46 protein-coding genes, 1 tRNA gene and 1 pseudogene (1 of these 48 running past the window's edge) are annotated in these 57,671 nt (G+C 64.8%); 17 read left to right on the forward strand and 31 right to left on the reverse strand.

From position 1 onward, the window contains the following. From BMF89_RS06310 to BMF89_RS06320, 3 genes and pseudogenes are all read right to left on the reverse strand, one after another. Positions 1-455: pseudogene (locus BMF89_RS06310) on the reverse strand (ABC transporter permease); the annotation flags it as partial. A 65-nt stretch (positions 456-520) separates the two neighbouring features. Continuing rightward, positions 521-1,516: a substrate-binding domain-containing protein gene (locus tag BMF89_RS06315; protein ID WP_078106230.1), complete on the reverse strand. Its 996-nt coding sequence runs from the start codon at positions 1,514-1,516 to the stop codon at positions 521-523. A gap of 149 nt (positions 1,517-1,665) precedes the next feature. Beyond that, the gene (locus tag BMF89_RS06320; protein ID WP_078106231.1) at positions 1,666-2,676 is read right to left on the reverse strand and encodes a LacI family DNA-binding transcriptional regulator; all 1,011 of its coding nucleotides are present in this window, start codon (positions 2,674-2,676) and stop codon (positions 1,666-1,668) included. Between the two features lie 157 nt (positions 2,677-2,833). On the opposite strand from BMF89_RS06320, the gene BMF89_RS06325 reads away from it, so the two are divergent. The 5 genes from BMF89_RS06325 (at position 2,834) to BMF89_RS06345 (ending at position 7,692) form a co-directional block, all read left to right on the forward strand. After that, positions 2,834-4,012, forward strand: coding sequence for a Gfo/Idh/MocA family oxidoreductase (locus BMF89_RS06325; RefSeq protein WP_078106232.1), 1,179 nt, complete (start codon positions 2,834-2,836; stop codon positions 4,010-4,012). Next, the gene (locus BMF89_RS06330) at positions 4,009-5,028 is read left to right on the forward strand and encodes a sugar phosphate isomerase/epimerase (protein WP_078106233.1); all 1,020 of its coding nucleotides are present in this window, start codon (positions 4,009-4,011) and stop codon (positions 5,026-5,028) included. The genes BMF89_RS06325 and BMF89_RS06330 overlap by 4 nt, the downstream gene beginning before the upstream one ends. A gap of 158 nt (positions 5,029-5,186) precedes the next feature. Further along, positions 5,187-5,567, forward strand: coding sequence for a metalloregulator ArsR/SmtB family transcription factor (locus BMF89_RS06335; protein WP_078106293.1), 381 nt, complete (start codon positions 5,187-5,189; stop codon positions 5,565-5,567). Beyond that, complete coding sequence (locus tag BMF89_RS06340) at positions 5,564-7,282, forward strand: SulP family inorganic anion transporter (protein ID WP_078106234.1); 1,719 nt, start codon at positions 5,564-5,566, stop codon at positions 7,280-7,282. The genes BMF89_RS06335 and BMF89_RS06340 overlap by 4 nt, the downstream gene beginning before the upstream one ends. Next, positions 7,282-7,692 (forward strand): hypothetical protein, encoded by a 411-nt coding sequence (locus BMF89_RS06345; protein ID WP_078106235.1) that lies wholly within the window; start codon positions 7,282-7,284, stop codon positions 7,690-7,692. Before BMF89_RS06340 ends, BMF89_RS06345 begins: the two co-directional genes overlap by 1 nt. Before the next feature lie 53 nt (positions 7,693-7,745). On the opposite strand, the gene BMF89_RS06350 is transcribed toward BMF89_RS06345, so the two are convergent. From BMF89_RS06350 to BMF89_RS06405, 12 genes are all read right to left on the reverse strand, one after another. Then, positions 7,746-8,618 (reverse strand): sugar phosphate isomerase/epimerase family protein, encoded by an 873-nt coding sequence (locus tag BMF89_RS06350; protein ID WP_078106236.1) that lies wholly within the window; start codon positions 8,616-8,618, stop codon positions 7,746-7,748. A gap of 8 nt (positions 8,619-8,626) precedes the next feature. Further along, the gene (locus BMF89_RS06355; protein WP_078106237.1) at positions 8,627-9,640 is read right to left on the reverse strand and encodes a Gfo/Idh/MocA family oxidoreductase; all 1,014 of its coding nucleotides are present in this window, start codon (positions 9,638-9,640) and stop codon (positions 8,627-8,629) included. Positions 9,641-9,678: 38 nt separating this feature from the next. Further along, positions 9,679-10,590 (reverse strand): sugar phosphate isomerase/epimerase, encoded by a 912-nt coding sequence (locus BMF89_RS06360; RefSeq protein ID WP_078106238.1) that lies wholly within the window; start codon positions 10,588-10,590, stop codon positions 9,679-9,681. 119 nt (positions 10,591-10,709) lie between these two features. Beyond that, complete coding sequence (locus BMF89_RS06365) at positions 10,710-12,221, reverse strand: CoA-acylating methylmalonate-semialdehyde dehydrogenase (protein WP_078106239.1); 1,512 nt, start codon at positions 12,219-12,221, stop codon at positions 10,710-10,712. Positions 12,222-12,265: 44 nt separating this feature from the next. Continuing rightward, the gene (iolD, locus tag BMF89_RS06370) at positions 12,266-14,194 is read right to left on the reverse strand and encodes a 3D-(3,5/4)-trihydroxycyclohexane-1,2-dione acylhydrolase (decyclizing) (protein WP_078106240.1); all 1,929 of its coding nucleotides are present in this window, start codon (positions 14,192-14,194) and stop codon (positions 12,266-12,268) included. Between the two features lie 20 nt (positions 14,195-14,214). Next, entirely contained in the window at positions 14,215-15,144 is a 930-nt protein-coding gene (locus BMF89_RS06375) for a deoxyribose-phosphate aldolase (RefSeq protein ID WP_078106241.1), read from the reverse strand. Further along, complete coding sequence (iolC, locus tag BMF89_RS06380; protein ID WP_078106294.1) at positions 15,141-16,151, reverse strand: 5-dehydro-2-deoxygluconokinase; 1,011 nt, start codon at positions 16,149-16,151, stop codon at positions 15,141-15,143. Before iolC ends, BMF89_RS06375 begins: the two co-directional genes overlap by 4 nt. A 209-nt stretch (positions 16,152-16,360) precedes the next feature. Then, a complete protein-coding gene (locus tag BMF89_RS06385) occupies positions 16,361-16,765 on the reverse strand; it encodes a tautomerase family protein (RefSeq protein WP_078106242.1) in 405 nt (134 codons plus the stop codon). A gap of 429 nt (positions 16,766-17,194) precedes the next feature. After that, complete coding sequence (gene sucD, locus BMF89_RS06390; protein ID WP_078106243.1) at positions 17,195-18,097, reverse strand: succinate--CoA ligase subunit alpha; 903 nt, start codon at positions 18,095-18,097, stop codon at positions 17,195-17,197. A gap of 13 nt (positions 18,098-18,110) precedes the next feature. Continuing rightward, the gene (sucC, locus tag BMF89_RS06395; protein WP_078106244.1) at positions 18,111-19,280 is read right to left on the reverse strand and encodes an ADP-forming succinate--CoA ligase subunit beta; all 1,170 of its coding nucleotides are present in this window, start codon (positions 19,278-19,280) and stop codon (positions 18,111-18,113) included. 282 nt (positions 19,281-19,562) lie between these two features. Then, the gene (gene pcrA / locus BMF89_RS06400; protein WP_078106245.1) at positions 19,563-22,133 is read right to left on the reverse strand and encodes a DNA helicase PcrA; all 2,571 of its coding nucleotides are present in this window, start codon (positions 22,131-22,133) and stop codon (positions 19,563-19,565) included. Positions 22,134-22,280: 147 nt separating this feature from the next. Next, complete coding sequence (locus tag BMF89_RS06405) at positions 22,281-23,123, reverse strand: inositol monophosphatase (protein ID WP_078106246.1); 843 nt, start codon at positions 23,121-23,123, stop codon at positions 22,281-22,283. Positions 23,124-23,156: 33 nt separating this feature from the next. On the opposite strand from BMF89_RS06405, the gene BMF89_RS06410 reads away from it, so the two are divergent. Next, on the forward strand, positions 23,157-23,783 hold the full coding sequence (locus BMF89_RS06410) for a hypothetical protein (protein ID WP_078106247.1): 627 nt from the start codon (positions 23,157-23,159) through the stop codon (positions 23,781-23,783). 18 nt (positions 23,784-23,801) lie between these two features. Here BMF89_RS06410 and BMF89_RS06415 read toward each other — a convergent pair whose 3' ends face one another. The 4 genes from BMF89_RS06415 to BMF89_RS06430 form a co-directional block, all read right to left on the reverse strand. Continuing rightward, positions 23,802-24,842 (reverse strand): hypothetical protein, encoded by a 1,041-nt coding sequence (locus BMF89_RS06415; protein ID WP_078106248.1) that lies wholly within the window; start codon positions 24,840-24,842, stop codon positions 23,802-23,804. Positions 24,843-25,381: 539 nt separating this feature from the next. After that, positions 25,382-26,902, reverse strand: coding sequence for a bifunctional diguanylate cyclase/phosphodiesterase (locus BMF89_RS06420; protein WP_078106249.1), 1,521 nt, complete (start codon positions 26,900-26,902; stop codon positions 25,382-25,384). Next, on the reverse strand, positions 26,892-27,338 hold the full coding sequence (locus BMF89_RS06425) for a hypothetical protein (RefSeq protein WP_078106250.1): 447 nt from the start codon (positions 27,336-27,338) through the stop codon (positions 26,892-26,894). The genes BMF89_RS06420 and BMF89_RS06425 overlap by 11 nt, the downstream gene beginning before the upstream one ends. 277 nt (positions 27,339-27,615) lie before the next feature. Further along, positions 27,616-28,377: a DUF998 domain-containing protein gene (locus tag BMF89_RS06430; protein ID WP_139359574.1), complete on the reverse strand. Its 762-nt coding sequence runs from the start codon at positions 28,375-28,377 to the stop codon at positions 27,616-27,618. Positions 28,378-28,518: 141 nt separating this feature from the next. On the opposite strand from BMF89_RS06430, the gene BMF89_RS06435 reads away from it, so the two are divergent. From BMF89_RS06435 to BMF89_RS06460, 6 genes are all read left to right on the forward strand, one after another. Continuing rightward, a tRNA-Arg gene (locus tag BMF89_RS06435) sits at positions 28,519-28,591 on the forward strand. Between the two features lies 1 nt (position 28,592). Further along, positions 28,593-29,048 carry a DUF6314 family protein gene (locus tag BMF89_RS06440; RefSeq protein WP_253190732.1) on the forward strand — a complete coding sequence of 152 codons (456 nt, stop codon included), beginning with the start codon at positions 28,593-28,595 and terminating at the stop codon, positions 29,046-29,048. Then, complete coding sequence (locus BMF89_RS06445; RefSeq protein WP_078106252.1) at positions 29,045-29,503, forward strand: NUDIX domain-containing protein; 459 nt, start codon at positions 29,045-29,047, stop codon at positions 29,501-29,503. Before BMF89_RS06440 ends, BMF89_RS06445 begins: the two co-directional genes overlap by 4 nt. Positions 29,504-29,608: 105 nt before the next feature. Beyond that, the gene (locus BMF89_RS06450) at positions 29,609-31,630 is read left to right on the forward strand and encodes a glycosyltransferase family 2 protein (protein ID WP_078106253.1); all 2,022 of its coding nucleotides are present in this window, start codon (positions 29,609-29,611) and stop codon (positions 31,628-31,630) included. After that, the gene (locus BMF89_RS06455) at positions 31,627-34,941 is read left to right on the forward strand and encodes a response regulator (protein WP_078106254.1); all 3,315 of its coding nucleotides are present in this window, start codon (positions 31,627-31,629) and stop codon (positions 34,939-34,941) included. The genes BMF89_RS06450 and BMF89_RS06455 overlap by 4 nt, the downstream gene beginning before the upstream one ends. Further along, a complete protein-coding gene (locus BMF89_RS06460; RefSeq protein ID WP_078106255.1) occupies positions 34,938-35,870 on the forward strand; it encodes a diguanylate cyclase in 933 nt (310 codons plus the stop codon). Before BMF89_RS06455 ends, BMF89_RS06460 begins: the two co-directional genes overlap by 4 nt. A 27-nt stretch (positions 35,871-35,897) precedes the next feature. On the opposite strand, the gene BMF89_RS06465 is transcribed toward BMF89_RS06460, so the two are convergent. Both BMF89_RS06465 and BMF89_RS06470 read right to left on the reverse strand, forming a co-directional pair. Further along, positions 35,898-37,811, reverse strand: coding sequence for an ABC transporter ATP-binding protein (locus tag BMF89_RS06465; protein WP_078106256.1), 1,914 nt, complete (start codon positions 37,809-37,811; stop codon positions 35,898-35,900). Next, positions 37,808-39,478 (reverse strand): ABC-F family ATP-binding cassette domain-containing protein, encoded by a 1,671-nt coding sequence (locus BMF89_RS06470; protein WP_078106257.1) that lies wholly within the window; start codon positions 39,476-39,478, stop codon positions 37,808-37,810. Before BMF89_RS06470 ends, BMF89_RS06465 begins: the two co-directional genes overlap by 4 nt. Before the next feature lie 256 nt (positions 39,479-39,734). Here BMF89_RS06470 and BMF89_RS06475 point away from each other — a divergent pair, with 256 nt between their 5' ends. From BMF89_RS06475 to BMF89_RS06495, 5 genes are all read left to right on the forward strand, one after another. Next, entirely contained in the window at positions 39,735-40,460 is a 726-nt protein-coding gene (locus tag BMF89_RS06475; RefSeq protein ID WP_078106258.1) for a hypothetical protein, read from the forward strand. After that, positions 40,457-41,164, forward strand: coding sequence for a hypothetical protein (locus BMF89_RS06480; RefSeq protein WP_078106259.1), 708 nt, complete (start codon positions 40,457-40,459; stop codon positions 41,162-41,164). The genes BMF89_RS06475 and BMF89_RS06480 overlap by 4 nt, the downstream gene beginning before the upstream one ends. A 247-nt stretch (positions 41,165-41,411) precedes the next feature. Beyond that, a complete protein-coding gene (locus tag BMF89_RS06485) occupies positions 41,412-42,230 on the forward strand; it encodes an amino acid ABC transporter substrate-binding protein (protein ID WP_078106260.1) in 819 nt (272 codons plus the stop codon). Positions 42,231-42,245: 15 nt separating this feature from the next. Continuing rightward, positions 42,246-42,911, forward strand: a complete 666-nt coding sequence (locus tag BMF89_RS06490) for an amino acid ABC transporter permease (protein ID WP_078106261.1) — start codon at positions 42,246-42,248, stop codon at positions 42,909-42,911. After that, entirely contained in the window at positions 42,898-43,725 is an 828-nt protein-coding gene (locus BMF89_RS06495) for an amino acid ABC transporter ATP-binding protein (protein WP_078106262.1), read from the forward strand. Before BMF89_RS06490 ends, BMF89_RS06495 begins: the two co-directional genes overlap by 14 nt. 80 nt (positions 43,726-43,805) lie before the next feature. On the opposite strand, the gene BMF89_RS06500 is transcribed toward BMF89_RS06495, so the two are convergent. From BMF89_RS06500 to BMF89_RS06540, 10 genes are all read right to left on the reverse strand, one after another. After that, positions 43,806-45,947 (reverse strand): glycosyltransferase family 39 protein, encoded by a 2,142-nt coding sequence (locus BMF89_RS06500; protein ID WP_216353797.1) that lies wholly within the window; start codon positions 45,945-45,947, stop codon positions 43,806-43,808. Positions 45,948-46,000: 53 nt separating this feature from the next. Next, on the reverse strand, positions 46,001-47,320 hold the full coding sequence (locus BMF89_RS06505; protein ID WP_253190733.1) for a bifunctional glycosyltransferase family 2/GtrA family protein: 1,320 nt from the start codon (positions 47,318-47,320) through the stop codon (positions 46,001-46,003). Between the two features lie 93 nt (positions 47,321-47,413). Beyond that, the gene (locus tag BMF89_RS06510; RefSeq protein ID WP_078106264.1) at positions 47,414-50,437 is read right to left on the reverse strand and encodes a glycoside hydrolase family 38 C-terminal domain-containing protein; all 3,024 of its coding nucleotides are present in this window, start codon (positions 50,435-50,437) and stop codon (positions 47,414-47,416) included. Between the two features lie 147 nt (positions 50,438-50,584). Further along, positions 50,585-51,466, reverse strand: a complete 882-nt coding sequence (gene fdhD / locus BMF89_RS06515; RefSeq protein ID WP_078106265.1) for a formate dehydrogenase accessory sulfurtransferase FdhD — start codon at positions 51,464-51,466, stop codon at positions 50,585-50,587. Position 51,467: 1 nt separating this feature from the next. Continuing rightward, positions 51,468-53,804 (reverse strand): FdhF/YdeP family oxidoreductase, encoded by a 2,337-nt coding sequence (locus BMF89_RS06520; RefSeq protein ID WP_078106266.1) that lies wholly within the window; start codon positions 53,802-53,804, stop codon positions 51,468-51,470. Between the two features lie 62 nt (positions 53,805-53,866). After that, positions 53,867-55,258, reverse strand: coding sequence for a molybdopterin molybdotransferase MoeA (locus tag BMF89_RS06525; RefSeq protein WP_078106267.1), 1,392 nt, complete (start codon positions 55,256-55,258; stop codon positions 53,867-53,869). Next, the gene (locus tag BMF89_RS21890) at positions 55,255-55,542 is read right to left on the reverse strand and encodes a DUF6457 domain-containing protein (protein WP_171983416.1); all 288 of its coding nucleotides are present in this window, start codon (positions 55,540-55,542) and stop codon (positions 55,255-55,257) included. The genes BMF89_RS06525 and BMF89_RS21890 overlap by 4 nt, the downstream gene beginning before the upstream one ends. 31 nt (positions 55,543-55,573) lie before the next feature. Then, positions 55,574-56,221: an NTP transferase domain-containing protein gene (locus BMF89_RS06530; RefSeq protein ID WP_171983417.1), complete on the reverse strand. Its 648-nt coding sequence runs from the start codon at positions 56,219-56,221 to the stop codon at positions 55,574-55,576. A 36-nt stretch (positions 56,222-56,257) separates the two neighbouring features. Further along, positions 56,258-56,758 (reverse strand): HNH endonuclease, encoded by a 501-nt coding sequence (locus BMF89_RS06535; protein ID WP_028266173.1) that lies wholly within the window; start codon positions 56,756-56,758, stop codon positions 56,258-56,260. A 250-nt stretch (positions 56,759-57,008) separates the two neighbouring features. Then, positions 57,009-57,671 carry the 3' portion of an NlpC/P60 family protein gene (locus BMF89_RS06540; RefSeq protein WP_078106268.1) on the reverse strand. 102 nt of this gene lie beyond the right edge of the window, so 663 of the gene's 765 nt are visible here — the last part of the coding sequence; the start codon falls outside the window, past its right edge; it ends in the stop codon at positions 57,009-57,011.

Consider the following 57,671-nt stretch of genomic DNA (forward strand, 5'->3'; position numbering starts at 1 on the left):
ATCAGGAACGTCGCCAGCGTCACGATGAACGACGGCAGCTTCGTCTTGACCAGGATCCACCCATTGATGAAACCGATGCCGAGCGAGACGACGAGGGCCAGCAGGACACCCACCCACGCGTTCAGGGAAAAGTTCCAGCTAAAAAGGGAGGCGGTCAGGGCCGAGGAGATCACGGCCACACCGGTGGAAAGGTCGAACTCGCCGCCGATCATCAACAACGACACCCCCACCGCCATGATCCCGATCGTCGAGGAACCATACAGAATCGTCGCCAAAGCATTCGGCTGGGTAAACGTCCCGGACACCGAAGCAAAGAAAATGAAGAGGACAACCGCCCCCACCAGGGCACCGACTTCGGGCCTGCCTAAAAACTTCTGGATCGGGCTACGCCTTCCGATCCGCTCATCGCCGGGGGCCGAGGCCGGTGCCGGCGGCAGGGTTGCTGTGTTTGCCATAGGAAGAAACTCCTTGTTGGTCAGGCCGCGCGGCGGTCGCCCGCCGCGCGGCCGGAATCCTGGATCTAGCGGACGCCCTGCTGGGCGAATTTGAGGACGTCGGAAGCGTTCGACTTGTCAACGATGGTGGGACCGGTCAGGACAGGCTGTCCGCCACCGAGCTTGAAGCCTCCGCGCTTGGCCTGCCACAGGGAGTCAACGGACATGTAGCCCTGGAGCCACGGCTGCTGGTCCACAGTGAAGAGCACCGAACCATCCACGATCTTCTGGGCAAGGTCCGCGTTCAGGTCGAAGCTGGCCACCTTTGCCGAGCTGCTGGCGTCCGTCACCGACTTGAGGAGCGTGAGGGTGATCGGGGCGCCCAGGCCGATGATGACATCAGCGTCCTTGGCTGCCTGGAGCTTCGCGGTCGCTGTGGACTGGACAGATGTCATGTCCTGGCCGTTGACGTACAGGACCTCGGTTCCCGGGACCTTCGCCTTCACGCCGGCACACCGTGCTTCAAGGCCGACGTGGCCCTGCTGTTGAATCACACAGATCGGGTGCTTGAAGCCCTGCGACGCGAGCTTGGTTCCCACGGCCTCGCCGGCCAGCTTTTCGTTCGAGCCGAAGTGCGTGAACGCCCCGAGCTGCGCCGAGACATCCTCGCCTGCGTTGAGGCTTACTACCGGAATACCTGCGTCCTCGGCCTTCTTGAGGACGTCCTTGAGTGCATCGGGAGTGGCGAGGGTGACGGCGATGCCGTCGACCTTCTGGTCGATGGCCTGCTGCACCAACTGGGCCTGGCGGCCAGCTTCGGGGTCGCTGGTGTAGAGGAGGTCAACGTTGTCCTTCGCGGACGCTTCCTCGGCGCCCTTGCGCACGATATCCCAGAACGTGTCGCCTGCTGCGGCGTGGGTGATGAGGGCTACTTTCATCCGGGGAGTGCTAACGGCTTGTCCGCCTCCCGCGGCGTTGGCGCTGTCAGCCGGCTTTCCGCCTTGGCTGGAACAAGCAGTGAGAGCCATCATCGGAACGACGGCCGCCACAAGTGCCGCCTTCCGCCAGGAAAACTTCTTCACGATTTATCTCCTTTGATAGGGGTTGCGGCCCTGCCACTCTGCAGGAGCTCAAAGCCCTCTACACAGATCATGGTGACTGGCCTCACATATGTCAATACTTTGTCCTGACATTAGGATGTTTTTACGTGAAGGACTGGTTTGATGACGAATTAGAGTGCGGCCCGGGCCGTCGTCGAGCGCACCACCAGGACGGGATCAATCAAGGTGCGCTCCGCCGCGATAGCGGGGTTTTCAATCCTGGCCAACAGCCTGTGCGCAGCGCCAATGCCGACGAGGTCGCTACGGTTGTCGACGGAAGTGATGTCCAGGTACCTCGACTTGGCCAGCGGGGAATTGTCGTAGCCGATCACCGAAATGTCTCCGGGCACGCGAAGGCCCCGGGCCTTGAGGACGGCAAAGGCCCCCACGGCCATGGTGTCGTTGGCCGCGAAGATCGCAGTGGTGTCAGGATGGTGGTCCAAGAGCCAGGAGGCTGCGGCATAGCCATCTTCCTCCGAAGTACCCCGGGATTCGGCGATCAGGAGTTCGACGCCGGCCGCCTGGACCTGCCGCCGGAACCCGGCGCGCCGATGGGCTGACGCGCCGTCGGACCCTGAGAGATGACCGATACGCTTGTGGCCCAGCTCCAGCAAATGGCTCGCGGCCAGGCCGCCCCCGCCGTCGTCGTCGTTGGTGATGAGGTCGGCGCCGCTCGGCACCCCCATGCGCCACCCGGCCACCACTGTGGGTACCCACGTCCGGGCCAGCATGGGCTCGCTCGGTTCCGCCGCGATCACCAGCGCGTCAATGTGCATGGCGAGGAGCCCGTCCGTAGCTTCTTTGATGCGGTTCTCGCCCGGCCGGGAGTCGGCCAGCATGACATGGTAGCCGACATCGGAGAGGACGGACTCCAGGCCCCTCAGCAGATCCACGAACCAGAGGTTCCGGTAGTCGTCGATCACCAGGCCGATGCTCTTGGTGCGGTTGCTCGCCAGTGTGGTCGCGGCCCGGCTGGGCCGGTAGCCCAACTCCGATATCGCCGCCTGGACAGCTTCGCGGCGCTTGTCGCTGACCCTCGCCGGCGCTTGGAGGACCAAGGACACCAACGACGGCGAGACGCCGGCTAGCTTGGCAACGTCGTAGATGGTCGGGCGGCGGGTTTTTGGACTGCTGGCACTCATGGTTCGGAAACCTTTCTCCTTTGATGTCAAGGGTATTAGCAAGACATTGACAGGACATACTCACATGATTAGGCTGTGAGTCCAGTGCTAAATTGTAGCGCTCCAAAATGCCAAAAGGGGTGTTCGGCACCCGGGCTGAATTTCGAAGGAGAAATCAATGGCTGAGAGCCTAGGGGTCGCCGTCATCGGCGCAGGAATGGCCGGCAAGGCACACGCGGCGGCCTACCGCACGGCGTCTGCCCTTTACAGCCCCGTGCTTCCGCCGGTGCGCCTCGTATCGATCGGCGATGTGAACGCGGAGTTCGGCTCCCTCGCTGCCCGGCGATTCGGCTACGAACGCAATGACACCTCATGGCAGGCGATCGCGGAAGCGGACGATATTGACGTCGTCAGTGTCGTCATTGCGAATTCCCTCCACCGCGAGGTGGTCGAAGGACTGCTGGCCGCCGGCAAGCACGTCCTCTGCGAGAAGCCGCTGAGCGACTCGCTCGAGGATGCCCGCGCCATGGCGGAAGCAGCCCGCAACGCTTCCAGCATCGCGCGCATCGGTTTCACGTTCCGCCGCACACCGGGCATCGCCTACATCCGCGACTTGATCCGCCCCGGTGTCCTCGGCAAGGTGCTGCACTTCAGCGGCCGCTACTGGACGGACTACGGCTTCAGCCCCTCCGCTCCCATGAGTTGGCGCTACAAAGGCGGCCCCGGCTCCGGCGCGTTGGCCGACGTCGGAAGCCACCTCACGTACATCTCCGAGTTCCTGTGCGGCGACATCACGTCCATCAGCGGCGGTCGTCTGAGCACCGTCATCGACAAGCGCCCCGTGCCCCTGGGCGCCGTCATGGGCCACGACCACGCCGCCGTGAGCGACACCTTTGAAGCCGTGGAGAACGACGACTACGCTGCCTTCAACGCAGCATTCGAGAATGGCGCAGGCAGCTTCGAAGTCTCCCGCGTTGCCGCCGGCCACGCCAACAGCCTCAACTTCGAAGTGTTCTGCGAGAACGGTGCGGCAAAGTTCGACCAGCGCCGCCCCTCCGAAATCCAGCTCTTCCTCAACGATGGCTCGGGCAACGAGAACGGCTACCGCCAGGTCATCCTCGGACCGGGCCACCCGTACATCGCCGGCGGCCTCGCCATGGACGCCCCCGAAGTCGGTTTCGGCCAGAACGACGCCTTCGGCTACCAGGCCCGGGCGTTCCTCGAAGAGGTCGCCGGCCTTCCCGAGGCCGATTCCCTCCCCCGCTGCGCCACGTTCGACGACGGCGTCCGCAACATGGAACTGCTCGGCGCCGTCACCGAGTCCGCACTCAACAATGGAAAGACCATCACGCTATGAAACTCGGCGTCTACAACGCGATCCTGCACGACCGCCCACTTCCCGAAGCCTTGAAAGTCATCGCTGATTTGGGCCTGACGGGCATCGAAGTCAACACGGGCGGGTTCCTCCCCGCCGTCCACGTCCCCACCTTCGACGACATCCTGGTCTCGGATGCCGCTCGCGACGACTACCTCGCGATCTTCGAGGGAACCGGCGTCGCGATCGCAGGACTGAACTGCAACGGCAATCCCCTGCACCCCAAGCGCGAGATCGGCGGGAAGCATGCCGAGGACGTCCGCCGCTCCATCCGGCTCGCGGAGCGCCTCGGCCAGAACCGGGTGGTGACCATGTCCGGCCTTCCCGGGGGCGAACCTGGAGCCACCACAGTGAACTGGGTCGTCAACGCCTGGAACTCGGCAGCCTTGGACGTGCTGGATTACCAGTGGGATATCGCGGCGAAGTTCTGGCGCGAGACCGACCGCCTGGCAGCAGACCACGGCGTCAAGGTGGCCCTCGAACTCCACCCGCAGAACATCGTGTTCAACACCGCCGATGTCCACAAGCTCATCGAGCTCACCGGAGCCACCCACGTGGGCGTCGAACTCGATGCTTCGCACCTGTTCTGGCAGCAAATGGATCCGGTAGCCGTGGTCCGGGAACTCGGGCCTTTGGTCTTCCAGGCAGCCGCGAAAGACGTCCGCGTCAACACCGCGAATGCCGCCCTCTACGGGGTTCTCGACAACAGCTTCCGCCGGCTCTCCCCCGAAGAGAACCGCACGAAACTCGGCGGCGACGAATGGGCCAATGAGTGGCCTAAGAACTCCGCGTGGGACTTCGTGGCGCTCGGGCGTGGGCACGACACTGCCTACTGGACCGAGTTCCTGCGCGCCCTGCATGAGGTGGACCCGAACATGCTCGTCAACATCGAGCACGAAGACACCTCGCTCGGCCGGATCGAAGGACTCGAGGTCGCCGCCAAGGTCCTTCGTGACGCCGACGCAGCGCTCTCCGAATCGCTGAACGTGACGGCCTAGCCACTTCACCCGAACCACAGGGGAGGGCCTCATCCGAAAATCGGATGAGGCCCTCCTTGCGTTGGCCCGCAGTGCTCTCTCTTCCCGTTTTGGTACACTGAATGATGAATCCATAAAATAGTCAAGCAAGGCCCGTGTTGGCGGGCCGGGAGGCAGACATGGAAGAGTTCGCGGATTTCCGGGCACCGCTGTACGAGGTGAAGGCCAATCTGTTCAAGGGGCTGGCCCACCCGGTCAGGATCCGGGTACTGGAGCTGCTGTCGGCGGCGCCCGAAGTATCCGTGACAGAGCTTCTGGCCGCAACGGGCCTGGAGGCATCGCACCTGTCCCAGCATCTGTCGGTGCTGCGCCGATATCAGCTGGTCAAGGGAGAGCGACGGGCGCTGCAGATGTTCTACACCCTGGCGTACCCACAGGTCGCGGAGCTCCTCACCGTCGCCAGACTGCTGCTCAACGACATGCTGCACACCACCCGGGCGCAGCTTGAGACCTCAGAAGCGACTGCACCCGCGTCAGCCGCAGCGGCCAGCACCCGGTGAAGGCCCTGCTCGCTGTCCGGGCCTTGCTGCCCGGACGGCAGGACTACACGTTGTTGCCGCGTACCTGGAAAGGAGACCTGGTTGCCGGGGTCACGGTCGGCATTGTCGCGCTGCCGCTGGCTCTCGCGTTTGGTGTCAGCTCCGGCGCGGGTGCGGCCAGCGGACTGATCACCGCCGTGATCGCCGGAGTTATCGCGGCCGTCTTCGGTGGTTCCAATATCCAGGTTTCCGGACCCACCGGAGCCATGGTCGTGGTTCTGGGCCCGGTCATCGCCGCCCATGGGCTCGGGGCACTGGCCGCGGTCTCGGTCCTTGCCGGGGTGATAGTGGTGGCCGCCGGGCTACTCAAGCTCGGGCGGGTCGTGACGCTCCTGCCCTGGCCCGTGATCGAGGGCTTCACCGTCGGAATCGCGGTAATCATCTTCCTGCAGCAGGTCCCTGCCGCATTCGGCGCCAAGCCCGGGCCCAGCAGCAACGCCGCCATCTCGGCCATCCAGGCCATCAGCACCGTATCCCCAGCCTCGGTTCTTGCCCCGGTTGCCGTCGTAGCCCTGGTGGCGGTGATCATGGTTGCCTCACCGCGGATCCACCCCCGGATCCCGGGCTCCCTCATCGCGATCATCATCGCCACTGTGGCCGCGCAGTTCCTCGGTCTGCCCGTGACCCGGGTCGGCGCCCTGCCCGGTTCCCTTCCAGCCCCGATGATGCCATCCCTGGACCTGGCGACGATCACCGCGCTGGCCGCCTCCGCGGGCACGATCGCGGCCCTGGCCGCGATCGAGTCGCTGCTCTCGGCACGGGTCGGGGCGTCGATCTCCGATACCGGCCCGTACGACGCGGACCGTGAACTCCTGGGCCAGGGCCTGGCCTCGGTCGCGTCCGGATTCTTCGGCGGCATGCCGGCCACAGGTGCCATCGCCCGCACCGCGGTGAACATACGCTCGGGCGGCCGGACACGCCTCGCCGCCATCACCCACGCGCTCGTCCTGCTGGCCGTCGTGTACCTGGCCACCGGCCCGGTTTCCCGCATCCCCCTAGCCGCGCTTGCCGGGGTGCTCATGGTCACCGCGACACGTATGGTCTCCCTCAAGACGTTACGCAGCGTCATCGGATCAACCCGCGCCGACACAGTCGTGTTCTTCATCACCGCACTGATCACCGTGTCCTTCGACCTGATCGAGGCCGTGGAAATCGGGATCGCAGTTGCCGCCTTCTTCGCCTTGCGTGCCTTGGTCCGGTCCAGCGGGGTGCACCGTGAGGAAATCCCGGGCCCGGTCCTCGAAGGGGACGAGCACATCGCCGTGTTCCGCCTCGACGGGGCGCTGTTCTTCGCCGCCGCCGAGCGCGTCCTGGAGCGGGTCAGCGCCATCCGGAATGTCGACGTCGTGATCATCCGCATGTCACAACTGCAGATCCTGGACGCTACCGGGGCCAGAACAATCACCGACATCGTCCAGGCCCTGGAACGCCGTGGAATCACCGTGCTGATCAAAGGGATCCAGGAACGCCACCTTCGACTCGTCACCCAAGTGGGAGTCCTGGACTCCCTTCGCCACCACAAACACCTCTTCACCGAACTAACCCCCGCCGTGGAGCACGCCCGAAGCCACGTCGCCCGCGCCGCCAGCGCACGCACCGCCCGCAACCCCGGCAAGAAACCGCAACCGGTCCAGACGCAGGCGCCCCTACAGACGCCAACTTTGAAAGAAGACTAATGCCTTCACTGAACGAAGCCAGCGCCCACATCCGGGCCGCCCACCTGCTCGTGCGGTCCGCCGAGGAATGGGACGCGCTCTCCGAAGATTTTCTTCGGAGCTACGATCCCAATGACAACGACAAGGCCGAGATGCTCCGCGAATCCTTCGTTGCCGCTTGGCGGATGGTCATCCGCAACCTCCTCATCGATCCCCTGAACGCCATTGACATCACTGTCACCCCGGCCGTTCACCCTTGGGGCATCGCCACCCTGGAAACCGCCGGACGCGCCTGCGAACCGCTCTTGTGCTCCCCGGAAGGACTCCCCGCATTTCCCAAGACAAGCGACATTCACGGCAGGCCGCGCCTGCTTAGCTTCGAGGAAGTGATGGCCGGCTACAGCACCTGCCTGGCATCCCTGCTTGGGTAGCCGGGACAACAAAGGGAGGCGGCGAGAATCGCCGCCTCCCTTTGTTGTCCGCCCTACTGGACCTTGGCGATGTACTTGCCCATCGTTTCCAGCTGGTAGCGGGACACCTCGTTGGCGTTGTCGTCCTCGGCGAAGACGCTGGACACCATGACGGTGTTGTCCTTGTCCAGGAAGCCGATTTCCTTAAGTCCGCCGAAGAACTCATCCCAGTTGACGTCGCCGTCGCCGATCTTGAGGTGTTGATGCACGCGCACGGCGTTTCCGGGCGGGTTGGTAATGTAGCGCAGTCCGTGCGAGGCATGGTGGTCCATGGTGTCGGACACGTGGACCAAACGCAGCTTGTCCCCCGCGGCCCGCATGATGTCGAGCGGCTTGTTGCCCATGTGGAACGTGTGGGAGGCAACGTAGACCATGCCGATGTTGGGCGAGTTGACGCCCCGGATGACCCGCAGCGCGGCGAGTCCGTCCTCGACGAAGTCGTCCGGGTGCGGGTCGATGAGAATGTCCAGGCTTTCGCGCTCGATGATCGGAAGCAGCTCTTCCATCGAGCGGTAGAAAGCCCTTTCGGACTCCTCTGCCTTTTCCGGCCGGCCGCTGAATTCGGTGTTCATCGTCTGCACGCCGAGATCTACCGTGATCTGGATGGCACGCTTCCAATAGCGGACCGCTGCCTCGCGGGCATCTTCGTCGGGTCCGGACCACCGCAGCACGGGAAGCACCGAGGCGATCTCTACGTCGGCGTCCTTGCAAGCCTTTTTCAGCTGGCCGACCAATTCGTCGTCGGCCTTGGGGTGGTTGAAAAACGGGATAAAGTCCGCATGCGGGGTCAGCTGGAGGTATTTGTAACCGAGATCGGCAGCAAGCCGCGGAAACTCCAGGAGGCCGTGGCTGTGGTGGAACGGGGTGGGATCGAGGGCAATCTTCATGGCGATTCCTACTTGTACAGCTCGGGCTTGGTGTTGAGTTGTACCGCCACCTTTTCGCCCGACTTCTGGGCCTCGACGCCGGCTTCGCAGCAAGCAGCGGTGGCGTAGCCGTCCCAGGCGGTGGGGCCGCCGATTTCGCCGCGGCGGCCGGCGTCAACCCAGGCCTGGACCTCGACGTCGTATGCGGCGCCGAAGCGCTCTTCGAAACCGGGCGTGACCTTGCCGCCCCAGCGGCCGGCGCTGCGGACGTAAGGACCGCCGTCGCCACCGATGCTCACGATGCCGTCCTCGAAGGACGCCTGGGTGGCGACTTCGTAGCCGAACTTCGCGTTCACGTAGATCTCGACGTCGGCCAGCACGCCGGACTCGGTCTCGATCAGGACGTGCTGGGGGTCGTGCTGCCCGTTCGGGGCGTTGCGCGTGGCCTTGCCCAGGCGGACCTGCACGGAGGTGATTTCCTCGCCGGTGAAGAAGCGGATGGCGTCGAACTCGTGGACCACGGAATCATTGATGAGCATCTCGTTGGTGAAGCCCGCGGGGGTGTCCGGGTTGCGGTGCTGGTGGTGCAGCATGAGCAGCTCGCCGAGTTCACGATCGCGGATCACGGAACCCAGGGCGGCGTATTCGGCGTCGAAGCGGCGCATGAAGCCCACCTGGATGCGCTTGTGGCCGAGCGCCGTTTCGGCCTGGACAACCTTCCAGGCGCTCTCAGCGTCCGGGGTGAGCGGCTTCTCGCAGAGGATGGGGAAGTCCTTCTCCAGTGCCTTGTACAGGATTTCCTCGTGCAGGAAACCTGGTGTGGCGATCAGCACTGCGTTGACGTCGCCGTTGTTGAGGGCCTCGTCGGCGCTGGCGAGGGCGACGGCGCCGTCGATCCCTGCGATGGCGGCGTGCGCACGGGCGAGGTCGACGTCGACGACGGCGGCCACTTCGGCGCCGTGGATGCGGGTGCTAAGCCGCTTGATGTGGTCGGCGCCCATGCGGCCTGCGCCGATGACGGCAACGCGGAGAATGTCAGTCATTGTTTCTGTCCTTAGGTGTTGGCGCCTGAAAGGCAGCGTTAGTTGACAGTCGTGCGGGAGCCGCACGAGAGCAGGTAGTTCCGGGTGCGCTTGGCGATGGGCATCGGGACGTCGAAGGCCACGGGATACATGTCCTGTTCCACAATGCCAAAGATCGGGCGGTTAAGTCCTTCAACCGCTTCGATGACGGCGCGAAGATCCGGCAGCCCGTTCGGCGGTTCGGTCATGACTCCGGCCAGGTTGGCTGCCGCCCAGGTCATGTTTTCCTCGTTGACCTTTCGCAGGATGTCCGGGTTGATCTGCTTCAGGTGCAGGTAGCCGATCCGGTCCGGGTAATTCTTGATGAGTTCCAGGCTGGAGGCTCCGCAGTATTCCGCGTGCCCGGTGTCCAGGCACAGGTTCAGATACTGGGGATCGGTCTCGGCGAGCAGGTGCTCGATATCCGCTTGGGCACCGACGTGGGAATCTGCGTGGGAGTGGAATTGCTGCTTGAGGCCGAAGTCTTCCAGCAGCACCTTGCCCATGCGGTTGTGGCCGGCGAACAGATCATTCCACTGTTCCTGCGACAGTTCCCCGCTCTCCACGGCCTCGCCGGTGACGTCGTCGCGCCACATCGCGGGAATGACCACGATGTGTTCGCCGCCCATGGCGGCGGTCAGTTCGGCGACCTTGCGTGCCGGTTCCCAGGCTTCCTCATACTGTGCGGCACCACGGTGGAAGGCCGTGAAGACCGTCCCCGCGGTGACCTTCAGGTCGCGCTGCTTGAGTTCCTCGGCGAGGCGGGTGGGGTCGTTCGGCAAGTAGCCGTAGGGGCCTAGTTCAATCCATTTGTAGCCGGACTCGGCTACCTCATCCAGGAAACGCTCCCACGGGGTCTGCTTGGGGTCATCAGCGAACCAGACACCCCAGGAGTCCGGGGCCGTGCCGATGATGAGTTTGTTCTCTGTCATTGCTCAATCCTTAACGTTGACTGCTCCCCACCGGGGGCCGGCCCAACTGACTCGCATTTGTTGTCGTTATGAGGGCCCAAAACGACAACTACTGCGAGCTAGTTGGGTGGCGGTGGGGATTAGTTGGAGGGGAAGTTGTAGGAGGCGCCGGAGGCGTGGGTGGGTTCGGGCCAGCGGGAGGTGACGACTTTGCCGCGGGTGTAGAAGGAGACGCCCTCGGGGCCGTAGATGTGCTTGTCGCCGAAGAGCGAGGCTTTCCAGCCGCCGAAGGAGTGGTAGGCCACCGGTACCGGCAGGGGCACGTTGATGCCCACCATGCCCACGGTGACGGAGCGCTGGAACTTGCGGGCGTTCGCGCCCGAGGAGGTGAAGATCGCGGTGCCGTTCCCGTAGGGGTTGGAATTGATGAGCTTGATGCCTTCGTCCAGGTCCTCGACGCGGACGACGACGAGGACGGGTCCGAAGATTTCCTCGGTGTAGGCGCTCATTCCGGCCGTGACGTGGTCGATCACGGTGGGGCCGACCCAGAAGCCTTCTTCGTGGCCGGGGACCACGAGGTCGCGGCCGTCCACGACCATGGCCGCCCCGGCGGCTTCGGCTTCGGTGACGATCCGGACGATGCGTTCCTTGGAGGCCGGGGTGATGACCGGGCCCATTTCGGCGTCGGGCTCGGTGCCGTTCTTGACCTTCACCGCGAGGGCGCGTTCCTCGACCTTCTTGACCAGCAGCTCCGCGGCATCGCCGACGGCGACCGCGACCGAGATGGCCATGCAGCGTTCCCCGGCGGAACCGAACGCGGCTGCGGCCAGGTGGTCGGCGGCGTTGTCCAGGTCGGCGTCGGGCATGATGATCGCGTGGTTCTTCGCCCCGCCCAGGGCCTGGACCCGCTTGCCGTGCTTGGTGGCGGTTTCGTGGACGTACTGGGCGATCGGGGTGGAGCCGACGAAGGAGATGCCGTCCACGTCCGGGTGCGTCAGGAGGCCGTCGACCGTTTCCTTGTCGCCGTGCAGGACCTGGAACACGCCGTCGGGCAGCCCTGCCTGCTTCCACAGCTTCGCGAGGAGCATCGAGGCGGAAGGGTCCCGTTCGGAGGGCTTGAGGATGAACGCGTTGCCCGTCGCGATCGCCATCGGTGCCATCCACAAAGGCACCATCACGGGGAAGTTGAACGGAGTGATGCCGGCGACGACGCCGAGCGGCTCCCGGAAGGAGAACACGTCGATGCCGGTGGAGACCTGGTCCGAGTAGTCGCCCTTGAGCAGGGTCGGGATGCCGCAGGCGAACTCGATGACTTCCAGTCCGCGGCCGATCTCGCCCTTCGCGTCGGAAATGACCTTGCCGTGTTCGGCAGTGATCAGGGCAGCGAGTTCATCCACATGCGAAGCGACCAGCTCACGGAACGCGAACAGCACCGCGGTGCGCTTGGCCAGGGAGAAATCGCCCCACTTTTCGCTCGCGGCCTTCGCGGCGGCCACCGTGGCGTCCAGATCGGCCCGGTTCGCGAGCCGCAGCTCCGCGGTCACGGCACCGGTGGCCGGGTTGTAGACCGGCTGGCTGCGGTCGCCGGTGCCGGCGGTTTCAACACCGTTGATGAAATGCTTGATGGTGGTCAGGGTGGTCGTCGTCGACATGTGCGGACTTCCTTGTCTGTGGCTTGAAAAGAGCTTGAAGGGGTCTAGCCGAGCAGCTTGCGCTGGCTGTTCTTGTGGTCTGTGTAGGTCCGGTAGGCCTGTTGGGTGGATTCGAGTTCGGAGACCTGCGAGACGGGAACGTCCCACCAGGATTCGGAGCTCGGCGCGTCCAGCAAGGGGTCCGATTCGACGTGGATCACGATCGGCCCGGTCTCTTCCGGCGCCGACTTCGCGTCGCGGATGGCCTGTTCGAGTTCGGCGATGACCTTCTCCCCCGGTTCGATCCGGATGACTTTCGCGCCGAGGGACTCGGCGTTGAGGGCCAGGTCGATGGGCAGGTTCTCGCCGGCGTCGAAGGAGTGCTGTTCCTTGTCCAGGACCCGGTACTGGGTGCCGAAGCGCTGCGAGCCCAGGGACTCGGAGAGCGAACCGATCGAGGCATAACCGTGGTTCTGGATGAGGACGACGATCAGCTTGATGCGTTCGGCGACGGCGGTGACCAGTTCGGTGTGCATCATCAGGTAGGAGCCGTCCCCCACCATGACCACGACGTCGCGGTCCTTGCCGCCCGCAGCGGCCTCGGCCAACGCGGCGCGCTTGACGCCCAGGCCGCCGGGGATTTCGTAGCCCATGCACGAGTAGGCATATTCCACGTGGTAGCCGAAGGGGTCACGGACGCGCCACATCTTGTGCAGGTCACCGGGAAGGGAACCGGCGGCGCAGATGACAACGTCCTGCTCGTCCATGGCCCGGTTGGTGGCGCCGATGATCTCGTTCTGGGCCGGCAAAGGCGTGTGGCGGGTGTCGAACGCTTCGTCCACGATCGCATTCCAGCGCTTCTTCTCGGCCGCGATCTTCTGCTCGAGGTCCCCGCCGACACGGTATCCGCCGAGCGCCTGGTTCAACTTGACCAGGGCCTTGCGGGCGTCGGCGACGATCGGCAGCACGGTTCCGTGCTTGTACGCGTCGATCGCGGCCACGTTGATGTTCACGAACTTCACGTCGGGGTTCTGGAAAGCGGTGCGCGACGCCGTTGTGAAGTCCTCGTATCGGGTACCGATGCCGATGATCAGGTCAGCCTCGGCAGCGATGGCGTTCGCCGCCGTCGTGCCCGTGGAGCCGATGGCTCCGAGCGAGAACTTGTGGTCCCACGGCAGCACGCCGACGCCGGCCTGGGTGTTGCCCACCGGGATGCCGGTCAGTTCGGCGAACCTGGCGAGTTCCTCGTTGGCGAAGGCGTAGAGGACGCCGCCGCCCGCAATAATGAGCGGACGCTTCGCGGCGCGGATGGCCTCCGCGGCGCGGCGGATGTCGTCGTCGTCCGCCTCGGGGCGGCGGATCCGCCACTCACGCTCGGCAAGGAACTCCTCCGGGACATCCAGCGCCTCGGCCTGGACATCCTGCGGCAGCGAAATGGTCACTGCGCCAGTCTCGGCCGGGTCCGTCAGGACGCGGAGGCCGTGGTGGAACGCCGAGAACAACTGCTCGGGCCGGGACACCCGGTCGAAGAACTTCGAGAGCGGACGGAAAGCATCGTTGACCGTGATGTCGTAAGCGTAGGGCAGTTCGAGCTGCTGGAGCACGGGGTCAGCGGCCCGGGTGGCGAACGTATCGCTGGGCAGCAGCAGCACCGGCAGCCGGTTGGTGGTGGCCAGCGCCGCGCCGGTTAAAAGGTTCGACGAACCCGGGCCGATCGAGGTGCTGATCGCGAACGTCTGGCGACGGCGGGTGTGCCGGGCGTAGCCGACAGCCTGGTGCGCCTGGGCTTGCTCGTTACGCCCCTGGTAATACGGCATGATCACCGGATCAAGCTGCTGATACTGCTTGAGGGCCTGGCCGACGCCCGCGACGTTGCCGTGTCCGAAGATCCCGAAAGTGCCCGGGATCAGGCGCTCCCGGTACTCGCTCCCGCCGACGGTGTCCACCGTGTACTGCTTGGACAGGAACTCGACAACCGCCTGGGCGACCGTCATTCTGCGCGTTGACATTAGTCTTACTCCGATACTTTCGCAGGTGTCTTCAGCAGCTCTGGTGTCTTCAAGAGCGAGGCGGCGGTGGCAACGGCCCCGGCCACGTCGCCGTCGGCCGGATACAAAAGGGTGCGCCCCACAGTCAATCCCTGGACTCCGGGCAGGGCAAGCGCTGCCTGCCAGCTGGCAAAGACCTCGTCCTGGCCCGCATCCGGATCCCCGCCCAACAGGACAGTGGGCAGCGTGGTGGCCGCCATGACGCGTTCCATCTCAGCCACGACCGGCAGCTTCATCCAGGTGTAGGCGCTCGTGGAACCGAGGCCCTCGGCAATCGCGACCGACTTGATCACGGCGTCCGGGGAAAGGTCGTTGCGGACCTTGCCGTTCCCCTCGCGGACGGACAGGAACGGCTCCACCATCGCAATCAGCTTGCGCGCCGCGAGGGAGTCCACTGCCTTGGCGGTGGCCTCCAGGATCGACGCCGTGTCCGGGTCCCCGAGGCAGATCCGGGTGAGCATTTTGCCGCCGTCGGCGCCGAGGACGTCCAGGGCCGCCGCGGTGTGGCCCGTGAAACGGTCATCGATTTCGTTGACCAGCCCGGCGAGGCCGCCGCGGTTCATCGAACCGAAGACGAGCTTGCCCTCCAACGCACCGAGCAGCAGCAGGTCATCCATGATGTCCGGGCTCGCGAGCACACCGTCGACGGCGGGGTTCGCCAAGGCGATCTGCAGCCGGTCCAAAAGTTCCCGGCGGTCTGCCATGGCTGTCGGGTCGGCGCCGACGCTCAGGGCGCCGCGCGCCGGGTGGTCGGCCGCGACGATGAAGTTCTGGGTCCCGTACTTGAGTCCCGGGTGGCGGCGACGGGCTGCGGCGGCGCGGGCAACGGCGTCGGGATCTTCAAGCCTGATGGCACTGAGGTGCTCGTACCGGCGGGGGTCGTCATTGAAGCTCAACGTGTTGCTCCTTCGGAAACGGCTGCGGCGGTGCCGGCGGGTGTCAGGCGACCGCGTTCAGCGAGCAGCGAGGTGACCTCGTCCGGCGTCGGCATGGCATCTGCGCACGAGAGGCGGGAGGCGACGATCGCGCCGGCGGCGTTCGCGTAGTCCAGGACCTGGGCCAAAGGCCAGCCGGACAACAATCCGTGGCAGAAGGCGCCTCCGAAGGAATCGCCCGCGCCCAGGCCGTTGACGGTCTCCACCGGAACCGGCGCGGAAACGACGCGTTCGGTGCGGGTCTTGGCCATGACGCCTTCGGGGCCGAGCTTGACGACGGCGATTTCGACGCCGGCGGCCAGGAGGCGGTCCGCCTGCTCGTCCGGGGTTCCCTCACCCACGGCGACGGCACATTCCTTGTCATTGCCGATGGCGACCGTGACGTGCGGCAGGATCTTGGCAACTTCAGCGCGGGCCTCGTCCTCGGAAGCCCAGAACATGGGGCGGTAATCGAGGTCCAGGATGGTGTACTGGCCCTCCTTGAGTCCCGTGCGCGGACGTGCCTCGTGGGCTGCGAGGTGGGCTGAGCGGCTGGGCTCCTGGCAAAGCCCGGTCACGGTGGACCAGAAGATCCCGGCGTCCTTGATCGCGTCGAGATCCAGTTCCTCGGCCTTGATCTGGAGGTCCGGCGCCGTCGGGAAACGGCCGTAAAAGTAGAGCGGGAAGTCGTGCGGGGGCTGGATCGCGCAGAACGTGGCCGGGGTCTGCAGCCCCGGCACCGGGGTGACGAATCCGTCGTCGACCTTGAACTTGCGCAACTCGCGGTGCAGGTAGACGCCGAAAGGGTCATCGCCCGTACGCGTAATCACGCCGGAACGGCGGCCGTGGCGGGCTGCGGCAACAGCCACATTGGAGGGCGAGCCGCCAAGATACTTGCCGAAGGACTGCACGTCCTCCAGTCCCACACCGATGTCGTTCGGGTAGATATCAACGCTGATGCGCCCGATGGTGAGCAGTTCGTGGGTCACGGTGATCGCGGACCTTTCTGTAGTGAACTCTTCTTGCGGGACGGTGAGAGCTCCGTTGCTTTTGCCGGCCCGCAGTGAGCGGGGCCACAACCACTACTTTGCACCAGAATTCATGTCCTGTCAAAGGTTTGTACTGACATATTTACAACGAAACGTAATGGCCGAAATTACGCGGTGACATGGGTTTGAATCCGCTCCAAAACGCTGAGTTACCGGGCAGGAACGGCAAGTTCGCCGGTGACATACTGGGCCCGGCCGAAGCCGAAGGACCAGTCATCGGCGGTGTTTTCGACGTACCCCAGGAAGACATCCTCGCCGGCGACGCCGATCTCACTGAGTTGCGCGGCAATGGCGGCGAACAGGGACTGCTTGGCTTCGCGACTTCGACCACCCTGGGTGAAGATCTGGATCATGACCACGCCGGAACTTCGCTCGAAGCCGAGCCCGGCGTCCTGCGCAACGATCTGGCCCGCGGGATGCCCGGTAATGATGTGGAAGTAGTCGCGCTCGGGAATGCCGTACTCGGCGAGGATGGCATCGTGGATTCGCCTGCTGAGGTCGCCGAGCTGCTCCGGCGTGCGGCCTTCGTTGACGTCAATGCGGACGAGGGGCATCTGTTCTCCTTCGATTAGTTTGTCCTGACATACTAACAAACTAATCGATCTCGCCACAAGCCCTCGGCACCCTGATGCGCCGCCCCAGGGACGCCCGCTCACATATATGGCTAAAAGCCGGGACGCCCGCTCAGATAAATCGCCTTAACCGCAAACGCCCGCTCACATCATGTGAGCGAGCGTCGGCCCAAAACCCTTCAGATGTGAGCGAGCGTCGGCCCAAAACCCTTCAGATGTGAGCGAGCGTCGGCCCAAAACCCTTCAGATGTGAGCGGGCGTCGGCCCAAAACCCTTCAGATGTGAGCGGGCGTCGGTGACGGGCCGCCCGGGCTTTCAACAGTTAAACCACGACGGCGCCCGTCACCTTCGCGTGGAAGGTGACGGGCGCCGTCGTGCTTCAATCGCGCGGGAATCTCGCGCGGAGTTGTGCTAGATGGTTGCGAAGACCTCGCGGAGGAGCTTGGCGGTCTCGGACGGCGTCTTGCCGACCTTCACGCCTGCTGCTTCGAGAGCTTCCTTCTTAGCCTGTGCCGTACCTGCGGAGCCGGAGACGATGGCGCCTGCGTGGCCCATGGTCTTGCCCTCGGGAGCGGTGAAGCCTGCAACGTAGCCGACAACCGGCTTCGTGACGTTGGCCTTGATGAAGTCGGCTGCACGCTCTTCGGCGTCGCCACCGATTTCGCCGATCATGACGATTGCCTTGGTCTCCGGGTCAGCCTCGAACGCAGCCAGGGCGTCGATGTGCGTGGTACCGATGACGGGGTCGCCACCGATGCCGATCGCGGTGGAGAAACCGAGGTCGCGCAGCTCGTACATCATCTGGTAGGTCAAGGTACCGGACTTGGAGACCAAGCCGATGGGGCCCTTGCCCGTGATGTTTGCCGGGGTGATGCCGACCAGGGCTTCGCCCGGAGTGATGATGCCGGGGCAGTTCGGCCCGATGATGCGGGTGATCTGCTTGCCGTCAGCGTCCACCGTGGCCTGGGCAAGTGCCCAGAACTCGGCCGAATCCTGAACCGGCACGCCTTCGGTGATGACGACAACCAGGCCGATGCCTGCTTCGATGGCTTCAACGACGGCGGCCTTGGTGAATGCCGGCGGGACGAAGACGATCGAGACGTCGGCGCCGGTTTCGGCGATGGCTTCCTTGACGGTGCCGAAGACAGTGATTTCCTTGTCCCCGTGCAGCACCGTGGTGCCGGCCTTGCGGGCGTTGACGCCACCGACGATGTTGGTGCCGGCCTTGAGCATCAGGGCGGTGTGCTTGGTGCCTTCGCCGCCGGTGATGCCCTGGACGATGACCTTGGAGTCCTTGTTGAGGTAGATAGACATAGTCTTGCGTCCCTTACTTCGCTGCGTTGGCGAGCTCGGCGGCCTTGTCGGCGCCCTCGTCCATGGTGGCTGCCAGGGTAACCAGCGGGTGGTTGGCCTCGGCCAGGATGCGGCGGCCCTCTTCGACGTTGTTGCCGTCGAGGCGGACGACCAGCGGCTTGTTGGCGTTGGAGCCAAGCTCGGCCAGTGCACCGACGATGCCCTTTGCCACAGCGTCACACGCGGTGATGCCACCGAAGACGTTCACGAAAACGCTCTTGACCTGCTCGTCGCCGAGGATGACGTCCAGACCGGCGGCCATGACCTCAGCGGAGGCTCCACCGCCGATGTCCAGGAAGTTGGCCGGCTTGACGTTGCCGTGGTTTTCTCCTGCGTAAGCAACCACGTCCAGGGTGGACATCACAAGACCGGCGCCGTTGCCGATGATGCCAACCGAGCCGTCAAGCTTCACGTAGTTCAGGTCCTGCGCCTTGGCCTTGGCCTCGAGCGGGTCAGCCGCGTCCTTGTCCTCAAGCTCACCGTGGTGGACGTGGCGGAAGCCGGCGTTCTCGTCCAGCGAGACCTTGCCGTCAAGGGCAACGATGTCGCCAGCGCCGGTCTTGACCAAGGGGTTGACCTCAACGAGGGTTGCGTCTTCCTTCTTGAAGACGTCCCAGAGCTTGAGGATGACGGAAGCAACCTTGGCGCGCAGTTCCTCGGAGAAACCGGCAGCGGCAACGATTTCGTCGGCCTTGGCCTGGTCGATTCCGACGGCGGGATCGATGGCGACCTTGGCGAGTGCCTCGGGGCGCTCCACGGCAAGCTGCTCGATTTCCATGCCGCCTTCTACCGAGCACATGGCCAGGTAGTTGCGGTTGGCCCGGTCCAGCAGGACGGAGAAGTAGTATTCCTCAGCAATGTCGGCGCCCTGGGCGATCATGACCTTGTTGACGGTGTGGCCCTTGATGTCCATGCCGAGGATGTTGGTGGCGTGCTCAAGCGCTTCGTCAGCGGACTTTGCGACCTTGACACCGCCGGCCTTGCCACGGCCACCGACCTTTACCTGCGCCTTGACGACGGTCACGCCGCCGATATTCTCGGCAGCAGCCTTTGCTTCTTCAGGAGTGTGCGCCACGATGCCGGCGAGCACGGGTACACCGTGCGCTTCGAACATATCGCGCGCCTGATATTCAAACAGGTCCACGGTTTAGTGTCCTTCTACGTCGAAGTAGTTTCTGTACAGCCGGAAACCACGGTGACCGCGAAAACCGGCTGCGGATAGGTGCGCATCGAACGGCCGACAAGCAGCCGGTCACATTGCGCAAGTTCCTCTCGAACTTTAGCCCCCCGGGGAGGCCAGCCGGTTCTACAGTACCTGTTAAGTGAGTAAGCACACAGTTCTATGGACCGTAGAAAAACCGCTATACGACGCGGTTTTCCGGCGCTCCGGACGCCGCCATGCCAGGACTACAGGACGCCGGAGCCGCTAGGAATCCAGTTTGGTCAGCGGCGCGTAACGCAACAGCAGCCGTTTCTCGCCGACGTCGAACTTCACCTTCGCCACGGTCTTGTCGCCGGCGCCTTCGACGCCGATCACGGTGCCGTTCCCGAAGCTCGTGTGGTTCACCTTGTCCCCGACGGCGACGGCGACCACTTCCTTCTGCGGCTGGACACGATTGCGTACGACGGCGGCAGGCACGTCGGCGTTGAAGCCCGCCGTCGCACTGGCGCCAGCCCCGCGCGAGGTGCCGGCACCCCAGAAGGATCCGCCGTAACGCCCGGAACCGATCGGGGCGTTGCCCCAGCCGCTCACTTGCCGGGAGGTACCTTCGCGTTTCCACTCCACCAGACCGGTGGGGATCTCCTCAAGGAATTGGCTGGCGGGGTTGTATTGGCTCTGGCCCCACATACTGCGGACTTCCGAGCGGGTGACATAGAGGCGCTTCCGTGCCCGGGTGAGGCCGACATAGGCCAGGCGACGCTCTTCTGCCAACTCCTTGGGATCGGTGGCGGACCGCTGATGCGGGAACAGCCCGTGTTCCATGCCGGTCAGGAAAACTACCGGGAACTCCAAGCCCTTGGCGGTGTGGAGGGTCATGAGCGTGACGACGCCCATCCGCTTGGCCTCTGCCACGGCGGCGGCTGCGTCCTCGGAGGATCCTTCCGGAGCGTCCGGGATCTGGTCCGCGTCGGCTACGAGGGAAACCTGTTCCAGGAATTCACCCAACGAACCTTCGGGGTTGTCGCGCTCGTATTCCCGGACCACCGCCACCAGTTCGGCGAGGTTTTCCACGCGGGACTCGTCTTGCGGATCGGTGCTGGCACGGAGCCCGGCAAGGTACCCCGTCTGTTCCAGGACCGCTTCCAACGCTGCCGCAGCCCCGGAACCGGAGGCCACTTCGGCCAGGTCATCCAGGAGTTTCACGAATCCCAAGACGGCGTTCACGGAACGGGTGGCCATGCCGGGAGCCTGGTCCGCCTTGCGTGCCGCAGTCATGAACGACGTCCGTTCGCGTTCGGCAAGCGCCGCCACGGCTCCTTCGGCGCGATCGCCGATTCCCCGCTTGGGTTCGTTGAGGACGCGACGCAAATTGACGTCGTCGTCCGGGTTCACCAGGACGCGAAGGTACGCGAGGGCGTCCTTGATTTCCTTGCGCTCGTAGAAGCGGGTGCCGCCCACCACTTTGTACGGCAGGCCGACCCGGACCAGCACGTCTTCAATGGAGCGGGACTGGGCGTTGGTCCGGTAGAAAATGGCGACGTCGCCGGGACGCAGGCCTTCCTCGTCCTGGAGCCGGTCGATTTCCTTGGCGATGAACTGGGCTTCGTCGTGCTCGTTCTCCCCCACGTAGCCGATGATCTTTTCGCCGTCACCCTCGGCCGTCCAGAGCTTCTTGTCCGGGCGGTTGGGGTTGCGCGAAATAACGGAGTTGGCCGCGCTCAGGATGTTCTGGGTGGAGCGGTAGTTCTGCTCCAGCTTGATGGTGCGCGCTTCCGGGTAGTCCTTCTCGAATTCGACGATGTTGCGGATATCCGCACCACGGAATGCGTAGATGGATTGGTCGGAGTCGCCGACCACGGTCAGCTCGCTCGCGTGGGGACCCTCGCCGACGATTTCGCGGACCAATGCGTACTGGGCGTGGTTGGTGTCCTGGTATTCGTCAACGAGGACGTGACGGAAACGACGGCGGTAGGACTCTGCGAGCGCGGGGAAGGCCCGGAACATGTAGACGGTCTGCGCGATGAGGTCGTCGAAGTCCATGGCGTTGGCCTGGCGCAGGCGCTGGGTGTAGCCCTTGAAGACCTCGGACACGGCCTGCTCGAAGGGTTCGTTGTAGTTGGCGCTCGACGCGAACGCGTCGTCGTCGATGAGCTCGTTCTTGAGGGCCGAGATCTTGTGCTGGATCGCTTTGGGCGCGAACTTCTTGGGATCAAGGTCCAGGTTCTTCGCGACGAGCGTGATGAGCCGCAGGGAGTCCGCGGAGTCGTAGATGGAGAAGTTGGAGTTCAGCCCCACGTTGGCGGCTTCGCGGCGCAGGATACGCACGCAGGAGGAGTGGAATGTTGAAATCCACATGGACTTGGCGCGGGCACCCACGAGGGCTTCGATGCGTTCCCGCATTTCCGCGGCCGCCTTGTTGGTGAAGGTGATCGCCAGGATCTCACCGTGGTGGGCCCGCCTGGTGGCGATCAGGTACGCAATGCGGTTGGACAGCACGCGCGTTTTGCCCGAACCTGCTCCAGCCACGATCAGCAAAGGGCTGCCCGCGTGCTTGACGGCTTCCTCTTGCTGCGGATTCAAGCCTTGGAGCAACGCCTCCGCGGACGGCAGGCCCGAGTGGCCCCGCTCCTCGGCACCGCCGGGCGTCCCGCCCCAGGACGCGCCAGACGCACCCCCGGGCACGGAACCGCCGGATGCAGAACCCCCTCCGGGCGCAGAGCCGCCGGGTGCAGAGCCGCTTCCGGCGCGCGAAAGCATGGCCGGAGCGGCCTTGGTGGCAGCTGTGCTTGCAGCTTTGAAGGGGCCATCCGCGTACGGGTCAAACAACATATCCATGGTGTTTACAGTCTAGGCGGTGGCCCTGACACTCAATGTCCGGATGCCGCCCAGGATCGGTTCCCCCACGGGACATGCCCCCACTTCGCCCGAACGAGTGGACATAACAGCACTATGTCCACTCCCCGGACCAAGAAAGGCGCATGCTCAGGCGAATTGCGGCACCGAGGTGAGGGCCGCGCGCAACTCGCGGACCGCCGTCGGGCCTCCCGCGATGAACCAGTCCAGGCCGTTGACGCGGACGACGTCGGTGTCCCCGCCGGCCGCGCGGACGATCGCCTTGCCGGGGAGCCAGTCCCACTCGGGGCAGCTGTGCTGGAACCAGCAGCCCAGTTCGCCGTCGGCGACCCGACCGAGATCGCAGGACCCGGAGCCGAACATGCGCAGTGAAGCGGTGGACACCGCTGCGGCGTGCCACGGCATGGCGGCGCGGGGATCGGCGAGCCAGGTGGGGTGGATGTAGGTCGCGGCGCCGAGTTCGCTGAGGGCAGCTCCGGACGGTCCCGTGATCGGTTCGTCGTTGAGGGTCGCGGGGTGGCCTTCGCCGCCTGTCCAGAGCTTGTCGAGCTCCGGTTGATAGATGGCCCCGAGGATGACGTCGGCGTCCGGGGCACCGCCATGCGATGCCGTGCCCTCGTGCTTCAAGGCGATCGCCGAACACCAATAGGTCGAGCCGTGCAGGAAATTGTAGGTGCCGTCCACGGGATCGATCACCCACGTGCGGCCGCTGCTTCCTGCCACCGAGCTTCCTTCTTCACCCAGGATGCCGTCGTGCGGGCGGCAACGGCGCAGTTGCTCAAGGACATAGGCCTCGGCTGCATGGTCCGCGGCCGTCACCACGTCCGAAACCGAGGTCTTCCGTTCCCCCTGCAACCCGCCCATCCGCATGAGCAGGGCAAGCTGCCCGGCTTCCCGGACCAGGGCTGCAGCGAGTTCGTAGTCGTCGAGCGAAGGATCAAGTTCTGTGGCGGAGTGCCTGCCAGTGGTCATGGGTCCAGCTTATGTGGCGGGATAATGAATGACATGGCCAAGACCCCAGCCCAACGCATCAAGAAGCACGGTGCCAATGCCGCCGTGCCCCGGCACCACTTGCCGTCGGTGATCAATCCCACCGCCCAGCAGGGCCCTGAGAAGGCGCAGAACAACGGCCGCCTCATCGTGATCGCCGGGGTCGTGGCCAGCCTGTTCCTGTTCTGGTACGTGCACCTCCTGACCCTGAACCAGATGACCCAGTTGTCCGGCGGCTTGGCCATGCCCGATTCACTTGTCGGCGGGTTCTCCACCGACTATGCCCATCAATTGCATGGCGCCATGACCGACGACGCCCGCGGACAGCTCAGCTACATCCACAAGACCGCCGGAACCCTGTTTCCGCTGATCTTCGGTTTCACCTGGCTTCTGCTCATTGGCACCAATGTGGCCGCGAAGGCGATGCGCTGGGCGCTCTGGGCTGCTCCCCTGCTGTTCGCGGTGGTCCGCTTGTGCGGCAACGTGGCGGTCGACGCCGCGCTGGGGACGGCAACGCCCGACGCCGGCCAGGTGGCGTTGGCTTCCACCCTCACCGTTGTGGGCTGGGTACTATTCCTGCTAAGCCTTTTGGCTGGCGGCGCGGCTGTATTCCTGGGGAGGCGGCGTTCCAAGAGCGCCTGACAGGCCAGCCCGTCGAGGCTACTCCTGATCCGAACCGGGCCCCGGCGCGAGCATCTCCCGGGCTTGGAGGGCGCGCTGGGGGGCGCCGGCTTTGTCGAAGCGATCAGCCGCTTCGACCAGGCTTTCCTTCGCCGCTTGATTGCTCCCGGTATCGGCTTGGGCGCGCGCCATCAAAAGGAAAATTTCACCTGCCATCTGCGGGGGCACTTGGTCCGCACTGCCCCTGAGCTCGTCCAGCAACTCGATTGCCGCCCCGGTGTCGCCCGCGAGGTAGTTCCAATGCGCGCGGTTAAGGCGAAGGAGGAGAATTTCCTCCTCGTTGCCGCCCACCACATCCGTGGCAAGCTCCGCCCGTTCAATGCACCGCAGGGTGGCGGCATCTGCCACTTCGGCGGCGAGCCTCATCGCTGCCGATGCCTTGTTGAATTTGGCCCAGACATCAAGGTTCCGAGAAGGGGAAAAAGTCTCCGCCGCAAGCTCGTGGTAGTGGAGGCCCTCACCGACTTTGTCGCAAAGGAAGGCCACATTGCCGATCACCCAGTACGCTTTGCCCGCCAACTGGTCGTCCATTTCATCGGAGATTCTTGCCGAGAGGGACAGGCACTCCTCCCAGGCCTCCTCAAGTTTTCCGGACTCTCCAAGCGTCGCGATCAGTGCCTGCCTGGCATGGACGTCGATTTCCATGTCCGCGTCGTCATCGACCAGTCCAACCGCCGACGCCGCAGCCAAGGTGGCCGACTCAAGGAGCCCCTCACCCCGAAGGGAGTTCGCCATCAAAATGAGTGCCCGGGCGCGGTATTGGGGTGAAGTCGCAGCCAACGATGCCTCAGAAAGGGACCTCGCCAAGGCAGTGCACTCAGCGAAATCACCGGCGTCCAAAAGGTTCTCGGCTTGAAGGAAGGTCATGTTCCACCACCCCGTGGAATCACCCTCATCGCGGGCAATATCGGCGGCCGAGCGCGCTCCATCGGCGGCCTTGGCGAATTCGTGGCTGGCCCGGTGCTCCCTCGCCTGCAGTTCCGCGGCGGCGTACGCTGGCGCAACCTTCTTTTCGTGCATAGCTCCATTATGTCCCGAGACACTTCGTCCACATGCAGCATTGTATTTACCACGATTTTGAGGGATGCCGGCCAAGGATTGATGACACGGCGTGTCGTTACTCTTATAATGAGCCTGCTTCACTTTGTTCACTTCAGTCGCATCAGTCACAAGACATCAGGAGCTTTCGCATGAAAAGAACTATCGCCGCTCTCCTCGCTGCCGCAGCGATCTTGCTCGCCGGAATTTCCGGCTCGGCAGCTGTTTCCGCCAGCAGCCAGAGCCCGGCACAAGACTCGTCCGTCGCTACTGGGTGGTGGCCCAACTTCAGCACGAGTTCGACTCAAGCCACTGGGTGGTGGCCCAACTTCAGCACGAGTTCGACTCAAGCCACTGGGTGGTGGCCGAACTCCAGCACTCAGGTTTCGCCTCAAGCCACCGGCTGGTGGCCCAACTCCACCCCGTCCAACTAGCAACATGTGAAAGGCACCGGACCAGCTCCGGTGCCTTTCTGCTGCCTAGGCTTCCGTGGCCCGGGGCCCGGGGCCCGGGGGCCGTGCTTAGTCGCCGTGGAGCAGTTCCGCGAATTTCTCCGGCGGCATGGGCCGGCCGAAGTAGTACCCCTGGCCGCTGGCACAACCGAGTCGGGCAAGCTCAGCCGCCTGCTCTGCCGTTTCGATGCCCTCGGCAACTGCCAGCATTCCGCAAGCATGGATGAGCTGAAGAACCGCCGCGACAAAGTCCCGTTCCTTGACGTCCGTGCCCAGGCCCTGGATCAGGGAGCGGTCAATTTTGACCACGTTGACAGGAAGGTTGCGTAGGTAGCTGATGGACGAATAGCCGGTACCGAAATCGTCGATTTCCAAGCGGATCCCCAGGCGCCGGAGGCCGGTCAGGGAGTATCTGTCGATGTCGCTGCCGTTCACGGCCATCGACTCCGTGAGTTCGATGACAAGCCTGCCCGCTTCCACACCGGTTTCGGCGAGCACCTCCCGCACATGCTCGATCAAATCGAGGCTTTGAAGTTCCGTTGTTGAAATATTGACCCGCATGCTGAAGTCTTCGGCCACCCCCGGGCCGTCCTGCCATTCGCGCAGTTGCTGCATCGCTCGCCGAAGCACCCAATACCCGAGGTCGATGATGATTCCGGTTTCCTCGGCCAACGGAATGAACGCATCCGGCATCAACAATCCCCTGTCGGGGTGGTTCCACCGCACCAGCGCTTCAGCGCCTTCAATCCGGCCGGAGGCCAATTCGACGACAGGCTGGAAGTGGAGGACCAGCTGATCTGTCCGGATGGCTTCGCGCAGCTCCGAGATCATGAGTCCTTGGAGTCGGCGTGCGTACAGTAAGGCGGGCTCGAAGACCCTCACGGTGCTCCGCTGCTCGGCCTTGGCCGCATACATCGCCGTATCCGCTTCCATCACGACTTCGTCCACTGACTGTCCTGGCTCGCCAACCGTCAGCCCGATGCTGGTTCCACAGATGATCCGGACTTCGCCAATGTCGATGCTCTCACCGACGGCCCGGAGTATCCGCTTGGCGACGCCCCGCGCATGCGCGGCATTGGATTTGGGCAGCATGACGGCGAATTCGTCCCCGCCGAGCCTGGCCACCATGTCAGTGTCGCGGACCGCGGAGAGCAGGCGCCGGGCAGTGACCTTCAGGACGGTGTCCCCTGCGCCGTGGCCCAAGGAGTCGTTGATCCCCTTGAATGAGTTCAAGTCCAAAACGAGCAACGCCGGCGGGAGCTCGCCGCGCTCGGATTCGACGAGTTCATGGTTCAGCGCCGTTTCGAGTGCCGTGCGGTTCGCCAACTGGGTCAGCGGATCCGTGAGCGCCATCCTTTCGAGTTCGATCTGGGCCTCGCGCAGCATGGCAGTCCGGCTTTCGACCCGTTCTTCGAGCTCCTGGTAGATGGCTTGAAGATCGTCCGCCATGAGGTTGATCCCTGTAATGACGGCAGCCACTTCGTCGCGCGGACCGGAGACGGGGATCCTCGTGCTGAGGTCGCCGTCCGCAATCCGGACAACCCCTTCAACAAGGGCAAGGAGTCGCGGGTCCTGGGGCTCATGGTTCACGGTGGTGCTCTCTCAACCAGTCACGGGCCTCCGCCTCTGAGGTGAAGAACTGTCCCGGGAGGGAGCCTGGCTTCGCGCGAAGGAGGAAATGTGCAATCACACGGTCCACGGGACTCTCCCCTAAGAGGGCACAGGCTGAAACCGCCACGGAATTCGTGTACGTCAGGCGCGCGTCGTCGGTGACGGACAGTACTCCGGTCACTGTGAGCAAAAGCGGAAGCCTTCGGCCGTCCGCAAACATGCGAACGGCCGCCGCGGCCGCCCGGGCTTCCGGCGAGCGGACGACGGAGTTCGGCGGCAGGGTGACCTCGACAATCCCGTCCGCCGCCAAGTCGACGGTGATCTGATCGGCGGGGGCAGTCACGTCTTCGGCTGAAGGCTCCGAAGCGTCATCGGGAAGCGTGAAATCCCGGGCGGGCAGTGTCCGGGCGCTCATCGTCGTGCGGCCTGTCGCCGTCGGGCGATCGGCCCGTGAGCGTTCCAAAGGGCACGACCCGAAAGGCCGGATCCTGCACCTATGGGGAAAAAAACGCCTGCGTGTCCCGGACCACGCCGAACAAGCTGATGAGTCATGGGTCCTATGTTCTGCCGTATCGGTCAATCTAGTCTGCGCCAAAACTGCGTGGAACCCTCAGCCCGGCGCCTTTCCGGTGAGTGCACTCATGATAATGCAAAGACCACCCACTCGCTGACATGAGGCTACCCGCGAAAACTCAGCGTTTTGCAAGCCGCGCCGTTCGCCGTACGTCCCGGACCCTTTGCGCCACCACCAGCCCTGCGGCGGAAAATCCGATCGTGACCGGATAGCCCATCAGGCGTTCCAAGGTTCCGGGTTCGGGGACATCCATCCGCGTCAGCCCACCGACCACGAGGGCGCCCAGGGTCAGCGTTCCGCATACCAGGATGAACCAGCTCATGGGAGTATGCGGCAGCCAGAGCACTCCGAGGAGCACCAGGGCGAATGCACCTCCGATGAAGAACATGAGGGCGCCCACGAAGTGGAAAGGAGACCCCAGGTCCTCCGGCACAAAACCCACAACCACGGTCCCCAGCCCGGAGATCCCCGTCAAGACACGGACCGCGACGGCGGTGGGCCACGCTTTGCGGTAGCCGGCGCCTTCCAGGATCCGCACGCCGGGACGGGCCGCGATGCACAGGAGCGCGGAACTAAGCAGCAACGCCCCGAAAAGCAACGCCAGGCCCTGCACCACGAAGGAGGCATTCATGAGCGAGTGAAGGGGCGAACAGACGTCGCGGTGTTCGTAGAGCCCGCATTTGAGCGCGCCGAGATCGCTGATGAAACCGGTCCGGCGATCGTAGGGCTCGGGGCCGCGCCAGGCTTCTATCACCGCCGATTCGGCCACGAAATACTGCACCACGCTCAAATGGGCCCAGCCTCCAATGTTGGAGCGGATGGTCCCCAGGTCCGGAAGATGGTCGCCGGATGCGGCCGGCACCGTCATCTGCTCTCTCATGCGGGCCAGCCTAGCCTCAGCCCACCCCTCTGCCGCGCCGCCCGTGTTGCCCGCGGCGGTGTTCGGGGGGCGCCCCGGCAGCTTGTATGCTTGTATGCGTGCCCGGCCAGCGGCTCCCCGGAGCTTCCAGCACGTGCACAGGCCCTCGTAGCTCAGTGGATAGAGCACGGCTCTCCTAAAGCCGGTGTCGTTGGTTCGATTCCAATCGAGGGCACTTGAAAGACCAGCTGCGCGAATCGTCTCCGACGCAAGACCTGCGGGCCTACCTGCTGGGCAGCTGGACCGTGGAACGGTCCCTGTGGGACCGCGCGAGCGGCGCCCGAGGCACGTTCACCGGCGTCGTGCGCTATTCAGGAACCCCCGACGGCGGCCTCGTCCTTCGCGAAGACGGCACCATGACCTGGCCCACCCACACGGGTCCGGCCTTCCGCGAATACCTCCTGCGGCCCGCAGACTCCCCCGCCGCCATGGACGTCTATTTTCCGGACGGGAAGCCCTTCCACCGCATGAGCTTCCGCGACCACGCCAACGAGGCCAGCCACTGGTGCGATCCCGATGACTACAAAGTCAATTACCTCTGGGGCGGACTGGACGCTTTCAGCTACGCCTGGGACGTCCAGGGACCGGCCAAGGACTTGCTGCTGGAATCCCGGCTAAGGAGAGAGCAGTGACGAGCAACAGTCCACCCAAGGACCTGATTGTGGTCAGCGCGGTCTGCGTCTACGACGACGCCGGACGGCTGCTGACGGTGCGCAAGCGCGGCACGGACAAGTTCATGCACCCGGGAGGCAAGCCCGAACCAGGTGAAACAGCGGCGGAGGCGGCATCCCGCGAGCTGGCCGAGGAAGTCGGAATCGACGTCGATCCGGCCGAGTTGGAGCCCTTGGGGAGCTGGCTCGCTGCCGCTGCGAACGAGGCCGCCACCGACATCGAAGCCACGGTCTTCACGGCACCGGGAACGTGGGAAGCCCATCCTTCGGCCGAGATCGCAGAGATCCGCTGGTTGGATCTCGCTGCCGAACTTCCGGACGATTTGGCTCCACTCCTGACCGACCACGTGCTGCCCTTGCTCGCCCAAAAGCAGGGCATCCGCGCGGCGGGCAATTCCGCGTCTGAAAGCGCCTAAGTTTCCCGGTATCCCATGAAAATCCGGTGCGAACTGGCTATAGTGATCGCACAGTTTGTTTTAACTTGATACAGGCTGCATTGTCTGATCCAGCTGGGGGATCACATGCAATCTCTTGAACAACGCCGACGCGCGTTGGGCGACGTTGCCGCGGAAGTTGGCGGAGAACGGACGCAGTTCCGTGACACTCCCATGGAGGTCAAGGCTTACTCGACGGCTGGAATGGCCGGCTGGGCGGCGCAACTCGGTTCTCCCGCACCTGAGGCCCCACGTTCCCGCAGAATGGCGAGGACCGGCGGTATAGCTTCGATCAGCGCTTTGTTGCTCTACCTGACCTGGCGGATCGCGTTCACCATGCCACTTGGAGGCTGGGACCACGCCATCGCATGGACCCTGGTGACCTTCGAGGCCCTCCCGCTTGTAGGGCTCGTCCTGAAGTCCATCACGCTCTGGAACATCGACTGCCACGCGCCCGAGCCGGTAGCCGAACCGCCCAATGGCATGAGGGTCGCCGTGTTGATCCCCACGTACAACGAACCGGTCGAGGTCCTTGCCCCCACCATCGCCGCAGCCTGTGCCCTTGAACCGAGCCACGAGACATGGGTGTTGGATGACGGATCCCGGCCGTGGGTTGAAGAGATGTGCGCATCCTTCGGCGCCCGCTTTGTCACCCGCGCCGAGCATGACCATGCCAAGGCGGGCAACATGAACCACGCGCTGGAGCTGATGGCGGCGGAGGAAGCCGCCGGGAACGACCCAATCGACATCATTGCCGTGCTGGACTGCGACCATGTACCCCTCCCTACGTTCCTGACTGCCACCTTGGGCTGGTTCGCCGACGAGGAAATCGCCCTCGTCCAGGGGCCACAGGCGTTCTATAACTCCGGAGCCTTCGACGACGACGGGATATCCGGCGAGCAAGGGTTGTTTTTCAACGTCCTGATGCCGTCGCGCAATGTTCCCGGCGCAGGGCCCTTCTGGTGCGGCTCAACGTCGCTGCTGCGGCTCAAGGCGCTTCGCGAGGTGGGCGGAGTGGCCACCGAGACGATCACCGAGGACATGCACACGACCCTCAAGCTCATCCGGCGCGGGTGGAAGACCGTCTACCACCACCAGACCTTGGCGGTGGGCCTGGCTCCGGCAACGGCCGATCAATACCTCCTGCAGCGCCGCCGCTGGGGCATGGGCGCGATGCAAATCCTGACATACGAGCGCCTCTGGGCCGCCAAGAGCTGGATGACCTGGCGGAACTTCCACGAGTACATCAACGGAACCTTATGGTGGCTGGAGGGCATTGCCACCTTGATTGCCTTCATCATTCCCATGGCGGTCATGGTCTCCGGAGCCCAGACCTCGACGGCCGGGCCGGTGGAGTTCACTCTCGCCTTCGGAGCCATGTTCTGGATCCGTTTGTGGGGAGCCAAAAGACTCATGCGCCACCAGATCCACTGGCCGACGGCGTTCGCCCTGCGGATTTTCCGGGTTCCCGTTGGCATGGCTTGCCTTTGGTGGCTCGTTTCCCGGCAGTCTTTGGAGTTTCAAGTCACCCCGAAAGGCGCTGCGGAACTTCGACTACGCGGACGGGCCCCGCGGATCCTCATTGTGATGATCGCCGTCGTGGCCGGGATCATTCTCTATGCGACGGCGGGAGTCTTCGGCTTGGTACCTTGGCGGACGAGTCCGGGCTCCACGATTGCCGCAGGCGTTTGGCTGGTCCTGGCAGGGGTTGTCTTGGTGCTGGGAACGCTGCGGATCAGAGCTGCCGAATTCGCCACATCGCGGCGGAGCGCCCATCGTGTCACCATCAACGTACCTGTCACGGTCGCCGGGATCCCGGGCCAACTGCTGGACATTTCCATGGGAGGCGCCGCAGTCCGGGTCGCGGCAGATGCCCTGCCGGAATCCGGCCGCGTCCTCTTGGAGCTCCCGGGAGCCGCGCAGATTCCCCTGGATGTCGTCCGGTTGTGGTCGAGTTCGAGCGGGGAATACACTGCTTCGCTGCGGGTCCGCGACCGGGACTGGGAAGGGTATCGCCGGCTCTCACTCTGGCTGTTCCATACTCCCGATAACGCCCTGCCAGGCTTTCCCCCCGGCGTCCCTGCCGTCGCAACCCGCGAGTCGGCATGAGCGGCTACGGGTTGCGAAAGCCCACCCTGCTGTGGGCGGTCATTGCCGGCGGTACCGCAGTTGCCGTCCTGGCGATGGTTCTCGGAATCAACCACGGGACGTCCGCGGCCCAGTCCGCCGGGGATCTCGCCATCCTGGCGGCGGTGCTGCTCGCCACGGTCAGTTGCGCCCGCGCGGCCCGACGCAAAGACGAAAGCTCCCGCGCATGGTGGGTCATGGCGCTGGCCACGCTGATCTGGACCATCGGTCAATCAATCTGGACCTTCTACGGGCTGACGCTTGACCACGACTATCCCTACCCGTCCGCAGCAGATGCCGCATTCGTCGGCTATTCGATCCCGGCCGCGATCGGCCTCTACTTGTTCCCGCGTCCCAAAGTTTCCCGTGTTGCTTTCCTGCGCGGACTCCTGGATGCGGCAGTGATCGCCTCGGCGGTGCTGTTCATCAGCTGGGCCACCGTCCTCGGTTCCATGTACAAGGCCGAGGGGCAGGACCCCCTCGTCCACCTCACGGGCCTTGCGTATCCCGTTGCCGATATCGTGATGGTTTCCCTTGTCCTCATGCTCACCATGCGGACGGCACCCGGCGAGCGCCTCAGGTGGGTCTGCCTGGGTGGCGGCCTCCTGGTCCTGGCGATCACTGACAGCACGTACGTGGACCAGACTTCCGACGGCGTTACCGGGCTCACCGGAACACCCTTGGCAGCGGGGTGGATCGCGGCGTTCCTGCTGATAGCCGTTGCCCCTTTGGTCCCTTACGCCCCGCGTCCCAGGACGGACCGGCGCCTTTACACCCTGGCCCTGGAACTCCTCCCCTATGTCCCCGTTTTCGGTGCCGTCATGGTGGCGCCCATACGCGTCGGGCGCCCCGGCGACCCCTTCCTCCAGACCGTAGGACTTACCGTGCTGGCCCTCGCCGTCACGCGCCAGATCCTCATGATCCTGGAGAACATCAACCTGACCCGGGATCTCGAATCGAAGGTTGCCGAGCGGACGGCGGAGCTTGAAGGCCTCGGCGCGATCGTCAACTCCTCGGCGGATGCCATCGTGGGAAAGACCCTTGACGGTGTCATCACCAGCTGGAACCCCGGGGCGGAACGGATCTACGGGTACAGCGCCGCAGAGGCAATAGGCAGGAATGTTTCCTTCGTCATTCCGCATGAGCTTCAGGATGAGGAGAACCAGCTCATGGCGGCCATCAGGGCCGGCGGCGAAACCCACAGCTACGAAACAACACGGCTCCGCATCGACGGTTCCCCCGTTCCGGTCTCGATCACCATGTCCCCGATCCGCGGCACCGACGGCATCCGCGGAGTCGCCACGATCGCCCAGGACATCACCGAACGAAGGATCGCCCAGGCCGAGTTGGTGACTGCCAGGGAAGCCGCCGAGGAAGCCAGCCGCTTGAAGTCGGAGTTCCTCGCGACGATGAGCCATGAGATCCGCACGCCGATGAATGGCGTGATCGGGCTGACCGGCTTATTGCTGGACACCCCCTTGGAAGAAGCCCAGCGCCAATACGCCGAGGGCGTCAAGGGGGCGGGCGAAGCCCTGCTCACCCTGATCAATGACATTCTGGACTTCTCGAAACTCGAAGCCGGCAAGGTCGATCTTGACCCTGTGCCCTTCAATCCACGCACCTTGGTGGAGGAACTCGCGGTCCTCCTTGCCGAGCCCGCACAAGCCAAAGGCCTTGAGCTGATTGCCTACTGCCGCCCGGAGGTTCCGGGGATGCTGGTGGGCGACGTCGGCCGCATCCGGCAGATCCTGCTCAACCTGGCCTCAAACGCCGTGAAGTTCACCCCCTCGGGGGAAGTCGTCATCAGCGTGAAGGTCGTGGAGCAGGAATCCACGAACGTGCGGGTGCGCTTCGAGGTCCGGGACACCGGGATCGGGATCGAGGCGGCAGACCATCTCAGGCTCTTCGAGTCGTTCTCGCAGGCCGACGCCTCCACCACCCGGCGATACGGTGGAACCGGCCTGGGGCTGGCGATCTCACGGAGGCTCACCGAAGTGATGGACGGCGAGATCGGGGTGGACAGTTCCTTGGGCAACGGAAGCACGTTCTGGGCCACCCTTCCCTTGGCGGTGAGCGGGCCCGCCGCAGTTCCGCCGTCGGTCTCGCCCGAGCAACTGACGGGACTGCGGGTCCTGGTGGTGGACGACAACTCGACCAACAGGCTGGTGCTCACAGCGCAATTGGCGGGCTGGCGGATGAATCCTGAGGCTGTCGGCGACGCCCAACAGGGCCTGGACCGCTGCCGTGAAGAAGCTGCCGCCGGACGTCCCTTCGACATTGCGGTGCTGGACATGTGCATGCCGGACATGAACGGCTTGGAACTGGCCCACAAGCTGAGCACCGACGTCGCGCTGGAATCGACGCGGATCATCATGCTGACGTCCACCATGAATGTGGACAAAGCCGAACTTGTGGCCGCCGGGGTCCGGGAATGGCTGACGAAACCCGTCCGCAGCTCCGAATTCTACGACCGGCTCATGCGTCTTGTAGCGGCCCGCCCACTCGCGGCTCCCGCGGTTTCTCCGGCGATCCCTGTAACCATCAGCCAGCCTTCGCACGGCCTGATTCTGGTCGTCGAGGACAACGAGGTCAACCAGCTCGTGGCCCGCAGCATGGTTGCGAAGCTCGGGTACGAGGCCGACGTCGTTGCCGACGGCAGCGAAGCAGTCGCCGCCACCGCGGCCAAGGAGTATGCCGCGGTCCTGATGGATTGCCATATGCCTGTCATGGACGGATTCGAGGCCACCAAGGCTATCCGGGCACGCAACGATGGCCGCAGGCGGCTCCCCGTCATTGCCATGACCGCAGGCGCCCTGGATGAGGATCGTGAGCGCTGCCTCGCGGCCGGCATGGACGACTATCTGACCAAACCGGTGGACGTGGACACCTTGGACCAGGTTCTCTCGCGATGGATCCCGGAAAGTTCCGAGGAAGATGCCGGACCTGCCCTCGACCCCGCAAGGCTGGAAACGTTGCGTGACCTCGGCCCGGCAGACGGACTGGGGTTGCTGCCCGCCATGGCCCAGGCCTTCAGGCAAGACATTCAACCGAGCCTGCAAGCACTCCGCCAGGCTTTGGACAACGGAAGCGGAGAAGCTTTCAGACAGGTGGTCCACAAATTGAAAGGCGCCGCAGCCAACATCGGAGCCGCCCGCGCTGCCCGGATGTGCGAGGAATTGGAACGCAGCTCATCAAGCGGCAAGCCTGTCGATTCGGCGCTCATGGCCGGCCTTGAGGCCGAACTTGCCCTCGTTGACAAAGCCTTGGACGACGCCCTGTCGGTGGCTTCGTGAAGGTCCTGGTGGCGGACGACGACTACGGTTCGCGCCTCGTGGCGAAGGCCGCGGTGGAGCAGTCCGGCCATGAATGCATCGTGGCAGCGGACGGCAGCTCCGCCTGGGAGCTGTACAGGCAGCACCGGCCGCAAGTCGTTGTGACCGACCTGATGATGCCCGGGCTCAATGGACTGGAGCTCTGCCGCGCCATCCGGAGCGCGGAAGAAGACTCCTACACCTATCTTGTCCTTGTCACGTCGAAGGATGCCCGCGAGGACGTCGTCGCGGGCATGCACGCCGGTGCTGATGATTACGTGGCCAAGCCGCTTGACCCATTCGCTTTGCACACCCGGCTGCTGGTGGCGCAACGGGTGACTTCGCTGCACACGGACCTTGCCCGCTACCGTGCCGCGCTCGCGGAGCAAGCGCGGACCGATCCCCTGACGAAGCTCCATAACCGGCTGAAGCTCTCGGAGGACCTGGAACGGCTGCATGACAGAAGCGCCCGCTACGGGACGGACTACAGCCTGGCGATCTGCGACGTGGACAATTTCAAGAGATACAACGATCTCTATGGCCACCAGGCCGGCGACCTCGCCTTGCAGTCGGTAGCGGCCTCCCTTGCCGCCCAAGGGCGCGAAAGCGATGGAATCTACCGGTTCGGCGGGGAGGAGTTCCTCTTCCTGCTGCCCGGCCAGACGGTATCCGGCGCAGAGGCAAGGCTCGCCCGCGCACTGGAGGCAGTGCGGGGCCTGGGGATTGCCCACTCAGGAAACCCTTCGGGCACCCTGACCTTGAGCGCCGGTCTCTCGGCCTTCGTGCCCGACCACCGGGTCAGCAGCGAACGGCTCCTCAAGGAAGCCGATATGGCCTTGTACACCGCCAAGTCCGCCGGCCGGAACCGCGTGGAGGTCGCGCCGGAAGTCCGTCAACACACCAGGAGCTGACTCTAAGGGCCGGCGCCGGCGCCGCGCCTAAAGCTCCGGAACAGCTTCCTGGGCCACGGCCGTCGCCTCTGCGAACTGCGTGTTGTACAGCTCTGCGTATCGGCCGTCCGCGGCGAGGAGCTCTGCATGCGAGCCGCGCTCGATGATCGATCCGTCCTCCACGACGAGGATGACGTCGGCCGCCCGGATGGTGGAGAGCCGGTGTGCGATCACGACGGCGGTGCGTCCCTCAAGTGCCTCGCCCAAGGCCGCTTGGACGGCCGCTTCACTGGTGGAATCCAGGGCTGCTGTGGCTTCGTCCAGAATGACGACCTTCGGTTGGGCGATGAGGAGCCGGGCAATGGTGAGCCGCTGGCGTTCCCCGCCGGAAAGCCGGTAACCGCGCTCCCCCACCACGGTCTCCAGGCCGTCCGGCAAGGAGCGGACCATGGCTTCGAGCCGGGCGCGCCGGAGCACGTCCCACATTTCCTCGTCCGTCGCTCCCGGCCGGGCCAGGCGCAAGTTGGAGGCGATGCTTTCGTGGAACAGGTGGCCGTCCTGGGTGACCATGCCCAGGGTCGCCCTGAGGGAATCGAACGTTACGTCCCGGATGTCCAGGCCGGTACCCCACCCGTGCCCGCCCAGGCGCACGGCGCCGGAGTCGACGTCGTACAGGCGGGACAGCAGCTGCGCCACGGTGGACTTGCCCGCGCCGGAGGACCCCACGAGCGCCACGGTCTGCCCGGGCTCCACGCGGAAGCTGATACCGTGCAGGACCTCCTCGCCGCCGCGCGTATCGAGCGTCGCCACTTCCTCGAGGGAGGCGAGGGAGACCTTTTCCGCGGACGGGTAGCCGAAGCGGACGTCGTCGAACTCCACCGCGACAGGTCCCGAAGGCACCGCGACGGCGTCGGGCTTCTCCTGGATGAGCGGCTTGAGGTCCAGGATCTCGAAGACCCGCTCGAAGCTGACCAACGCGCTCATCACCTCGACGTGGGCACTCGACAGCGCGGTGAGCGGCGCATAGAGCCGGGTGAGCAGCAGCGCCAGCACGACGACGTCGCCCGCGGCCAGCTGCCCGCTCAGCGCAAGCCAACCGCCCAGTCCGTAGACGAGTGCGAGGGCAAGTGCGGAAACGAGGGTCAGCGCGGTGATGAACGTGAACTGCAACATGGCGGTGCGGACGCCGATGTCCCGCACGCGGCCGGCCCGCAGGGCGAACTCGGCGGATTCTTCGTCAGGGCGGCCGAAGAGTTTGACGAGCGTGGCTCCTGGTGCGGAGAAACGCTCCGTCATCTGGGTTCCCATGGCCGCGTTGTGGGACGCGGCCTCACGGCGGAGGTCGGCCAGCTTGGAGCCCATGCGGCGTGCGGGGATCAGGAAGATGGGGAGCAGCACCATCGCGAGGACGGTGACCAGCCAGGAGGTGTTGAGCATGACCACGAGTGTCAGGATCAAGGACACGACGTTGCTGACCACCCCGGAGAGCGTGCCCGCGAAGGCCGACTGGGCTCCGATGACGTCGTTGTTGAGCCGGCTGACGAGGGCGCCGGTCCGGGTCCGTGTGAAGAAGGCGATGGGCATGCGCTGCACGTGGTCGAACACCTGCGTCCGGAGATCAACGATCACGCCTTCGCCGATCACGGAAGACAGCCACCGGGTCAGCAGTCCCACTCCGGCGTCGGCGACGGCCACGGCGGCGATGAGCGCGGCCAGCCCGATCACGACGTCCACGCCTGCTTTGGCAATGAGCGCGTTCACCACCTTGCCGGCCAGCACCGGAGTGGCAACCGCAAGGAATGCGCCGGCGATAGAGGCCAGCACGAAGGCAATCAGCTTGTTGCGGTACGGTTTCGCGAAAGCGAGCACGCGCTTGATGGTTTCCCGCGAAAACGGCTGGGAGCCGCTCTTGGCGCGGGTGATGTTGTAGAGCGAGCGCCAGGCGACGCCATCCATGCTCATGGCTTGTGATTCCCCATTCCGGAAGTGTGGTGCAGTTCGGTCACGGTGCCGTTGTCAAGGTGCCAGCGGGAATCGAGCCGGACGTTTTCGAGCAGGCGGCGGTCGTGCGTGACCAGCAGGAGCGCGCCGTCGTAACCGTCGAGGGCTTCCTCAAGCTGCTCGATCGCCGGCAGGTCGAGGTGGTTGGTGGGTTCGTCCAGGACCAGCAGGTTGACGCCGCGGGCCTGCAGCAGCGCGAGCGCCGCGCGGGTGCGTTCGCCCGGGGATAAGGAATCCACGGTCCGGGAGGTGTGGTCCGCCTTGAGGCCGAACTTGGCCAGGAGGGTGCGGACATCCGCCGAGTTCCATTCGATCAGGACGGATTCGACGGCGTCTGCCAGGGTGAGGTGCCCCGCCAGCAGTCCACGGGCTTGGTCGATCTCGCCGATCGCCACGGACGCACCCATGGAAGCGTCTCCGGCGTCGGGCTCCTGGAGTCCCAGCAGCAGCCGCAGGAGGGTGGATTTTCCTGCTCCGTTGGGTCCGGTGATGCCAATTCGTTCGCCGGCGTTGAGCTGGAGATTGACCGGTCCGAGCGTGAAATCGCCCTGGTGGGCCACGACGTCGCGCAAGGTCGCCACGACGGAACTGGAGCGCGGAGCCTGGCCGATGCTGAACTGCAGCTGCCATTCCTTGCGCGGCTCTTCCACCTCGTCGAGCCGGGCGATGCGCGACTCCATCTGCCGGACTTTCTGTGCCTGCTTTTCCGACGACTCGACGCTCGCCGCCCTGCGGATCTTGTCGTTGTCCGGACTCTTCTTCATGGCGTTGCGGACACCCTGGGAGCTCCACTCGCGCTGCGTCCGGGCCCGGGACACGAGATCAGCCTTGGTGTTGGCGAATTCCTCGTAGCGTTCCCGGGCGTGCCGCTTTGCCACCGCCCGCTCCTCGAGGAAGGAATCGTACCCGCCGTCGTAGACCGCCACGCTGCTCTGGGCCAGGTCCAGCTCCAGCACCTTGGTGATGCAGCGCGCCAGGAACTCACGGTCGTGCGAGACGAGCACCGCGCCGCCGCGAAGGCCCTGGACGAACGATTCAAGCCGGGCGAGTCCGTCGAGGTCCAGGTCATTGGTGGGTTCGTCGAGGAGCACGACGTCGAAGCGGCTCAGCAGGAGCGCGGCGAGGGCAACGCGGGCGGCCTGCCCTCCGGAAAGGCCGGTCATGAGCGCGTCCGGACCCGATTCGAGGCCAAGCTCCGCCAACACCGCGGGAATCCGGTCCTCCAGGTCCGCGGCACCCGATGCCATCCAGCGGTCAAAAGCCAAGGAGTATGCGTCGTCGGCGTCCGGGGTCCCGGCCGCGAGCCCCTCGGCGCCGGCTTCCATCTCGGCCGTTGCTTGGGCGCAACCAGTGCGGCGGGCAATGTAGGCCGCGACGGTTTCGCCGGGGGTGCGTTCGTGTTCCTGGGGCAGCCAGCCGACAAAGGCGTCGCTGGGAGCGAGGCTGACCGTGCCCTCCTGGGGGCGGCCGGCTCCCGCAAGGATCCGCAGCAGGGTGGATTTCCCGGCGCCGTTGGCGCCGACGACACCCACGACATCTCCTGGCGCGACTGTGAGGGAGAGCTTCGAGAACAAGGTGCGGTGACCGTGGCCGCCGGAGAGCTCTTTGGCGACAAGCGTTGCAGTCATTGGTCTATCCTCTCACTGCTCCGCTCCTGAGCGGAAAGACCGGCCACGTGGGGCAACCGTTTGAAAACCCTGCCGTGCGAAAAAGACCGGGGCATGGAAGAACCCGCCGGTCCGTACTTGGGGGGTGTGCGGACCAGCGGGTTCGAGAATCAAGCATAATTCAATGTGCGCTCATCGTAAAATCGACCTCACGCGAGCTGGCAGGAGCCGCCTGCCGGATGCCGCACGCCGGTCCTCGCCTATCAGAAAGTGGTTAATGTCCCTCCCTTCCAAGGCGTTCCAGCGCTGGCTGCACGGTATCGCTCCGGACACCAGCACGGCCGATGTGTGCCGCTTTTCGGGAGTGAAACGCACGACGTTGGCCCAGCAATTGGTCCGCGGCAAGGTGGCCGAGAGTTCGCTCGTGAGCATCAGCCGGGCCTTCGACATGAATCCCTTCGACGCGTTGGCGCAATTCGAGGCCTACGCGGCGCTTCGCGGGACCCCGGTTCCCCCTACTGACGCGGAACTCGTCAGCCAGGTCTCCACCATGGACCTGCTGCGGGCAGTCGTGGAGCGCTCCGGCCCCCGGGACGGCGTCGCGTCTTTGGTCTTGGCAGAGACTCCGCACGCGAGTTCGGTCAGGAACTGGGTGGACGCGATCGACGACGGCGAGCTGCGCCACCGCGTGAGCGAGGCCAGCGGGATCGCGCCGCAGAACTTCTCCGCGCACCTGACGGCCAACAGGCTGCCCCCTGAACTGGCCTTGGCAACGTCGCGAGCCGCCGGCGTCGGGCCGGCCGGAGGCCTCGTGGCCAGCGGCCTCGTCACCGAGGCCGAGGCAGGATGGCCCCCCGGGGCGCGGCGCGCCGCCCTGGACAGGATGACCGAGGGCGAACTGGCGCTGTTGGCCGGAGAGCGCCTGCAGGCGCTGGGCAAGGCCCTGCGCCGCCATGAGCACGAGCTCGACCACAACAACAGAATCTGGGAGAACTTGGGATGATCACCGTATTGGCGTGGGCCACGCTCCTCGTTTGCGTCACCTTGACGGCCATTCGCATTCCGAGCGCCGTGCGGGGTGAAAACCGGATGATGTTCGTCCTGTTCGCCCTGATTTCCCTCGACCTCCTCCTCAGCATCGAGGGTCCGTACATGCTGTTTGACGGATGGCTGGGCAACTTCAACCTCTGCAACCTGCTGCTCCGGTTCCTGCTCTACGGAACGTTCCTGCTGATGGGCATCAAGGTTGCCCGGGCGTTTGGCTCACCCGGCGGTGAACGTGCCATCCGCGGGCCGATCGGTTTGGCCGTCTTGGGAGGTACCGCGGTCCTGACTGCCGCCTTCTTCTTCTCGACGGACACCTCGGGCTCCAGCGTGGGCCTGGACGCGCTGACGTGGGGGCCGTCACTCGAGGTCTACGCGGCTTTGGGACGGTTTTACCCGGGCTACGTCGCCGCATGCCTTCTCCCGGGCATGTGGCGGTCCGTTCGAAACCCGGGCCCCGTCCTGCTCCGCGCCGCGTCCGCGACCCTGCTCCTGGGCCTCGGATTGCTCATCGTTTCCCAAGTGTTTCCGCTCATCCCGCTTTCGAACACGTGGCTGCGCCCGCTCATCAATTACTCGGCCGCTTTGGCGGCTGCGCTTGGCTTGGGAGGTATCTGGTTGTCCAAGACCGTTGCCAGCCGGACTCGCCGCGCGGTAACGTAAAAAACATACCGCGTAACCTCTTTCATAAATTCATTATATCGTGGCATAATTATGAATGTGTGAAGGCGACGCAGCCTGACCTTTGAATCAATGAACGGGTTTCCAGGGTTCGTGGCGCGTGCGGAAGCACTTTTGGGGGGATGAGTGGTGGCGGGCTGTTGGGGACCGCCCCCACTCAGCCTATTTAAGCGTCCTCGTGTGTAGGCCCGGGGCAAGCTGGTACGGTCCCGTGACTAAGATGGCTTTCATGAAGAGCTTGTCCAATCGCCGCATAGCCCTGTCCGCAACCCTTGCCGCCGTCGCGCTGGCACTGTCCGCTTGCGGCGGCGGCTCCTCGCCGTCGTCGACGTCGGGTGGAGACACATCGCTCTCCGACGTCAAGTCCAAAGGCGAGATCGTCATCGCAACCGAAGGCACGTACCGGCCGTTCAGCTTCCACGACAACGGAGCCGGCCCCCTCACGGGCTTCGACGTCGAAATCGCCCAGGCCGTGGCCGGCAAGCTCGGCGTAAAGGCAACCTTCCAGGAAACCCAGTTCGATGGCATCTTCGCGGGCCTTGATGCCAAGCGCTTCGACGCTATTGCCAACCAGATCTCCATCAACCCTGAGCGCACGGCCAAGTATGACTTCTCGGTGCCGTACACGATCTCCAACGGCGTCGTGGTGACCAAGTCCGACAACAACTCCATCAACAGCTTCGCCGACCTCAAAGGCAAGACCACCGCCCAGTCGCTGACCAGCAACTTCTACAAAATGGCAGTCGACGCCGGCGCCAACGTCCAGTCCGTCGAAGGTTGGGCGCAAGCCGCCACCTTGGTCCGCCAGGGACGCGTCGACGCAACGGTCAACGACAAGCTGACCTATCTCGATTACGCCAAGAGCACCCCGGACTCCGGCTTGAAGATCGCGGCGGAGACCACCGACAAGACGCAAAGCGCCATGGTCTTCCGCAAGGGATCCACCGAACTCAAGGCCGCAGTGGACAAAGCCCTCACGGACCTTCGCACAGACGGAACCCTGGCAAAGATCTCCCAGAAGTACTTCGGCGCAGACGTTACCAAGTAGCCGGCGGCCAAACAGATGACCTTCAACTGGGACCTCGTCTGGAGTTCCTTCGGGCCGATCGTCGGCGGCGCCGTCTCGGGTACCATCCCCCTGACCCTGGCCTCGTTCGCCCTGGGCCTGGCCTTGGCCCTGCTCGTTGCGCTCTTGCGGCTGAGCCCCAACAAGCTGCTCTCCGGCGTCGCGCGCTTCTACGTTTCCGTGATCCGCGGGACGCCGTTGTTGGTGCAATTGTTCGTGATCTTCTACGGCCTCCCGAGCATCGGCGTGAAGCTGGAGCCGTGGCCTAGTGCCATCATCGCGTTTTCGCTCAATGTGGGCGGTTACGCGGCCGAGGTCATCCGCGCCGCGATCCTGTCCGTGCCCAAGGGCCAATGGGAGGCCGGGCACACCATCGGAATGTCGCGGCCGCAAACGCTTGTGCGGATCATCCTGCCGCAAGCGGCCAGGGTTTCGGTGCCTCCGCTGTCCAACACCTTCATTTCCCTCGTGAAGGACACCTCGCTGGCTTCACTCATCCTGGTCACCGAGCTTTTCCGCAACGCCCAGCAAATTGCCGCGTTCAGCCAGGAATTCATGATCCTGTATCTCGAATCGGCCTTGGTCTATTGGGTCATTTGCCTCGTCCTCTCCACGGGCCAGTCCGCCCTGGAGCGCAGATTGGACCGTTATGTCGCCCACTGAGCCCAGCAACGCCTCCCAGGGGAACTCCGGGCTGGTCTTGTCCGCGCGGGACCTCGCCAAAGCCTTCGGCAGCAACGAGGTGCTGCGCGGCATCGACATCGAAGTCCGCCGCGGACAGGTGGTTGCCTTGATCGGGCCTTCCGGTTCGGGAAAGACGACTGTCCTGCGCTCGCTCAACGGCCTCGAAGTTCCCGACGCCGGCACACTCACCTTCGGGGACGCCGACGCCGGTACGGTACGGGGGTCGGGCGCGGGACTGACGCTCGATTTCGCGGGAACCGTGGGCAAGCGGGAGATCGCCGCCCTCCGGGACCGCAGCGCCATGGTGTTCCAGCACTACAACCTGTTCCCGCACATGACGGTCCTCAAGAACATCATCGAGGGACCGCTGCAGGTCCAGAAGCGCCCCCGCGCGGAAGTTGTTGCCGAAGCCGAGCGGCTCCTGGCCCGGGTGGGCCTCGCTGACAAGCGCGACGCTTACCCCTTCGAACTGTCAGGCGGCCAGCAGCAACGCGTGGGTATCGTGCGTGCCTTGGCCCTCAAGCCCCAATTGCTGCTCTTCGACGAGCCCACCTCGGCCCTGGACCCGGAACTCGTGGGTGAGGTGCTGGGTGTCATCAAGGAACTTGCCGACGAAGGCTGGACCATGGTGATCGTGACCCACGAGCTCGCCTTCGCCCGCCAGGTTGCCGATGAAGTCATCTTCATGGACGGCGGCGTGGTGGTGGAACGCGGTCCTGCCGCGGAGGTCCTCCGGGAACCGCGCGAGGAACGCACCAAGCAATTCGTCAAGCGTCTCCAGCACGACGTCTGACCCAACTAGCTCGCATTTGTTGTCGTTTTGGGCCTCCAGAACGACATTAACTGCGAGTTAGTTGGGCCGGGGCCACCCGCTCATTGGTGCAGACGGTAGACGGTGCTCCCTCCGACTGTCGTAGCCGGGAATGTTGCTTCGACCCACTGCGTGATGGCCGAGGATGTGCTGTTCCCGGCTGCCCGTCCGAGGCCACGTGCCTCGGTCCCACTATCGCTGCGGGCCACCGGGCCTTGTCCGGGATTTTCAGGATCCGAGGCACCTGCCTTGCCGGGCGCGCCTTGGCCGCCCGGACCGCCAAAGGGACTGCCCGGAACGAAGTAGGAAATTTGTCCTGCGGCAACCATTTGCCTGAACTGGTTCAGAGTCGGAAATGGATCGGAACCGCTGAAACCGCCAATGGCCATCACCGAAGTATCGGAACCGAGCTCAAGCGCTGCGGCACTGTTCGCGCCAACGGTGGCAGCAGACCACTTCGTCTTCGTCGCCTGCAGAAGGGTGTTCAGCGCGGAATTCCCGAGGGGTTCGGTGAATCCTCCTGCCGCGGCCTGGGGGTTGGCGGCATCGGAACCACGGAAGCGGTCGAATGCCCCGTTACGGGAGGCGGAACCGGCCGGGCTGGTGAGCCCTGCGAGCCCCATCGCTTGGTTGTTCGCTCCTGAGCCCTGTCCCGCGGAAGGCGAGCCTCCGGTATGGCCGGTGGCCGCAGTGGCTACAGTCCATGCGCCCGCGCCGAGGCCTGTTGACAAGAGCGCCAGGATCGCCGCCGCTGCGCTGGCCTTCCCAAGCCGGATCGGACCAGCCGCGATCAAGGCTGCGCTCAGGATGCCTGCAGCGAGAACTGTCCAACGGAGCCACGGGAGCCACCCCGGGTCGCTGGAAAGCAGCACGAAGGACCATATCGACGTCAGCAGGACAGCCGACACCAGCACGGCCCGGGACGCAGGCTGGGACCGGTGTTTCCAGAGTTGGACCCCGACGATGCCAAGCAACGCGGCGACGGCAGGGGCAAGTTCGATCGTGTAGTAGGCGTGGATGGTGCCACTCATGAAGGAAAAGACAGCCGCGGTGATGACCAGCCAGGTGCCCCACAAGACCAAGGAGGCACGGATCGCATCGGTCCTCGCGGCCCGGCGCGTGAACCACAGTCCGGCTATCAGGAGGAGGAACGCGGCGGGCAGGAACCACGCCACTTCAGCACTGAACTCGCCGCCGAACAGGCGGAGGACACCGGGAGGGCCGCCGAACGAGAATCCAGCCCCACCTCCGCCGCCGCCAGGCACAGCACCGGCGCCACCGGAATAGCGGGCAAAGTCCGGTGCCGCGCCTCCCCCGGGGGTCGCGCTGCCTCTGCCTAGGATCCGGCTCAGCCCGTTATAGCCGAAGACGAGTTCCCACAGGGAATTTCCTTGCGACCCCGCCATGTACGGCCGTACGGATATCGGAGTGAGTTGGAAAATAAGCGCGTACGCGGCGGTGACGAGCGTGATGCCTCCCGCGGCGCCGAGCAAGTGCAGAAGCCTCTTCTTGAGCGGAACCGGGGCGGCCAACAGGTAGGCAAGTCCGAGCGCCGGGACGGTCATCAGCCCTTCAAGCATCTTGCTGAGGAAGGCCATGCCCACAAACGTTCCTGCCCAGAAAAGCAACGCGGGGCTGGCCTTCTGGGTGGCGTTTACAGTCATCCAGGCCGCAACCATGAGGCAGAAGACCATCATGGCATCGGGGTTGTTGAAACGGAACATGAGTGCGGCTACCGGAGTCGCGGCGAGGGCAGCTCCTGCGACAAGGCCTGCGGCCGGTCCCGCCGCCCGTTTGACGGCCAAGTAGAGCATCCCGACGGAAGCGATTCCCATCGCTGCCTGGGGCAGCAGCATGGTGAAGGAATTGAACCCGAAGACGCGGCCCAGCAGGGCGGGTATCCAGAAAGCTGCCGGCGGCTTATCGACCGTAATGGCGTTCGATGGGTCCAGGGATGCGAACAGCAACGCCGTCCAGTTCTTTGTCCCCGACTGGATGGCCGCAGCGTAGAAGGAATTGGCGTATCCGGAATTCGTCAGATTCCACAAGTAGACCAGCGCGGCAACCAGGAGCAGTGCCGCGGCCGAGGGCCTGACCCACCGCGGTTGATTTTCGCCGTACGCCAGGCGCTCCCATCGATTGGCAAAAGCGGCCTCTTGGGGAGCGGCGGCGTTCTGGTCCCGGGTAGGAGTGGTGACAGTCATGGATTTGGAGCTCATTGTGTCTTTCACTTGGAATGGAGCGTTTGTGGGCACGCCTAGGGCTGGCGCGGTTGCTTGAAGACCCAGACCCTGAACAGGATGAACTTCAGCAGGGTCGCCAGGAGGTTGGCGGCGACGACGCCCGCTACTTCGACCGCCCTGGGGGGCTCACCGCCGGAAGCCAGCCAGAACAGCACCCCGGAAGTCAGCGCCAGGCCAAGGGCGAAGACTACAAGGCCCTGGAACTGGTGCCGTACAGCTCCCGTCGCTCCGGACACCCCGAAGGTCAGTCGCCTGTTGGCCGCGGTATTGGCAACCGCCGTGATGAGCATTGCCACGAAATTCGCGGTCTGCGCATCGGCGATCGTACGCATGAAGACGAACAGGGCGAGATAGGCCAACGTCGAGACGACACCCACGACCCCGAAACGGAGCATTTGCCCCAGGAGCGCGCCGTTGCCTTTGTCCGGGGCCCTGCGGCCAAGGGCGGTGCGCAGCTCGGCGACCGGTATCCGCCCCGTCATCATGTCCCGCCCGATCCGCGCGATCCCTTTCAAGTCATCGATCGAGGTCCGCACGATGTCAACCGACGAGTGCGGGTCATCTGTCCAGTCGACCGGCACCTCGGCCACCCTGAGACCGGCCCGATCGGCGATGACCAGCAATTCGGTGTCGAAAAACCAGGCATCGTCGACGGTGCACGGCAGGAGGGCGCGCGCGATGTCGGAACGGATGGCTTTGAAGCCGCATTGGGCGTCCGAGAAGCGTGCGCCCAGTGAGCCGCGGAGGATGAGGTTGTAGCTTCGGGAGATGAACTCCCGTTTGGCTCCTCGAACGACACGCGAGTTACGGTTCAGGCGGGTTCCGACCGCCAAATCCGAGTGCCCCGACAAGAGCGGCGCAATGAGTGGACCGAGGGCGGCAAGATCCGTGGACAAATCGACATCCATGTAGGCGACCACTGCCGCCTCGGACGCGAGCCATACGGTCCGAAGCGCCCGCCCGCGCCCCTTCCGGTCCAGGTGCTCGACGCGCACTTCACTGAACTCAGCACTGAGGCGGCGTGCGATCTCCAGGGTCGAGTCTGTGCTGGCATTGTCCGCGATGGTGATCGTGAACAGGTGCGGGAAGCTGTCCTTGAGATAGGAATGCAGGCGACGGACCGCCGGTTCGAGGGCCGCTTCTTCGTTGTAGACCGGTATCGCGACGTCAAGAATCACCCTGCCGTCGGACGTGCTGATCGGAGCCCGTTCGGGTCGGATGGCAGGGATGCGGCGGGCGGTGGACTCCGTCGCTTGCTCTTGTCCCCCGGGCTGCTGCCGTTCCGTTTGTTCGGCAGGCAGCCGTCCGGAGTCGGTCGTCATCGCATTGGACATTTTCCCAAGGTACGCAACGAAGGTTGGGGCTTCCCTGACGGAGCCTGTGCGTCCGCCGTAAACCGGCCCGGCCCACCGGCCGCGCCATCGCCACTAACTGAACCGCAAGGTCACCAACTGGAACGGGCGCAGGGTAAGTTCGGCGGCACCCGCGCCAGGCTTCACCCCTGGAGCCTCAACCGGGCGCTCCAAGAGGTCAACGGATTGCACCTTGGCGGATTCGAAGTTGGCCGTGATGAGGCCAGTGGAACGCTCCCCCAGTGATTCGTAAAGCCGCACGATCACGTCTCCGGAGCCGTCCTCGGCAAGCTTGACGGCCTCGATGACCAGCGCTTGGTTGAACACCGTGAAGAGCGGTTCCACAGGGTTCGCGCCCGCCAGCAACCTTGGCTTGAGGTTGGTCCGGTACCCCTCTTCCACGGCGTCGCCGATGCTGGCGCCGGGCCGGATGCTCAGGTCCAGGACGTGCACACCGAGGTCGGCCTGGGGGTCCGGGAACTTGGGCGCCCGCAGCAGTGATACGCGGACATTGGTGGTGGTTCTGCCGTCGTCGCGGATGGTCCGGGTGACGTCGTGCCCGTAGCTCGATGCGTTGGAAAGCGCGACACCGTAACCCGGCTCCGCCACGTGGATCCACCGGTGGGCGCAGAATTCGAACTTGGCAGCCTCCCAGGACGTGTTGGTGTGCGTGGCCCGGAATACGTGCCCGAACTGGGTCTCCGAGGCGGAACGGTCAGCGCGGACATCCAGCGGGAAACCGATCTTCAGCAGTTTCTCGTGTTCCTGCCAGTCCACCGTGGTGGAAATACCGAGGGATTCCGCGCCGGCCTCAAGTGAAATGCGCTGCGTGATCGTGGAGGAGCCCACCGTCCGCTCCACCACGACGACGGCGTCCCAGCCGGCGCTTTCCAGCGTCACCGATCGCGCGTCGACTATCGAGACGACGTTCCGGCGGTAGAACTCGTCAATGTCCCAGGCATCCCATTCGTTGGGCGTGTCCCGATGGAGCTCAAGGTGGTTTCCGAACGTCCCTGGCGCAATGGCTTCCCGGCCCGTTGAGTAATCCGACAGGGAGGTCAGCAATCCGTTGGCGTCCAGCACCGCGCGGATGATTCCGTTGTCCAAAACATACCCGCCGGCGCGTTCCGTGACATTGACTGGATGATCCGAGTGGACCGGCTCGGCAGCGGCGAGCGAGGGTACGCCGCTGCGTTCGTGCGGGGCCGCATTGAGCAGGAACATGGTGTCTCCCTCGCCCAGCAGGGCGGACGCCGCACCCGCAATGATGCCTTCGAGTTCCCGGGCGATTGCGGCGTAGTTCCGCTCCGCATCCTGGTGGACCCACGCGATGGAACTGCCCGGCAGGATGTCGTGGAACTGCTGGAGCAGCACCAGCCGCCACAAGCGCTTGAGGTCCGCCGCGGGATAGGTGAACGAACCTGCAGTCCGTACTGCCGCCGTCGAGCACCAAAGCTCGGCCTCGCGCAGCAGGTGTTCCGAGCGGCGATTGCCTTGTTTCGTATTGGCCTGGCTCGTGTAAGTGCCCCTGTGCAGCTCGAGGTACATCTCGCCTACCCAGACCGGGAGGTTGCGGTACTCAGCCTCGGCCTGCTTGAAAAACTCCTCGGCGGTTCCCATCCGCACCTTTGGCGAGCCTTCCAGATCCGCTGTCCGGTGGGCTGCGGCAACCATTTCGCGTGTGGGTCCGCCGCCGCCGTCGCCGTAACCGAACGGGACCAGCGAGATGGTGCCGCGGCCGTGCTCCCGGTAGTTGCGCTGGGCGTGTGCGAGTTCGCGGCCGTGGAGCTCGGAGTTGTAGGTGTCCACGGGCGGGAAGTGGGTGAATAGCCGCGTGCCGTCGATGCCCTCCCAATTGAAGGTGTGGTGCGGCATTTTGTTGACCTGGTTCCAGGAGATCTTCTGGGTCAGGAACCACCGGGACCCAGCAGCCTTGACGATCTGCGGGAGGGCACCGGAATATCCGAAGGAGTCAGGCAGCCACGCTTCCTGGCAGTCGATGCCGAACTCCTCCAGGAAGAAGCTCTTGCCCTCCACGAATTGGCGCGCCATCGCCTCGCCGCCGGGCATGTTGGTGTCCGATTCCACCCACATGCCGCCGACCGGCACGAATTGCCCGGCCTTGACCTTTTCCCGGATCCGGATGAACAGCTCCGGGTAGAACTCTTTCATCCATGCCAATTGCTGCGCCGAGGAGCAGGAGAAGACGAAATCGGGGTTCTCATCCATGAGCGCGACGACGTTGGAGAATGTGCGGGCGCATTTGCGGATGGTTTCACGGACCGGCCACAGCCAGGCCGAGTCAATGTGGGCGTGGCCGGTGGCCAGAAGTTCGTGGGCCGAGGCGTAGGCGGGCCGGCTCAAGACCTCGGCGAGGGCTTCCCGCCCGGCGGCTGCCGTCCCGGCAACATCGTCCGGGTCCATGACGTCGAGCATGCGCTCGAAGGCGCGGAGGATCTCATGCCGCCTGGGCAGTTCGAAGGGCAACTCGTGCATCAGCCCGCTGAGGGTCCAGATGTCCTGGTGGAGCTCCCACACCACCTCGTTGAGTTCGGCTATGGCTATGCGTCCGAGCCGGTAGCGGGGTTCGTCTCCGGAAGTGGTTTTGTCCCCCAAGGGAGTTGCTGCGAAGCTCCACCCCTGGCTGAGGTCCGGGTTGGCGGCGGCTTCCACGTAGAAGTCCACCGAGAGGCCGCCACCGAGCAGCTTCAGCGGGACGTGCTGGTTGCGCGGGGAGATGGCCTTGATGATGGTGCCGTCCGGCCGCCAGGCGATGCCTTCGCACTGGAATCCCGGGGCGTCGATGCTGAACCCGAGATCGACGACGATCTCCACCGCGGTGCCATCCGCGACTCCCCAGCCCTCCGGGACCTCGCCCCGAAGCCGCAACCATTTGGTGCTCCAGGCCTTGCCCCACGCAGCACCGTGTTCCTGGGGTTCAAAGACCTGGCGGACTGCTTCCGACACCGTCACCGGCTCTCCCGGGGCATCCCAGCTGCTCATTTCAAGAGGCAGTGCCCTGCCATAGATGGCGGGCGCTATCCGCTCCCGGACAAAACGTTCGAGCCGCTTCTCGGTGATCCGGCGGTCGTCGTGCAATTGAGGTCCCCTTTGCAGTGGGCTCGGTTGATTGCTTCCTTACCGTTATGAGCAGCCTGAATCGGCAGGGTCATTGTTCGGAAGAAACAGATTCCATTCGATGGATAAAATCTACGTTGTTCCGGAACAATAGCCAAGTGATTGGCGTCAACCCCGCAAATCCGAAGATGCGGCCGGAACACCCACCCGGTCACTGCCTGCATAGACGTTCAGGCTGGTCCCCCGGCTGAATCCCACCAGGGTCAGGCCGGTCTCCTGCGCGAGCTCCACCGCGAGGCTGGAGGGTGCGCTGACGGCGGCCAGAACCGGAATCCCTGCGAGCGCCGCCTTCTGGACCAGCTCGAAGGATGCCCGCCCGGAGACTTGCAGGACGGTGCCGCTCAAGGGCAACAGTCCTTCGCGCAGTGCCCAGCCCACCACCTTGTCCACCGCATTGTGCCTGCCCACGTCTTCCCGCAGGCACAGCAGCTCGGCTGCACCGTCGTCGTGGATCCGGAAGAGTCCGGCGGCATGCACTCCCCCGGTCTTGTCGAAGACCGCTTGTGCTTCGCGGAGACGGTCAGGCAGGGACGCCAGAACCTCCACCGGAATGCTCAGGGAGTCGCCGGCGGGGCTGAAGTGTGAGGATTTGCGCACTGCCTCGATGGAGTCGGTGCCGCAGATCCCGCACGAGCTGGAGGTGTAGACGTTGCGGCCGGTCTCCGGAAGGACGACGTCGGGACGCAACTGCGCCTCCACGACATTGAAGGTCTGCACGCCGTTCTCGTCCTCGCCGGCACAGAAGCGCAGGGAAATGAGCTGGGCCGGATCCCAGATGACGCCTTCGGAAACCAGGAAGCCCGCCACGAGGTCAAAGTCGTCGCCGGGCGTCCGCATGGTTACCGAGAAGGACATGTGCCCCAGGCGCACCTCGAGCGGTTCCTCGACGGCCAGGAAGTCCTCGCGGTACCGGACCGGGTGCTCCAGCGCCTGGGCGGAGCCATCCAGGACATATTTGTGCACCTTGCGGCGCTGGGTCACCCGTCCCATCTCAGATACCCACCGTCCCGGCAGAATCCCGGTTTTCGGCGGCATCCCCATGCTTGACGAAACGCACTGTCATCGCCTTGTAGCCCGGCGTGTTGGATTCACGGGCAACGAGCTCCCGGTGGACCAGGGCGTTGGCCTCCGGGAAGTATGCCGCCGCGCAACCCTTGGCAGTGGGGTAGGCAACCAGCCGGAATTTGTCCGCCCGGCGTTCCGTTCCGCCGAAAGTGGAGATGACGTCCACCATGTCCCTGTCCACGAAGCCGAGCTCGCTGAGATCCTCCTCGTGGACAAGGATGACCCGGCGGCCTTCGGAAATTCCCCGGTAGCGGTCGTCGAGCCCGTAGAACGTGGTGTTGTACTGGTCGTGGCTGCGGACTGTCTGCAGGATAAGGTGGCCGGCCGGGGCTTCCAGGTACTCCAGCGGACTCACGGTGAAGCGTGCCTTGCCGATGTCCGTGGCGAACGTGCGGGTGTCGCGTGGCGGATTGGGCAGCACGAAACCGTTCTTGGTCCGCACCCTTGCGTTGAAGTCCTCGAAGCCGGGGATCACCCTGGAGATGTGGTCCCGGATGACGTCGTAGTCCTCGGCCATCTCCCGCCAGTTCACCGCATGTCCATCCCCGAGCACTGCCTGGGCCATGCGTGCGACGATGACGGGTTCGCTGAGCAGGTGCTCCGAGACCGGGGTCAACCGGCCCTGGGTGGAATGGATGACGGACATGGAGTCTTCCACGGAGAGGATCTGCCGACCGCCCGGGTGTTTGTCGTCCGTGTCCGTTCGGCCCAGGGTAGGCAGGATCAGGGAGGTCTTGCCGTGAACCACGTGGGCACGGTTGGGCTTGGTGGAGATGTGCACCGTCAGCCCGGCCCTCTTGAGCCCTTCTTCCAGCGCGACGGTGTCCGAGCCCGCGGCGGCGAAGTTGCCGCCCATGGAAACGAACACGTCCACGTCACCCTTCTCCAAGGCGTGTTGGGTTTCCACGGAGTCGTATCCGTGGGCCCGCGGCATGGTGAATCCAAACTCTTTGTCCAAGGCTGCCAGGAAGCGCTCGGAAGGCTTCTCCCAGATGCCCATGGTGCGGTCGCCCTGCACGTTGGAGTGGCCGCGGACGGGGCAGGCCCCGGCACCCCGCTTGCCGAAGTTTCCCTGCAGGAGCAGCAGGTTGATGATTTCCCGCAAGGTGTCCACCGAGTGGGGCTGCTGGGTCAGGCCCAGCGCCCAGCAAATGATGGTGCCCTTCGAGGCGGCCAGCATGCCGGCCACCTTGGTGATTTCGATGCGGCTCAGGCCCGTGGCGCGTTCGGTCTCGACCCAGTCCAGCGCAGCCCGGGCCTCGGCGTAGGCCTCGAAGCCGTCGGTCTGCGCGTCGATGAAGGCGCGGTCCACCACTGTTCCCGGCTGCCGCTTCTCCTCCTCGAGCAGGAGGTGGCCCAATGCCTGGAACAGGGCAAGGTCGCCACCGACCTTGATCTGCAGGAATTCATCGGCGATGTCCGTGCCACCGCCCACCACGCCGTTGAGCGACTGGGGATCCTTGAAGTTCAGGAGCCCGGCTTCCGGCAAAGGATTGACGGCGACAACCTTGCCGCCGTTGTTCTTGCAATCACGCAAGGCGGAGAGCATGCGCGGATGGTTGGTGCCCGGGTTCTGGCCCACAACGAGCACCAGTTGGGCTTCGTGGATGTCTTCCAGTGAGACAGTGCCCTTGCCGATGCCGATGGTCGGGTTGAGGGCGCTCCCGGAAGACTCGTGGCACATGTTCGAGCAGTCGGGCAGGTTGTTGGTGCCCAGGCTGCGTGCGAACAGCTGGTACATGAACGCGGTCTCGTTGGCTGTGCGCCCAGAGGTGTAAAAAACGCAGCGCTCCGGCGTGGTGGCATTCACGTGCTCGCCGATGAGGGCGAAGGCATCCGTCCAGCTGATCGGCGAATAGTGTGTGTCGCCGGGGCGGATCACCACGGGCTCGGCAATGCGGCCTTGGCTGCCGAGCCAGTATTCGGTTTTGTCCCCAAGCTCGGCCAGGGAGTTCCGGGCCCAGAACTCCGCGCCGACCACGCGCGTGGTGCTCTCCTCGGCGATCGCCTTGGCCCCGTTTTCGCAGAACTCGGCCGGACTGCGCTTGCCGGTAATGGACTCCGGCCACGCGCAGCCGGGACAATCAAAGCCGTCCCGTTGGTTGACGCGGAGCATTGACTTGACGGTCCGGCTGACGCCCGCTTGGGCCCAACCGCGTTCCAATGCAACGGTGACTGCCTTGACGCCCGCGGCGGAGCGCTTGGGTGGGTGGATCTGGAGGTCATCTTCGTTGATGTCCTGCTCGGGAGCATGCCTGTTCATGTCCCCATCATTGCAAGGCATGACTCTCTAATCCACCCGCGTCCATTCGGCGTCGGAATCTCTCAGCCCGTCAGGGCGCTCCAGTCGACCGGCCCGGACGGCACTTTGCGGGCAGACCGGGAGGGAGACTTCTTGGCCTTGTCCTCCGTGGGCTTTGGCCGGGGAAGGGGCGGCCCCCACGGCAACGGAAAAGCGGGCACAGCCTCTCCCAGTTGCACGCCGTGCGGTGGCACCACCATGACTCCGTCGGCGCTGGCGAGGCCGCGCATCATCCCGGGGCCCGCATGCTGGGCCGGCGAGGCCAAGCCGTACACGAACCTGAAGGGAAGCAAGCGCGTGCGCCCCGGGTCGGCGTCGAGCATGGCACCGCAAGGAACCTCGCCGACCTCCGGCAGCGCCCTGTGCCCCAGCCCCGCGAGGAGCGGTGCACCGATCGTGAAGAGGACCATCATGGCCGCGAGCGGATTCCCGGGGAGACCCAGCACAAAGCGACCGTCCGGCAGTTCGGCCAGCACGCCGGGATGTCCCGGACGCATCGCAATTCCATCAATCAGCAAACGGCCGCCAAGATCCGCAATGGCCCGCCGGAAGTGGTCCGTCCCCGAACGGCCAGTCCCACCGGTGGTGATGACGACGTCGGCGGGAGGCGCGTCGGGCGACAACTCGCCTTCCTCAAGGGCCGAGAGCCACTCTTCATAGGAGTCGCCCACCTTGATTTGCTCGCCGCGGATCCCGCCAAGGAGCTCGACGACGGCGCCAAGCTGGGGACCGAAGGTATCCCTCACCCGGCCGGGGACCGGGACACCCGCGGTCACCACTTCGGAGCCGGTCAGGAGCATTTTCACGAGGGGCTTGCCCAGGACGTCCAGTTCATCCCTCCCGGCCAGGGCTGCCAGGGCGAGGTGGGCAGGGTTCAAGACAACGCCCGATGTGATCAGCAGCTCGCCCGCAGCGGCTTCTTCTCCGGCGTTTCGGATGTGTTGGCCGTTGCGCGGTTCGCCCGGTTTCGCGTTTCCGCCGAGCGCGAGCAGCGGCAGGCCATCTTCGTCGGTGGTCAGGACCCCGCTCTCGCTGCGGAGCACGGCCTTGGCCCCCGGCGGGATCAAGCCACCGGTGACGATCGGGCTCGCTTGGTGCGGGGCCAGCCGATGGCCGGGTTCCGCGAGGATCCATGGGCCGCTGCCGTTGACCGCCCAACCATCCATCGCCGAGGACGCATAGTGCGGCAGGTCCTGCAGGGCGTGCACATCGGCGGCCAGCGTCCTGCCGATGGCGTCCTTCAGGGCGACGGGAGCGGCAGGAATGGGTGTGGCACTGTCGAAGGCTAGTTGCCGCGCCTCGGCCCACAAGTGGTCGGCGTGCCGGACATGCTCAACGTCCGCGGCCGGTTCGGTCACGGCGCCGAGCGGCACTGCGCCTTCTCCCGCGGCGCCTTCTTCGGGGGCTTCCGTCATCCGGCGTCGGTTCCGGGGTTCGTATAGTCCTTCGCGAGCGTGCGGGCCAGGCCCATTGCGGCATCCATCGACGCGGATTCGCTAGCCTGCCCCGACCCCGCTGCGAGTCCGGCTGCGAAGCCCGCGATGAAAGTGGTCAAAGGAGCCGCCGGCCGGACCACTGAATGGGCTGCAACCCCTGCCAGGGACAGGATCTCGTTGATGTCGATCTCGACGTTTTCGAGCTCATATGCTTGCAGCAGGCTCCTGCACCATTCCTCGAGCGTTTCTTCCTGGCTCTTCACGATCCGCCTCCACAGTCCTGTACAGCTGTTGTCACGGCAGGTCGCCGTCCACTCCGAGCGCCGCGGCATCGTCCCAGGTATCCACGTCGTCGGTGGACCCTTCGGGGACGGGCACGGCCAGCAGATCAAGCCTAGCAAGCAGCCGGAAGACCGCTGCGTTGGCCAGGCCCTCCTCTTCCGACACAGCCTGCAGTTCCCGTTGCAAGGCAGATACCCGGTAGATCCCGAGCAGGGGCTGCTTCCGTCCATCGGAGGATATGGACAGGGCTCCTTCCGATTCCGCGTGGGCGGAAACTTCCCGGAGCAGGACGGGAACAGCCGCGGCGGCCAGGGGCATGTCGCAGGCCATGACGAGCACCCAGGCTGCATGGCTTGGGGACGGACTTTGGCCGTGCCGCGCTTCGGAATCCTGCCCTTCGCTGTCTTGCCCCTCCAGGGCGAGGAGTCCGGCGGCGATCGCGGCTGCCGGTCCGGCGAAGGGCGGGTCCTCCCGTGCGGTCAACGTGCCGTCCGGCAATGTGCCGGGATCCGGCCCGACGACGACGACTCTCCGGGCTCCGCGCGTGGCCGCCAGGGCACGCTGAAGGAGCGTGGCGCCGTCGTACTTCAGATGGGCTTTGGGCACGCCGCCGAGGCGGGAGGACTTGCCACCCGCCAATACCACCGCATCAAAGTCCACCCGCCCAGATTACCCGGGAAGCGGCTCAATTCCGGTTCAGGCCGCCGATTCAGGGAGGAGGAAGGGATCCCATGCGGGCGCAGGTTTCTCAAGCTCCTTGATCTGCCAGATAGTCCCGGTGGGCGCCGCGGGAGTGAACCTCAGTTTCCAGCCCATCTCGGCTGGAGTGTGGTCACTCTTGGCGTTGTTGCAGCGAAGGCACGCTGCCACCAGGTTTTCCCAGGAATCCGCGCCGCCCCTGGATTTGGGGTGGACGTGGTCAATGGTGTGGGCTGCTTTCCCGCAATAGGCGCAACGGTGACCGTCGCGGCGCAGGACGCCGCGGCGTGTAACCGCCGTGATGGTGTTGTACCTTGGCCGGATGTAGCGATTGAGCAGAATCACGGACGGACGTCCGAGAATCTCCTGTGGCCCGACGACAGGCTCGTCGCCTTCGGCCACTACGCTCGCTTTTCCGGTGAGCACAAGGACCAGCGCCCGGCGGAAGGTTACTACCGCCAGCGGTTCATATCCAGCATTCAGAACGAGTGTGCGCATGCACGTACCTCTTCACGGCCGCACCCGTCAGGGGCGCGAGGGCCGGCTGCCCTCTGCATGTACGGGCTGTGGATCGACAACCTAAGAGTAAACACCCGGAGGCCAGATCAACGAATCCTAGCGTGAGTTCCAGGACGGTGTCGGTCAAAGTTCATGTGCCGGACACGTTTGCGCATGCTGGTTAAAACGGAACATCCCCGCCGGCGGACCGACGGGGATGTTCCAGGGAAAACTATGTAGCCGGAGCTAATTAGCCACCGACGCGGATGAAGACCGGGCCGGAACCGACGTTGACGCTGTACAGGGCGGTGGTGCCACCGTTCCAGCCGCCGTGGACTGCCATGCCGTTGCCGACGTAAACGGCGATGTGGGCCATGCCCATGCCACCGTTCTGGTAGTAGACCAGGTCACCCGGCTGCGCTTCAGCAGCGCTGACCGTGCGGCCGAGGGAGAGGTAGTCTGCCGGCCAACCGTGGAAGTGGATGCCAACGGCAGCCAAGGCGTTCGAAGCCAGGGCCGTGCAGTCCTGGGCAACGCCAAGCTGTGCGTAAGCTGCGGCAGCAATTGCCGCGCCCTGGCCGCTGGCAACCTTCGTTGCGGGCGAAACAGCAGCAGTCACGGAAAGCGTCGAGACGCCGGTAGCGGCACCCGTTGCAGCCTGCGGAGCAGGAGCGGCTTCCTGGGTAGCGACCGGAGCAGCAACAACCGGAGCAGCCTCGGTGGAAACCACCGGGCGCTCGTACTTGATGGCGACGGAGGAGTCGGCCGAAATGCTGGCTTGGGCGACGGACTGGACTTCCAGGGCGGAAGTCGAAGTGGACTCGCGGGGGACGTTGGTTTCTGCAGCGTTGGCTGCGATACCGCTAGTAAGCACCAGACCGGAAGCGGCTGCGATAACCGCTGCCTGACGGCC

The sequence above is a fragment of the Arthrobacter sp. SRS-W-1-2016 genome (assembly GCF_002009585.1).
Classification (GTDB): Bacteria; Actinomycetota; Actinomycetes; order Actinomycetales; family Micrococcaceae; genus Arthrobacter; species Arthrobacter bambusae_A.

Bases quoted from the DNA above. Each gene is read 5' to 3' on its own strand.
- BMF89_RS06320 (WP_078106231.1), bottom strand. From the start codon at position 2,676: ATGAGTGCCAGCAGTCCAAAAACCCGCCGCCCGACCATCTACGACGTT.
- BMF89_RS06325 (WP_078106232.1), top strand. From the start codon at position 2,834: ATGGCTGAGAGCCTAGGGGTCGCCGTCATCGGCGCAGGAATGGCCGGC.
- BMF89_RS06330 (WP_078106233.1), top strand. From the start codon at position 4,009: ATGAAACTCGGCGTCTACAACGCGATCCTGCACGACCGCCCACTTCCC.
- BMF89_RS06335 (WP_078106293.1), top strand. From the start codon at position 5,187: ATGGAAGAGTTCGCGGATTTCCGGGCACCGCTGTACGAGGTGAAGGCC.
- BMF89_RS06345 (WP_078106235.1), top strand. From the start codon at position 7,282: ATGCCTTCACTGAACGAAGCCAGCGCCCACATCCGGGCCGCCCACCTG.
- BMF89_RS06350 (WP_078106236.1), bottom strand. From the start codon at position 8,618: ATGAAGATTGCCCTCGATCCCACCCCGTTCCACCACAGCCACGGCCTC.
- BMF89_RS06355 (WP_078106237.1), bottom strand. From the start codon at position 9,640: ATGACTGACATTCTCCGCGTTGCCGTCATCGGCGCAGGCCGCATGGGC.
- BMF89_RS06360 (WP_078106238.1), bottom strand. From the start codon at position 10,590: ATGACAGAGAACAAACTCATCATCGGCACGGCCCCGGACTCCTGGGGT.
- BMF89_RS06365 (WP_078106239.1), bottom strand. From the start codon at position 12,221: ATGTCGACGACGACCACCCTGACCACCATCAAGCATTTCATCAACGGT.
- iolD (WP_078106240.1), bottom strand. From the start codon at position 14,194: ATGACGGTCGCCCAGGCGGTTGTCGAGTTCCTGTCCAAGCAGTACACG.
- BMF89_RS06385 (WP_078106242.1), bottom strand. From the start codon at position 16,765: ATGCCCCTCGTCCGCATTGACGTCAACGAAGGCCGCACGCCGGAGCAG.
- sucD (WP_078106243.1), bottom strand. From the start codon at position 18,097: ATGTCTATCTACCTCAACAAGGACTCCAAGGTCATCGTCCAGGGCATC.
- pcrA (WP_078106245.1), bottom strand. From the start codon at position 22,133: ATGGATATGTTGTTTGACCCGTACGCGGATGGCCCCTTCAAAGCTGCA.
- BMF89_RS06405 (WP_078106246.1), bottom strand. From the start codon at position 23,123: ATGACCACTGGCAGGCACTCCGCCACAGAACTTGATCCTTCGCTCGAC.
- BMF89_RS06410 (WP_078106247.1), top strand. From the start codon at position 23,157: ATGGCCAAGACCCCAGCCCAACGCATCAAGAAGCACGGTGCCAATGCC.
- BMF89_RS06415 (WP_078106248.1), bottom strand. From the start codon at position 24,842: ATGCACGAAAAGAAGGTTGCGCCAGCGTACGCCGCCGCGGAACTGCAG.
- BMF89_RS06425 (WP_078106250.1), bottom strand. From the start codon at position 27,338: ATGAGCGCCCGGACACTGCCCGCCCGGGATTTCACGCTTCCCGATGAC.
- BMF89_RS06430 (WP_139359574.1), bottom strand. From the start codon at position 28,377: ATGAGAGAGCAGATGACGGTGCCGGCCGCATCCGGCGACCATCTTCCG.
- BMF89_RS06450 (WP_078106253.1), top strand. From the start codon at position 29,609: ATGCAATCTCTTGAACAACGCCGACGCGCGTTGGGCGACGTTGCCGCG.
- BMF89_RS06455 (WP_078106254.1), top strand. From the start codon at position 31,627: ATGAGCGGCTACGGGTTGCGAAAGCCCACCCTGCTGTGGGCGGTCATT.
- BMF89_RS06465 (WP_078106256.1), bottom strand. From the start codon at position 37,811: ATGAGCATGGATGGCGTCGCCTGGCGCTCGCTCTACAACATCACCCGC.
- BMF89_RS06470 (WP_078106257.1), bottom strand. From the start codon at position 39,478: ATGACTGCAACGCTTGTCGCCAAAGAGCTCTCCGGCGGCCACGGTCAC.
- BMF89_RS06475 (WP_078106258.1), top strand. From the start codon at position 39,735: ATGTCCCTCCCTTCCAAGGCGTTCCAGCGCTGGCTGCACGGTATCGCT.
- BMF89_RS06480 (WP_078106259.1), top strand. From the start codon at position 40,457: ATGATCACCGTATTGGCGTGGGCCACGCTCCTCGTTTGCGTCACCTTG.
- BMF89_RS06485 (WP_078106260.1), top strand. From the start codon at position 41,412: ATGAAGAGCTTGTCCAATCGCCGCATAGCCCTGTCCGCAACCCTTGCC.
- BMF89_RS06490 (WP_078106261.1), top strand. From the start codon at position 42,246: ATGACCTTCAACTGGGACCTCGTCTGGAGTTCCTTCGGGCCGATCGTC.
- BMF89_RS06495 (WP_078106262.1), top strand. From the start codon at position 42,898: ATGTCGCCCACTGAGCCCAGCAACGCCTCCCAGGGGAACTCCGGGCTG.
- BMF89_RS06500 (WP_216353797.1), bottom strand. From the start codon at position 45,947: ATGACTGTCACCACTCCTACCCGGGACCAGAACGCCGCCGCTCCCCAA.
- BMF89_RS06505 (WP_253190733.1), bottom strand. From the start codon at position 47,320: ATGTCCAATGCGATGACGACCGACTCCGGACGGCTGCCTGCCGAACAA.
- fdhD (WP_078106265.1), bottom strand. From the start codon at position 51,466: ATGGGACGGGTGACCCAGCGCCGCAAGGTGCACAAATATGTCCTGGAT.
- BMF89_RS06520 (WP_078106266.1), bottom strand. From the start codon at position 53,804: ATGAACAGGCATGCTCCCGAGCAGGACATCAACGAAGATGACCTCCAG.
- BMF89_RS06525 (WP_078106267.1), bottom strand. From the start codon at position 55,258: ATGACGGAAGCCCCCGAAGAAGGCGCCGCGGGAGAAGGCGCAGTGCCG.
- BMF89_RS06535 (WP_028266173.1), bottom strand. From the start codon at position 56,758: ATGCGCACACTCGTTCTGAATGCTGGATATGAACCGCTGGCGGTAGTA.